General features: G+C 49.4%; 43 protein-coding genes, 2 tRNA genes and 1 other annotated feature. Of the genes, 37 read left to right on the top strand and 8 right to left on the bottom strand.

Annotated elements, in window-relative coordinates; translation table 11 throughout:
* The first annotated feature begins 9 nt into the window (after positions 1-9).
* Positions 10-83 (top strand) — tRNA-Met (locus tag LSE01S_RS07910).
* Positions 84-88: 5 nt separating this feature from the next.
* Positions 89-162 (top strand) — tRNA-Asp (locus LSE01S_RS07905).
* A gap of 85 nt (positions 163-247) precedes the next feature.
* Here the strand turns inward: LSE01S_RS07905 and LSE01S_RS07900 are convergent.
* Entirely contained in the window at positions 248-1,480 is a 1,233-nt protein-coding gene (locus tag LSE01S_RS07900; protein ID WP_061777097.1) for a DUF2075 domain-containing protein, read from the bottom strand.
* 66 nt (positions 1,481-1,546) lie between these two features.
* A complete protein-coding gene (locus tag LSE01S_RS07895; RefSeq protein WP_061777096.1) occupies positions 1,547-2,134 on the bottom strand; it encodes a hypothetical protein in 588 nt (195 codons plus the stop codon).
* A gap of 119 nt (positions 2,135-2,253) precedes the next feature.
* Between LSE01S_RS07895 and LSE01S_RS07890 the strand changes: the two genes are divergently transcribed.
* The 3 genes from LSE01S_RS07890 to LSE01S_RS07880 all read left to right on the top strand — a co-directional run bounded on the left by LSE01S_RS07890 (position 2,254) and on the right by LSE01S_RS07880 (position 4,474).
* On the top strand, positions 2,254-2,994 hold the full coding sequence (locus LSE01S_RS07890; protein ID WP_061777095.1) for an MBL fold metallo-hydrolase: 741 nt from the start codon (positions 2,254-2,256) through the stop codon (positions 2,992-2,994).
* A gap of 200 nt (positions 2,995-3,194) precedes the next feature.
* Positions 3,195-3,608: a transcriptional regulator SpxA gene (spxA, locus tag LSE01S_RS07885; RefSeq protein WP_061777094.1), complete on the top strand. Its 414-nt coding sequence runs from the start codon at positions 3,195-3,197 to the stop codon at positions 3,606-3,608.
* Positions 3,609-3,748: 140 nt separating this feature from the next.
* Entirely contained in the window at positions 3,749-4,474 is a 726-nt protein-coding gene (locus tag LSE01S_RS07880) for an adaptor protein MecA (protein ID WP_061777093.1), read from the top strand.
* Positions 4,475-4,559: 85 nt separating this feature from the next.
* On the opposite strand, the gene mnmM is transcribed toward LSE01S_RS07880, so the two are convergent.
* Both mnmM and LSE01S_RS07870 read right to left on the bottom strand, forming a co-directional pair.
* On the bottom strand, positions 4,560-5,126 hold the full coding sequence (mnmM, locus tag LSE01S_RS07875) for a tRNA 5-(aminomethyl)-2-thiouridylate-methyltransferase MnmM (protein ID WP_061777092.1): 567 nt from the start codon (positions 5,124-5,126) through the stop codon (positions 4,560-4,562).
* On the bottom strand, positions 5,127-5,765 hold the full coding sequence (locus LSE01S_RS07870) for a phosphatase PAP2 family protein (RefSeq protein ID WP_061777091.1): 639 nt from the start codon (positions 5,763-5,765) through the stop codon (positions 5,127-5,129). It abuts the gene before it with no gap.
* 127 nt (positions 5,766-5,892) lie between these two features.
* Positions 5,893-6,093 (top strand) — a binding site (T-box leader).
* Between the two features lie 70 nt (positions 6,094-6,163).
* Here LSE01S_RS07870 and leuS point away from each other — a divergent pair.
* Positions 6,164-8,593 carry a leucine--tRNA ligase gene (gene leuS / locus LSE01S_RS07865; protein ID WP_061777090.1) on the top strand — a complete coding sequence of 810 codons (2,430 nt, stop codon included), beginning with the start codon at positions 6,164-6,166 and terminating at the stop codon, positions 8,591-8,593.
* Between the two features lie 232 nt (positions 8,594-8,825).
* On the opposite strand, the gene LSE01S_RS07860 is transcribed toward leuS, so the two are convergent.
* Positions 8,826-9,590, bottom strand: coding sequence for a flavodoxin family protein (locus tag LSE01S_RS07860; RefSeq protein ID WP_061777089.1), 765 nt, complete (start codon positions 9,588-9,590; stop codon positions 8,826-8,828).
* 160 nt (positions 9,591-9,750) lie between these two features.
* Positions 9,751-10,071, bottom strand: a complete 321-nt coding sequence (locus tag LSE01S_RS07855) for a hypothetical protein (RefSeq protein WP_061777088.1) — start codon at positions 10,069-10,071, stop codon at positions 9,751-9,753.
* A 238-nt stretch (positions 10,072-10,309) separates the two neighbouring features.
* Here LSE01S_RS07855 and LSE01S_RS07850 point away from each other — a divergent pair, with 238 nt between their 5' ends.
* Both LSE01S_RS07850 and LSE01S_RS07845 read left to right on the top strand, forming a co-directional pair.
* On the top strand, positions 10,310-11,950 hold the full coding sequence (locus LSE01S_RS07850; protein ID WP_061777087.1) for a putative polysaccharide biosynthesis protein: 1,641 nt from the start codon (positions 10,310-10,312) through the stop codon (positions 11,948-11,950).
* A 9-nt stretch (positions 11,951-11,959) separates the two neighbouring features.
* Positions 11,960-12,631, top strand: coding sequence for a S4 domain-containing protein (locus LSE01S_RS07845; RefSeq protein WP_061777086.1), 672 nt, complete (start codon positions 11,960-11,962; stop codon positions 12,629-12,631).
* Positions 12,632-12,674: 43 nt separating this feature from the next.
* On the opposite strand, the gene LSE01S_RS07840 is transcribed toward LSE01S_RS07845, so the two are convergent.
* On the bottom strand, positions 12,675-13,502 hold the full coding sequence (locus tag LSE01S_RS07840; RefSeq protein ID WP_061777085.1) for an NAD(P)H-hydrate dehydratase: 828 nt from the start codon (positions 13,500-13,502) through the stop codon (positions 12,675-12,677).
* Between the two features lie 139 nt (positions 13,503-13,641).
* On the opposite strand from LSE01S_RS07840, the gene pepV reads away from it, so the two are divergent.
* Entirely contained in the window at positions 13,642-15,048 is a 1,407-nt protein-coding gene (pepV, locus tag LSE01S_RS07835; protein ID WP_061777084.1) for a dipeptidase PepV, read from the top strand.
* A gap of 32 nt (positions 15,049-15,080) precedes the next feature.
* Positions 15,081-15,584, top strand: coding sequence for a universal stress protein (locus tag LSE01S_RS07830; protein WP_061777083.1), 504 nt, complete (start codon positions 15,081-15,083; stop codon positions 15,582-15,584).
* 46 nt (positions 15,585-15,630) lie between these two features.
* Here the strand turns inward: LSE01S_RS07830 and LSE01S_RS07825 are convergent, their stop codons facing one another.
* Positions 15,631-15,957 (bottom strand): hypothetical protein, encoded by a 327-nt coding sequence (locus tag LSE01S_RS07825; RefSeq protein WP_061777082.1) that lies wholly within the window; start codon positions 15,955-15,957, stop codon positions 15,631-15,633.
* A 174-nt stretch (positions 15,958-16,131) separates the two neighbouring features.
* Between LSE01S_RS07825 and LSE01S_RS07820 the strand changes: the two genes are divergently transcribed.
* From LSE01S_RS07820 to LSE01S_RS07695, 27 genes are all read left to right on the top strand, one after another.
* Positions 16,132-16,464, top strand: coding sequence for a thioredoxin family protein (locus tag LSE01S_RS07820; RefSeq protein ID WP_061777081.1), 333 nt, complete (start codon positions 16,132-16,134; stop codon positions 16,462-16,464).
* Positions 16,465-16,487: 23 nt separating this feature from the next.
* Positions 16,488-17,123, top strand: a complete 636-nt coding sequence (gene ytpR / locus LSE01S_RS07815) for a YtpR family tRNA-binding protein (RefSeq protein ID WP_061777080.1) — start codon at positions 16,488-16,490, stop codon at positions 17,121-17,123.
* Between the two features lie 192 nt (positions 17,124-17,315).
* Positions 17,316-19,928, top strand: a complete 2,613-nt coding sequence (locus LSE01S_RS07810; RefSeq protein WP_061777079.1) for a DNA translocase FtsK — start codon at positions 17,316-17,318, stop codon at positions 19,926-19,928.
* A 141-nt stretch (positions 19,929-20,069) separates the two neighbouring features.
* Positions 20,070-21,401: a UDP-N-acetylmuramate--L-alanine ligase gene (gene murC, locus LSE01S_RS07805; protein ID WP_061777078.1), complete on the top strand. Its 1,332-nt coding sequence runs from the start codon at positions 20,070-20,072 to the stop codon at positions 21,399-21,401.
* Between the two features lie 189 nt (positions 21,402-21,590).
* Positions 21,591-22,313 carry a nicotinamide riboside transporter PnuC gene (gene pnuC, locus LSE01S_RS07800; protein WP_061777077.1) on the top strand — a complete coding sequence of 241 codons (723 nt, stop codon included), beginning with the start codon at positions 21,591-21,593 and terminating at the stop codon, positions 22,311-22,313.
* A 156-nt stretch (positions 22,314-22,469) separates the two neighbouring features.
* Positions 22,470-23,171, top strand: a complete 702-nt coding sequence (locus LSE01S_RS07795) for a Bax inhibitor-1/YccA family protein (RefSeq protein WP_061777076.1) — start codon at positions 22,470-22,472, stop codon at positions 23,169-23,171.
* Positions 23,172-23,312: 141 nt separating this feature from the next.
* On the top strand, positions 23,313-25,973 hold the full coding sequence (gene polA, locus LSE01S_RS07790) for a DNA polymerase I (RefSeq protein ID WP_061777075.1): 2,661 nt from the start codon (positions 23,313-23,315) through the stop codon (positions 25,971-25,973).
* Positions 25,974-25,994: 21 nt separating this feature from the next.
* Complete coding sequence (gene mutM / locus LSE01S_RS07785) at positions 25,995-26,855, top strand: bifunctional DNA-formamidopyrimidine glycosylase/DNA-(apurinic or apyrimidinic site) lyase (protein WP_061777074.1); 861 nt, start codon at positions 25,995-25,997, stop codon at positions 26,853-26,855.
* The gene (gene coaE, locus LSE01S_RS07780; RefSeq protein ID WP_061777073.1) at positions 26,848-27,465 is read left to right on the top strand and encodes a dephospho-CoA kinase; all 618 of its coding nucleotides are present in this window, start codon (positions 26,848-26,850) and stop codon (positions 27,463-27,465) included. The genes mutM and coaE overlap by 8 nt, the downstream gene beginning before the upstream one ends.
* Before the next feature lie 11 nt (positions 27,466-27,476).
* Positions 27,477-27,974 carry a transcriptional regulator NrdR gene (nrdR, locus tag LSE01S_RS07775; RefSeq protein WP_061777072.1) on the top strand — a complete coding sequence of 166 codons (498 nt, stop codon included), beginning with the start codon at positions 27,477-27,479 and terminating at the stop codon, positions 27,972-27,974.
* 3 nt (positions 27,975-27,977) lie between these two features.
* Complete coding sequence (locus LSE01S_RS07770) at positions 27,978-29,348, top strand: replication initiation and membrane attachment family protein (RefSeq protein WP_061777071.1); 1,371 nt, start codon at positions 27,978-27,980, stop codon at positions 29,346-29,348.
* A gap of 3 nt (positions 29,349-29,351) precedes the next feature.
* Complete coding sequence (gene dnaI / locus LSE01S_RS07765; protein ID WP_061777070.1) at positions 29,352-30,278, top strand: primosomal protein DnaI; 927 nt, start codon at positions 29,352-29,354, stop codon at positions 30,276-30,278.
* Between the two features lie 407 nt (positions 30,279-30,685).
* Positions 30,686-32,626 (top strand): threonine--tRNA ligase, encoded by a 1,941-nt coding sequence (thrS, locus tag LSE01S_RS07760; protein WP_061777069.1) that lies wholly within the window; start codon positions 30,686-30,688, stop codon positions 32,624-32,626.
* A gap of 382 nt (positions 32,627-33,008) precedes the next feature.
* The gene (gene infC / locus LSE01S_RS07755) at positions 33,009-33,572 is read left to right on the top strand and encodes a translation initiation factor IF-3 (RefSeq protein ID WP_082622373.1); all 564 of its coding nucleotides are present in this window, start codon (positions 33,009-33,011) and stop codon (positions 33,570-33,572) included.
* Positions 33,573-33,622: 50 nt separating this feature from the next.
* Positions 33,623-33,817, top strand: a complete 195-nt coding sequence (rpmI, locus tag LSE01S_RS07750; RefSeq protein ID WP_061777068.1) for a 50S ribosomal protein L35 — start codon at positions 33,623-33,625, stop codon at positions 33,815-33,817.
* Between the two features lie 70 nt (positions 33,818-33,887).
* Complete coding sequence (gene rplT, locus LSE01S_RS07745) at positions 33,888-34,247, top strand: 50S ribosomal protein L20 (protein ID WP_061777067.1); 360 nt, start codon at positions 33,888-33,890, stop codon at positions 34,245-34,247.
* 176 nt (positions 34,248-34,423) lie between these two features.
* Positions 34,424-34,966, top strand: coding sequence for a YqeG family HAD IIIA-type phosphatase (locus LSE01S_RS07740; RefSeq protein ID WP_061777066.1), 543 nt, complete (start codon positions 34,424-34,426; stop codon positions 34,964-34,966).
* Positions 34,947-36,089 (top strand): ribosome biogenesis GTPase YqeH, encoded by a 1,143-nt coding sequence (gene yqeH, locus LSE01S_RS07735; protein ID WP_061777065.1) that lies wholly within the window; start codon positions 34,947-34,949, stop codon positions 36,087-36,089. The genes LSE01S_RS07740 and yqeH overlap by 20 nt, the downstream gene beginning before the upstream one ends.
* A gap of 2 nt (positions 36,090-36,091) precedes the next feature.
* Positions 36,092-36,415 (top strand): ribosome assembly RNA-binding protein YhbY, encoded by a 324-nt coding sequence (yhbY, locus tag LSE01S_RS07730; protein ID WP_061777064.1) that lies wholly within the window; start codon positions 36,092-36,094, stop codon positions 36,413-36,415.
* Between the two features lie 14 nt (positions 36,416-36,429).
* On the top strand, positions 36,430-37,062 hold the full coding sequence (locus LSE01S_RS07725; protein ID WP_061777063.1) for a nicotinate-nucleotide adenylyltransferase: 633 nt from the start codon (positions 36,430-36,432) through the stop codon (positions 37,060-37,062).
* Positions 37,052-37,660, top strand: coding sequence for a bis(5'-nucleosyl)-tetraphosphatase (symmetrical) YqeK (yqeK, locus tag LSE01S_RS07720; protein WP_420843298.1), 609 nt, complete (start codon positions 37,052-37,054; stop codon positions 37,658-37,660). Before LSE01S_RS07725 ends, yqeK begins: the two co-directional genes overlap by 11 nt.
* Positions 37,661-37,673: 13 nt before the next feature.
* A complete protein-coding gene (gene rsfS, locus LSE01S_RS07715) occupies positions 37,674-38,030 on the top strand; it encodes a ribosome silencing factor (protein WP_061777061.1) in 357 nt (118 codons plus the stop codon).
* The gene (locus tag LSE01S_RS07710; RefSeq protein WP_061777060.1) at positions 38,027-38,770 is read left to right on the top strand and encodes a class I SAM-dependent DNA methyltransferase; all 744 of its coding nucleotides are present in this window, start codon (positions 38,027-38,029) and stop codon (positions 38,768-38,770) included. The genes rsfS and LSE01S_RS07710 overlap by 4 nt, the downstream gene beginning before the upstream one ends.
* Positions 38,771-38,775: 5 nt before the next feature.
* Entirely contained in the window at positions 38,776-39,918 is a 1,143-nt protein-coding gene (locus tag LSE01S_RS07705; protein WP_061777059.1) for a nucleotidyltransferase, read from the top strand.
* 73 nt (positions 39,919-39,991) lie between these two features.
* Complete coding sequence (locus LSE01S_RS07700) at positions 39,992-40,546, top strand: YceD family protein (RefSeq protein ID WP_061777058.1); 555 nt, start codon at positions 39,992-39,994, stop codon at positions 40,544-40,546.
* A 66-nt stretch (positions 40,547-40,612) separates the two neighbouring features.
* On the top strand, positions 40,613-40,807 hold the full coding sequence (gene rpmF / locus LSE01S_RS10815) for a 50S ribosomal protein L32 (protein ID WP_082622372.1): 195 nt from the start codon (positions 40,613-40,615) through the stop codon (positions 40,805-40,807).
* 115 nt (positions 40,808-40,922) lie between these two features.
* Complete coding sequence (locus tag LSE01S_RS07695) at positions 40,923-41,735, top strand: Cof-type HAD-IIB family hydrolase (RefSeq protein WP_061777057.1); 813 nt, start codon at positions 40,923-40,925, stop codon at positions 41,733-41,735.
* Positions 41,736-41,766: the final 31 nt, after the last annotated feature.

Here is a 41,766-nt window from a genome sequence, read left to right as displayed (position 1 = left end):
TTATATTATCGCGGGATGGAGCAGTCTGGTAGCTCGTCGGGCTCATAACCCGAAGGTCGCAGGTTCAAACCCTGCTCCCGCAATTTTTGGTCTGTTGGTCTAGTTGGTTAGGACGCCTCCCTGTCACGGAGGAGATCACGAGTTCGAGTCTCGTACAGACCGTCATTTGGAGCCATCCAGACTGGATGGCTCTTTTTTGTGCTTAAAGGCCCTCATCACAAAACTGTGATGGGGGCTTTGGCGATCCCTAAAGGTGACCAGTTTGCAGGTAGTGGCTTAGCTTGGCATCATGGGCAAAGAGATAGAGGCCTTTGACACCACGCTTCATTAAAACGTTAATGGAATTGAGAATAAGCTGTTGTTTGATCCGTTTAATTTCGGTGGGATCGGTTAGGTCTGGACGCTTCTTGAATGCTTCAATGTCCGTATACCGGTCCAGATGGATGGCTAGTTGTCCGGTATTTGACAGACTAATGGGTGGGCCTAAAATGACCCCCACGTAATTAAGGTCGAAGCCCTGGCAGGTGTAAATGGACCCGACTTCGTTGACCGTTTCGGGTAGTTCGGCCCACGGGGTGTGCGTAAAATTGTATTGGTCCCACGGAAGGTGGAAGTGACCTTCATTGATATAATGGCGACCACCGTCCAAGGTTGACGGATAACCAGAGGTTGCCACGACTCGCGATAGGCCGACGGAACGATTGCGATCAACCACTTGCTGACGCATCTGCTCGGCATCGGCAAAGACCCGTAAGTCGTAGTGGTTCCCGCCATCAGGCAGGGGGTGCACGTGTCCATGTGTAAAGTCGTTGATCCATTGGACCAAGTCATCGCTGGCGTGCATTCGAAATTGATGTGTCAGACGATAACTAACGTGAGGATAAGGGGCTAGGAGTCTTTCTAACCGACTCTCCGTCCAGAAACTCTTAAAACGCAGAACCTGTGTCTCGTCGAAGACTAGGATGATGACCTTGGCCTGGGATAGCAGGGACTGTAATTGATTTGTACCATAGAAATTATTATAGTGATCGGCCTGTGACAATAGTAGGTGTGCTTCATCAATCACCAAAATATCGGCATGAGTTTTCCCGTGTTCGAGTTGGTTAATTAGGCTGGTTGGCCGCTGAAAGTCCTTCTTCAATAAGTGGGGCTGGTTTCCTGCAATTTCCCGATAGACCTTCAAGATTTCTGGATGATTAACTAAGAAGTAATTCTGAGTGCCCTTCAATGGACTGGTAGGGTCAATTCGTGCGGCTTGTTGGATTCGTTTGAAGAGGTGAGTCAAGACGACACTCTTACCGGTACCCGCGTCTCCATAGACCGTAAAAATGGCGGGTTGTGACTCATTGATATGGGTCGTTACGAATTGTTCAATATTTTGGACCAGTCGAGCCTGTTCGTCTGTGAGTGGCAGATCGGGAGACACTTTGTGGATTGCTGCATTTGAAGCTCTTCTTGGCAAGTTACAGCCACCTTTCATTTAATGAATATTCTAATTGTAACTCAAAAGGTGTCAAATTAAAAAGTCTACCGTGAGTGGGTAGACTTAATCTGAATGGTGGGGATTAGAATGGTCGGACGACTCGTTGTCGGCCGCATTTTTTTGAGCATCTGAGTCTTCCTCCGCTGTATCCTCATCTTCATCTTCTTCGACGGGAACATGGTAGACAGCGAAATGAAATTGGTTGTTCGTCGTGGCGTACTCTCGCAAGAGGTCGAAGTCATTCGACTTGCGCCAACGTTCATAGTCGTCCTCAGCGACCCAGGTTGTCAGGACCACATAATCCGTAGCTGGTTTTTTCTTTTGCATGAGTAGCATGGCGGTCATACCAATCGGTAAGACTTTCTTGAGCCGCTGACCAAGTTTGGCCGTGAAGACTTTGGCCTGGTCGGCGTCTAGGGTGAAGAAACAGTACGCGAAGTAGTCCTGTTCGTCTAGCGTACCTTGCTGTGCCAGGACTCGGTAGGTAAAGGGACTCACGAAGACACTACGTCGGTCGGACAAGTCAACTAACTGTAGATCGTCTTCGCCCGGGCCACGGGTAAATAGAACCATGTGTCGTTTGCTATACACATCAATTAAGTGAGTTAATAACGACTCACTGCCGTAGGTTACAGAAAATTGGCGCCGCAAGTGGACCACTTCCTTTTGAATGTTTACATCTATTATACGAGATTAATGCGCAAACCCGAAACATTTACACGTGACGGGTCGGGCGCTACACTTAACCTATTGATAGAAAGGGTGATTGGATGGAATTGACTATTTTAGGCTGCTACGGTGGTTATCCGGCTAATGGTATTGGAACCAGTAGTTACTTACTAACCAGTGGGGATTATCATTTGTTGCTTGATTGTGGTAGTGGGGCTTTAATGGCGTTAGAGAAAGTCCTGGATCCACTGCAACTGGATGCGGTGTTACTCACACACTATCATCATGACCATACGGCGGACGTGGGTGTGCTGCAATATCTGTGGCAACTCAAATCAGGTGTTCGTCGTGAGCCCATGTTACCAATCTATGGTCACGCGGCCGATCCCCTAAATTTTGGCAGCTTAACCTGGCCAAATGCAACCACGGGGATCGCCTATGATCCGACAAAGCCACTGAATCTGGGCCCATTTCGCATCGAGTTTCTCATGACGGAACACCCAGTGCCAGCCTATGCACCGCGCATAACAGAGCGATCAACCGGCCATTCGTTAGCGTTTACAGCAGATACGCGTGATTTTGCCGGTCTGATTCCGTGGGCCCACGAGGCGGATTGTTTATTGGCTGATACGAACTTCTTTGCCGACCATGAGGGCCCGGCCTGGCATTTAACGTCGATTCAAGCAGGAAAGTTGGCCCGGAAGGCGCAGGTTAACCAATTATTGCTGACTCACTTACCGCAGACCGGGTACTTGGGTGAACTACGAGATGAGGCAGCGAGTGTCGCGGGTCATGACCTGCCAGTGGCAGTCGTTCGGCCTGGTAAAGTATATAAAATCTAATAGTTATAATTAGCAATTAATAAATGATGTGCAAAAGATTGATTGGCAAAACGATGTTCATATGACGCATATATGTCAACTGATAGTCATATTGGATGAAATTGTTTATCAAGTTTTTTGCTCATTTTGACTATCTTTTTTCTGATTTTCAGGTATAATGGGGTTATTAAATCATTTATACCACGAAGGGAAGGGAAAATATGACAGTCATGTTGTATACGTCACCTAGTTGTACCTCATGCCGCAAAGCGCGGCTCTGGTTTGAAGCGCATGGGATCGCTTATCATGAAAAGAATATCTTTACTGACCCTTTGACGGTCGATGAGATTAAGTCCATTCTCCGATTAACGGAAGATGGTACGGAAGAAATTGTTTCAACCCGTTCAAAGGTCTATCAAGGACTTACTCAGGACCTCAATGATATGCCATTGAAGGATCTGTATAAGCTGATTCAAGCACACCCAGGAATCTTGCGCCGACCGATTATGGTCGATGACAAGCGTCTGCAAGTAGGGTTCAATGAAGAAGAAATTCGTCGGTTCCTACCTAGAGACGTTCGGGCACTCGAATTGCAACGGGCCCAACGACTTGCGAATGGTGGAACTGCAGTCTAATTAGTTGCATCTGACTGGATTTGTGAGAGAATGTTACTTGCAGTCCAGTTTTTTGGTATGATTACTTTACAACTAGATAAAATCGACTAGAATAAATATCAAGGACGATACCCAAAACCCAAGAGAAAGGGGTGTTATTCATGGAAATGGAACGAATCAATGAGAATACGATTCGAGTGGTCATTGGTAATGATGACCTGAGTGAGCGGGGGATTACCGTTTTAGACTTGCTCGGGAATCATAAGCAGATTGAAGGCTTCTTCTATAGTATTCTGGAAGAGGTTGATGTTGACCATCAATTTCAAGACAACGATGCGGTAACTTTCCAAGTCTTACCTAATCGAAATGGTCTGGAATTGTTCATTAGTAAAAATGCGGACGACGATGCCGACGCAACTGATGACCAACAACCAGATGCCAGTGTCGATAGTGATCACCCCGATCAAGTTTCGGATCAGATTAAGGAGCACTTATTGGAAAAAGATGATCAAAAGGACTTCTTCACCGAAGTTAAATCAACAGCTGGTAACTCTAATGACATCGAAGACTATCTGAGTGATAGTGGTCAACCAACGGCGACGCGGGTAGCCCGCTTACACTCGTTTGAAGATATGATTAGTTTGGCGCGGGTTCTTCACGTTGAGAACGCCGCTTCCAATCTTTATCAATATAATGGTGATTACTACCTGGAGCTGGTCTTCTTTGTCAATGAGACCTCACCGGAATCAATCAAGGATGATATGGCCATTGTTTATGAATATGCCGATCGGACGAAGACCGCTGCGGCGGTGTTAGCTGAACACGGTAAATTATTGATGGACAACTCCGCGTTGGAATTGACGCGCTATCATTTCTTGAGTGACTAATTTAAGTTTGTCAGTTTTTGAGGCGTTCCCAAGTGGGGGACGCTTTTTTTGATCAAAAAAGCCATCCGCTAGGGGATGACTGGGCTTATCGGCGTTCAATTGCCAATAAGAACGGTGGTGTGTGAATCTGATTGATAAACCCGTACCGCAAAACTTGATAATCGTTTTGTGGCAATTGCTGGCAAAAGTCTAGGAGGGCCGAGCGTTCTAGCTTTCCACTCGGATGACCGGCATAGACAACTAGGATGATTCGGCCGCCGCGGGGGAGGTGGGGCAAGATTGCACGAACTGCCGTTAAGGTTGTCGCTGGTTTTGTCGTTAGATTTTTATCGCCACCAGGAAGATAGCCTAGATTGAAAATTGCCGCCGTGACTGAAGTTGTATCTGTAAGGAAATCCGCCACGTGTTCATGCCCAGTTTGATGCAGGGTTACCTGAGGGCCGAGGCCGGTGAGCAGCAATTGCTGTTGCGTGGCGGCGATGGCCGTTGCCTGTACATCAAAACCGATGACTCGGCCACTGGGCCCGACCAGATTGGCTAAGAAGATGGTGTCGTTACCATGACCAACGGTGGCGTCGACCACGGTGGCGCCTGGTCCCACGCATTCGGACAATAGATAATGGCTATAGGTTAAAGCATTGGGTAGATTCATTTATAGTTCATCTCCATAACGGGTAAGAAACCATTGGGTCACCGTCAATAGAACAAAACCCAGGGACCAACCAGCTAGGACATCGGATGGGTAATGGACCCCGACGTAGATGCGAGAGACTCCGATCAGAAAGATCCAGATACCCAGTAAAACCTGAACGACCACCAGGGCGCGAGGATGGCGAATGAGGATTTGGGGCAGGATCACCATTAGCGTTCCCCAAAGCAGCATTGCCGTGATGGAATGACCGCTAGGAAAACTAAACGAACTGGCGGCGACTAATCGTTCCACCGTGGGCCGTGGTCGTTGGACCAGGTGTTTTATGAAACTATTGCCGAGTCCCGCCCAAATTAAGACGTTGAAGGTGAGAAACAGGGCGCCGCGGTAGCGCTGAATGATGACTAAACCTGCGGCTAGGATGAGCGTGACCCAGGTAACGGGGTGTGGATTTCCCGATTTGGTCACGGTGATGATGAGCTGTTGAATCGCATGTGGTAAGGGCTGCCGGACCAGATGAATGATCGCCTGATCCAGTTTCCCCACCCAAGCCTGCTGACAGCTGACTCCTAGTAACAGCAGTATGAAAATGGCAGCCGCGAAAACGGTGAGCTGCCAGCGGCGTTTGGAAATAGTTGGCATAGTCTGCCCCCTTAAACAGTTAATGATAGAATTTAGTATAGCACAATGGTTGACTTCCGACCTTTTTTAGATACGGGCCCTTGCTTTTAATGGTGGGATTTGCTAAGATGAGAAACATCTAATTAAGTTTAAGGCGTTGATAAGAAGTAGTAGTGTGCGAAGGTATTCAGTAAGCGGATGGTTGCTGTGAATCCGTTATCCTAGCTCACGAACTTGTCTTGGAGCCTTTTCTGCCGCAAGGTGGGCGTTTGGCGACGTTATCAGCTGGAATGAGCCCTAGGATACGACTAGGGAAATGTAGGTGGTACCGCGTCACGACGCCCTGCAGAAGTCGAATTTTGGACTTCTGGGGGCTTTTTTTGTGGCTTGACTTGAAAAATATGAAGGAGCGATGACTTTTGGCCTATAATCACGACATAATTGAACGTAAATGGCAACATTTCTGGCGGGTAAATGAAACCTTCAAGACCAGCGATTCCCAGAGCAAACCTAAGTATTACGTCTTAGACATGTTCCCTTACCCATCTGGACAGGGGCTTCACGTGGGACACCCAGAAGGCTACACGGCAACCGATATCATGGCCCGTTTGAAGCGAATGCAAGGGTTCAACGTCTTACACCCAATGGGGTGGGATGCCTTCGGTTTACCAGCCGAACAGTACGCCTTGAAGACGGGACACAACCCTAAGGACTTTACCGCGCATAATATCAAGAACTTTAAGCGGCAAATTAAGTCACTGGGTTTTTCCTATGACTGGAGTCGTGAGGTTAACACGACTGATGAATCTTATTACAAATGGACGCAATGGATCTTCGAACAGCTTTACAAAAAGGGCTTGGCCTACGAAGACAAAATCATGGTTAACTGGGCCCCCGACTTCATGGGTGGGACCGTTGTGGCTAACGAAGAAGTTGTTGATGGTAAGACCGAACGTGGGGGTTACCCCGTATACCGTGTCCCAATGCGACAGTGGGTTCTACGGATCACGGCCTACGCCGACCGGTTGATTGATGACCTGGATGATCTGGACTGGCCCGAAAGTATCAAAGAAATGCAACGTAACTGGATCGGTCGTTCCGAAGGCGCTAGTGTCTTCTTCCCGGTCGCTGGGCAAGAGGATACCAAGATCGAGGTTTACACGACGCGTCCCGATACGTTATATGGGGCAACCTACATGGTTCTGGCACCCGAGCATGCGGCGGTTAAGACCATTACCACGCCAGAACAGGCCGATGCCGTCAAGGCTTACCAAGCAGCTATCGAGAGCAAGTCGGATCTGGAACGGACCGATTTGAACAAGGACAAGACTGGGGTCTTCACCGGGGCCTACGGGATTAACCCAATTAATGGGAAGAAATTACCGATTTGGATTGGTGATTACGTCTTGGCTTCGTACGGGACTGGTGCCATCATGGCGGTTCCAGGTCATGACGACCGTGACAACGAATTTGCGCAGAAGTTTCATTTACCAATCGTCCAAGTGATTGCCGGCGATGATGATACGGATGTTCAAACAGCTGCGTATACCGAAGACGGGGAACATATCAACTCTGACTTCCTTAACGGATTGAATAAGCAGGATGCCATCAAGAAGGCCATCGACTGGTTAGAAGAACACGATGCTGGCCACAAGCAAGTTAACTTCCGCTTGCGTGACTGGATCTTCTCTCGTCAACGTTACTGGGGTGAACCCATTCCCGTTATTCACTGGGAAGATGGTGAAACCACACTGGTTCCCGAAGACCAATTACCTTTGAAGCTACCAGCAGCTAAGCAATTGGAGCCCTCTGGTACCGGTGAGAGTCCATTAGCGAACCTGGATGACTGGGTCAACGTTGTCGATGAGAACGGGCGTAAAGGAAAGCGTGAAACGAACACCATGCCACAATGGGCCGGAAGTTCTTGGTACTTCTTGCGTTACATTGATCCCCACAATCCTGACGCCATTGCCGATGCCGACAAACTGAAGTACTGGATGCCAGTTGACCTATACATTGGTGGGGCGGAACATGCCGTTTTGCATCTGCTGTACGCGCGGTTCTGGCACAAGTTCCTCTACGATCTTGGCGTTGTTCCTACCAAGGAGCCTTTCCAGAAGTTGGTTAACCAAGGGATGATCTTGGGAACGAACCATGAAAAGATGTCCAAGTCTAAGGGGAATGTCATTAATCCCGATGAAATTGTTGAAAAGGATGGGGCCGACACGCTGCGTCTCTACGAAATGTTCATGGGGCCTTTGGAAGCTTCGAAACCCTGGAGTACCGAAGGAATCAATGGTTCTCGGCGTTGGTTAGACCGGGTATGGCGGCTCTTGATCGACGATAACAACCATTTACGTGATCGGGTGACAATGATTAACGATGGGTCACTGGATAAGATTTACAACCAGACCGTTAAGACCGTGAGCGAAGACCTGGAAGGCATGCGGTTTAACGTGGCCATTTCACAATTGATGGTCTTCGTGAACGAAGCATATAAGGCTGATAGTCTGCCGTTAATTTACATGGAAGGCTTCGTCAAGATGATCTCACCAATCGTGCCCCATATTGCCGAAGAACTCTGGTCATTAATGGGCCATGATGACAGTATCGCCTACGCTAAATGGCCAACTTACGACGAAAAGCAATTAGTCGAAGACGTGGTTGAGATGGTGGTTCAGGTTAACGGTAAGGTTCGAGCTCACCTGAAGGTTGCCAAGGATGCTGCCAAGGACGAAATCGAAGCGACCGCATTAGCTGACGAAACGGTTCAAACCCACACTGAGGGCAAGACCGTTCGTAAGGTGATTGTGGTGCCTGGTAAATTGGTTAACATTGTTGCTAACTAAAACAAATTAAACGAAAAGGTCGCCATCTCAACCAAGAGATGGCGACCTTTTTGAGTATACATGATCCGCTTTAAAGGGGCTGCTTCGTTTAATTGACGGTGCCGCCCAGTCGGAATGTGACTAGTGGTTATGCCACCGGCCACGGATGAAGCTGGCCGGGATAATGACACTAGTTGATGCCAGGCTGCTTACAATAGGGGGGTTACAGGCAGGTGTCCGTCTCTTCAGGGGACTAACGGCGACGATGTCGAACAAAGGTGAAGAAGTGGAGAATACTGGCTAGGAGGACATAGAAGATGACGACGAAGGTGGCGTAGGTTAACCAGAACTTACCTGCGGCGAAGACCCCAAACCACCAGGCTTGTAGCCCCATGGTGATGAGCGCCATCACGGCGATCATGGCGAATAATTCTATGTAGCGTTTCACGGTGTTATCATCCTTTCGTGGTCGATGAATAATTCTACGGCCCAGTCGTTGACATTCGGCCAGCTTATTTGGACGGGGCGCCTGCGTGCCCCAAGTGCCGGTCCCAACAAATTCCCCAACTTTGATGAGTCCGGCACCGGTCATGATGCGGTCAATTGTCACAAAGGTTTGATCAGTGATCCCCGTAAAGAAGTTGTCGAGACTACTGATGAAGCAAGTCGTCATACTGAGATAATGCTTATTTTGGTAGCGTCCCGGTAGGGTGTCGCCAATCGAATTCATTCGAACTAAACGAAAACGCATGCAGTCAAAGAATTGTTTCATCACACCGGCCATGCCGCCCCAATAGGTTGGGGCACAGATGATCCAAAGATCGGCGGCCGCCATTTTGGCTTCAATTTTGTCGAGGGCGGGACAGGACTGTTCCTTCGTATCCGGGTAGATATCGTAGTCTCGTAAAAAGACGGTTTCGACGGTGGCATCCGCGGGCAACTCGGCCAAAACAGCCGCTAAGTACTGAGCCGTAATGCCCGATTGTTCATGACTACCTAATAGTGCTAAGTATTGCAAATAAAACACCTCACAGTATCTATTGACACGGTGTTGAGCGAAGCAAATTACCGTCCAACACGTTCATCTATGAACTAGTTCTACAGGTTAAGTATAGCGCAGAAGCGTGATTAACCAAAAAATAAGCCCTCGCAGCCGGTGGGCTTCGAGGACTCGTTTGTTAAAGGATTTCGGTGAGAATTGCGAAGAATCGCTGTCGCATTTCATCTTCGTGACCGTTCTTAGATAGTTGATATTCCATGACATTCTTATCGAATTCTTGGAAGAAAACTTTTGCCATTGTGTGATAGTCGCTATCATTGGTTTGATCAATTCGCTTGAAACTACGCCAGGTCGCGTAAAGAACTTTAGCATCGGAGAGCGCCGCTAACTCTGGGAAGTGTTGTCGAATGGTCTTCGTCATCTTCACCACTTGTGTTGCCCGTTCCGGGGACATTTCCATCCGGGGTGCGGAAGTGGAACCAGCTGTTGCCTGCGTCATTTTGGCATTCCTCCTTGAATTAATAACTATACTTAACCTACTTCCAGCATACCACTGTTCCCGGGATCCGGTAAGAAAAGTGCGATAAAAGTCGACGCTTGAAAGGCTTTGTTACCAAAATCTTAACGGAATTCAAAATGTTCGGACAGAAAAGCTATGGTATAATGTTGGTTTGATTGGCCTGACAGCTGTCGGGCAACGGGATTTTGAAATTATTGAAGTGAAAGTAGGGTGTCAAATGGCGGCAAGGTCAGATCAGACTGGGAATCAAGTCAATGCGCAAGACCAAATGGTTGCTGGATCGGCGTGGATGACGGCGGGGAGTATCTTTTCCCGGATTCTCGGTGCAGTTTACATTATTCCTTGGAATATTTGGTTTGGAGCCTTTTATCTGCAAGGGAACGCTTTATACGGGAAGGGATACAACATCTACAGTTTCTTCCTGATTGCTGCGATTGCTGGGGTTCCTTCGGCAATTGCCAAGCAAGTGGCCCACTACAACGCTCTGAATGAATACGGGGTCAGTGTGCGACTCTATAAACGTGGCCTAGAAATTGCGGTGATCACCGGGATCTCCATTGCCCTGCTCATGTACTTTGGGGCACCACTCTTTACCGGTGGCGATGCGCACTTGATCCCAGTGCTTCATTCATTGGCTTGGGCCATCCTGATTATTCCCACGATGAGTCTGACGCGGGGGTATTTCCAAGGCTTCCAACAAATGGCTCCCTCCGCGCTTTCCCAATTTGCTGAGCAACTTATTCGCGTGGTCTACATGTTGGCGACGGCCTTTATCATCATGCGTGTCCTGCATGGTAACTGGGTGACAGCCGTTTCCCAATCGACCTTTGCTGCTGCAATCGGGGCAATGGGCGGGCTGTTAGTCCTGGGTGTTTATTACTGGCGTCGACGGCATCATTTCCGGGCATTGGTTGCTAACAGTAACAATGATCTCATCGTACCAGCTAACCAATTATATCGGGAAATTATTGCCCAAGCGGTACCGTTCATTGTCTTGGGTGCGGGGATTACCATTTTCCAATTGATTGACCAATACACTTTTGCACCGATCATGCACATGGCAGGGACCTATACGGATGCTCATCTGAACGACTTGTTCGCGCTGTTCGGCGTTAATGCCAATAAGCTCATCATGATCACCATTTCATTGGCCTCGGCTTTGGCCGTAACAGTGGTGCCACTTCTTTCGGAATCATACACGCGTGGGAATAAACAGGAAATTTCCACACAACTGTCTAATGCATTTTTGATGTTTGAATTTGTGATGATCCCCAGTGCTCTGGGGATGGCAGCTATCGCTCGACCATTAAACCTAGTCTTCTATGGTCGCTCCCATGAGGCCTTAGCGGCATCACTGCTGGCATTTTCATCGTATCTCTCGATTCTTTTGGGATTGTACACGGTGGTTGCGGCCTTGATGCAAGGAATTTCTCAGAACAAACGGGCCGTCCGGTACTTTGTGGTCGGAACGATTGTCAAATTTATTTTGCAATGGCCCTTGGTCTACTTCTTGGGGGCCTTTGGTCCGCTGATCGCCACGGCATTCGGGTTCACGGTCACGTGCTATTTGATTATTCATTCGCTTGATCAACAATTTAGTATCAATTTTGCCCATATTGCCAAGAAGACCAATGGGATCTTACTCACGTCTCTGGGAACCTTCGCCTTAGCCAAGCTAATTGCCTGGTTAGGGACTTTCCTAGGCAGCGAAGGCCGGGTCACAAACTTCCTCATTGTCATGGTGGCAGTGGTGATCGCGGGTTACTTCTACGTCTATACGGTCTTGAAAACCCGGTTAGCAGACACGATTCTGGGGCCCCGCATTGCTGGATTACGGCGGCGCCTGCACATTCATTAGGAGGCTGTTATGACGATCGAACGGTATTTGACGGAGCATCAGCAAGGGACACCACGGCAAATCTTTCGCTTGCTGCGACAGGGGCGTGTGACCGTTAACCAGCAAGTGGTGGACTCCCCGTTATTGAAGTTAACGGATGCCGATCAGGTTGCTATCGATGGCCTTGCTGTGACCGGCCGCAACCCGCAGTACCTTTTATTCAATAAGCCGGCTGGTATGCTAACGAGCTTTGCGCCCGATGCGCAACCGGGACTTGGCAGTCTGCTGAACACATTGGATCGGTCGCGGCCATTAGAGGCATTTGATGATTTACTACGTGAGCAGTCAGGACTAGTCTTAGCGAGTGACGATCAGCCGTTTGTCGCCGATATTGCCAGTCAAGATTGGTTAAGCCACCTCCAGGTTCAGGTTAAGGGTGAGGCGATATCTGCTAGCTTGCCGAATTGGCAACGCGTTGACCGGACGTACGACCGCCTCCGTGATGTGACGACTATCACGGGGTGGACGACGGTCGAGAATCCGTTAAGCACCGTCCCTAATCAGGTGGGTGCTGTGGCTCGTATTGGTTTAGGTCCCATTGGTTTGCCAATTGACTTAGCCATTGGCACCTATCGAGGGTTATTTGCATCTGAGATTGAAGAACTCGAAAAACAACTCGATCTCGCCGACGAAGGTGAATAAATGTAAAGTAAAAGGCCAAGATTTTTCTTGGCCTTTTTTGTCGTTATTTTTCGGAGTGCGTTTTCATAAATCGTGGAATTTCGGTGATGATTTGGTGGGGTAAGACGACGTATTGCGTGGTAGCCAGTTCTTCGGCGATGGCACTATGGGTGTAGACGGCGGCTAAAACAGCCTGGGACTCATCCGCAAATTGCGCAACGAAACCGCCGACCATGCCGGCCAGGGTGTCACCCATGCCACCCGTCGCTTGTGCTGGGGTACCTAGTGGATTGCGATAGGACCCGGTGGCCGTGTAGATTTCGGTATGGTGCGACTTTAGCACGACAATTCCAGGGAGGCGATCGACGATCTGACGGTTTCGGTCGGGCGTTTGGTCGGCGATGGCAATGCCGCTGAGCCGTTGCCACTCCATCTGATGCGGGGTAAAAATCAGATGGGCCTTGGGTAAGGTTACCTGATCTGTGGCGATCAAAGTGATCGCGGACCCATCGATGACCACGCGCTGGTCTGGGCAGATGTTTTTGAAAGCCGTGATTAGGACGGTTCGTGAGTGATCAGTCGTCCCGAGACCGGGACCAATGACAACGGTGTCAGCTGCGGTAATCAAGCTCGCCATCAGATTAGTGTCCGTGATATCCGCAAACATCGCTTCGGGCACGCGATCATGTAGGCTAGTTTGATTGCTTTGGGCCGTGACAGTCGTTACCAGTCCGGCACCAGAGTAAATTGCAGCAGCACTGGCCATGATGATGGCGCCGCCAAAGTTGTCGTTGCCACCAATCAAAACAACTCGGCCGTAAGTGCCCTTATGACTATTGGCCGGACGTTTTCGAATTGTTTGTGGCAGGATAGCAGCTGTTAATGTTTCCATAATGCAAAACCTCCTTGCGATCAATTTCAGTATAGCATGTTCACAAGGGAAAATCGGCTTACAATTAGCGAGGGATATGCTAAAATTGACCTTAGTAATTCCGGACGACCGGTCCGAATAAGTTGAAGGAGGTCCAATCATGGCAATTGATTGGCAAAAGCTTGCTCAAGAGTATCGTAAAGATTATTTGGCAGATTTAACAACGTTGGTGGGAATTGACAGCTCACGGGATGATAGTTTGGCAACGGACGATTTTCCCTTAGGACCTGGCCCAGCCAAAGCGCTCAACGCTTTCTTAGGATTGGCGGAACGCGATGGCTTCAAGACCAAGAATCTTGATAACCTCGTTGGTTACGTGGAATATGGTGAAGGCGACGAGACATTGGCCATTCTAGGCCACGCCGATGTGATGCCTGCCGGTAAGGGTTGGCATACCGATCCCTTCACGTTGACCGCTAAGGACGGTAAATTATTCGGTCGGGGAACTTCTGACGACAAGGGGCCCTCATTAGCGGCCTATTACGGCTTAAAGATGATGAAGGACCAAGGGATCCAGCCCAAGATCAAGATTCGTTTCATCATTGGAACCGATGAAGAAAGCAATTGGACGGGAATGAATCATTACATGGACGTCGAACCAGCCCCAACCTTTGGCTTTTCACCCGACGCTGAGTTCCCTTTGATTAACGGTGAAAAGGGGAATGTGACGTTCTTAAGCCATTTTGGTGGAACGAATGGCGGCGACTTAACGTTGCATGAATTTGATGCCGGCTTGCGAGAAAACATGGTGCCACGGGATGCAGAAGCCGTGGTTGAAGCAGGTGACAACGAACAACTGGCTAGTGATTTCACTGCCTTCTTGGATGAAGCACCCGTTACCGGGGATGTCGACGTGACGGATAGCGGTTTGCGGTTCCACGTGATTGGCAAGGCCGCCCATGGGATGGAGCCTAAGAATGGGATTAACGCCGGGACTTACTTGGCCACCTTCCTGACGGGCTACGCCTTTGGTGGGGATGCCGCTAATTTCCTGAGCTTCTTAGCCAAGGATCTCCACGATGACTCCCGTGCCAACAAATTGGGCATTGCGCACACCGATCCTGTCATGGGTGATTTGACCATGAACGTTGGGGTAATGACCTTTAACGCCGGGGACAAAGGCTTGGTTAACACGAACTTCCGTTACCCAACGGGAACTGGCGCCGACCAAATCAAGGCCGGACTGGCCAAGGCCACGGCCACGGCCGACATGAAGGTCACCTTGGAGCAAGGTCGAGAAATGGTGCCACACTACGTGGACCCAGATGATCCAATTGTGGCAACATTAATGAATGTTTACCGTGAACAAACCGGGGATACCACTGCGGAACCAGAAGTTGTCGGTGGTGGCACCTATGGTCGGTTGATGAAGCGTGGTGTAGCCTTTGGGGCCTTATTCCCAGGTACTGAAGACACCATGCACCAAGCCGATGAATTCCAGCCAGAAGCAGACTTACTGAAGGCCATGGCCATTTATGGCCAGGCTACCTATGATCTGACGAAATAGTCCGGGACACCTCGGACGAGAGGGTGGTCGAGATGATTCAAGAATATAAAAAAATTCTCGTGGGAGTTGATGGGTCACGGCAAGCCAAGCGCGCCTTGGATAAGGCGATCGCGGTAGCCGTACGCAACGAGGCTCAATTAATCATTGTGACGGTCATGAGCGGTGGCGACTATGTTGGCGTCGGAAGCAATACCCGGGTGGGCTTTGGTTATGTCGATCAGTCAGTGATGGATGATGTTCGCCAAGAGCTGACGGACGCCGTCGATGGTTATCGGAAACGGGCTGAAGATGCAGGCGTCAAAGAAGTTGTCACGTCGGTTTTCTACGGCCACGCCAAGGTGGACCTTGCCCGAACGCTACCCAAAGAGTTTTCCGCGGACCTGATCATGTTGGGATCGACTGGGGTTAACGTGGTTGAACGAATGCTGATGGGGTCGACTGCCAGCTTTGTGGTAGCCAATGCCGTCTGCGACGTTCTCATCGTTCGGACTGACGTTCATAACCAAGCGATCAGTTTAAAACATTTACCATCATAAAAAAACGGCTGGGACTTTGTCCCGGCCGTTTCGCATTTATATTGAATTAAAGACGATGAATATCGAGGACACTACCCGTATTAGCATCGGCGATGAATTGGTATTGGACCAATTGTTCATCTTCATAGCGGGTGATTCCACCGTAGTAAACTTGCGTTTTGACCGCAAACTTTTGAAAAGGCACGGCGTGTTTTTCAATCCAGGCGCCCTCAATCGGGGATTCTTGGCGGAACTGATGCTTAACCTGATTCAAAATCGTATCCGGGTCTAACCGTGAGAAACCACCAAGGAGCCGAGTGATGAAAATGCCCATGATCCCCCCGAGAACACCGGTGAGACTCAGTTGATACAATTGTCCGTTTTTAGCAGTCATGCTACCGCCTCCTTAAACAGTCTAGCTGGGCAATATCCCCATCACATCTATGGCTCTAGTATAGCAATGTTTGTCTGGAAGTTCCCGTAAAATGCCAAATTTGATGAAAATTCGTTAGACTCTGTTATAATGGTTCTTGTGTTCATTCAGACTTAGATAAAGGAGTGTATTCCCATGGAACAGTTACCTAAGATGTCAGCAACTGAGTTAAAAGATCAGGTCAAGGACGGTAAAACGATGCTATTCTTCACCGCAGATTGGTGCCCTGATTGCCGTTTCATCAAACCAGCTATGCCCGCCATTGAAGCGGAATATCCTGATTTTAAGTTCATGACGGTCGATCGTGATGAAAACATTGACCTAGCAGCCGAATTGAATGTCTTTGGCATTCCTAGTTTCATCGCCTATTCAGATGGTGAAGAAATTGGTCGGTTAGTAAACAAAGACCGGAAAACTAAGGCTGAAGTGGAAGAATTCATCAATTCTTTGACGACGAATGCCGACTAAAAATTGTTGAAGAGGGTTCAGACATGTTAATTGCTAGCTACAATCCCCAAGAACTGGGGGATGCACTAATTGTTATTTTGGCACAAGATACAGAGAAACAAGCGCATACTGTTCGGGATGGGATTGCCCGGATCTATGATCCAGCGACGGAAAAGACTTTGGGATATAATTTTCTTAAGGCTTCCGATATCCTACCAAACGTTGCGGGCCAGGGCCAGGTAACATTGTCGGCAGACGATGTGGCGGCCCTGAACCAAGCCTTAGAGGCCGCAGGTTTTGCCAGCGAACTTGAGGTGCCGAGCTCACCATTTGTCGTGGGTTATGTGAAGAGTGCCGAACCGCATCCAGATTCTGACCACATGTTTATTACCCAAACGGTCGTTGACGATGACCAAACGTTGCAAATTGTTTGTGGTTCGCCTAACATGCGGGAAGGTATTCGGGTCGTGGTTGCTAAACCAGGTGCCATGATGGCCGATGGTAAGATTATTTGGCCAGGTGTTCTACGTGGAGTTCCCAGTGCTGGCATGATCTGTACCGGTCGCGAGCTTGGTTTGGACAACGCGCCAACCAAGCCCGGCTGCTTGATTCTAGGCGATGACTTTGAAGTTGGGTCCGCCTTCGATTTTGACCGTGGCAATCAGCTTTTTAAAGCTTAAGAAATCATGTGAAAGTAGGTCAGCCCTTGTCGGCAGCCTACTTTTTTGTGTACAATAACCATGATGCCCATTTTGGGTAATAATTGACTTGTTAATAAAAAAGCTAACACGGGAATGAGCAAGTGGCCGCTAACACGGCGTCTCCTCCCAAGTAATGATACGGTGCTTAAGGACCGTCAAGGAGGAAGAATCATGGAACATTATGATGGGCCCGCCTTTTTCCGGAAATTTCCGGTGAAACCGAAGCCAGGGGAATTAGATGATTCGGCTGCAGACCGGGCAGAACGTCAGGTTCGACATCGGCAGCGTCGGCTTCGTCCTGAACATCCCGAAAAAAATGAACATAAACCGACGCCGGTGGCGCCATCGACGATCGATCAATCAACGACTAAAAAGCAGCCACAACCAACCGATATTGAACAGCCAACTGTGAGCCAGAGCTATCGGCCTTTTCAGGTCACCCAAGTGCCTAAGCAACTGCACTGGTCTCGACGTCATGCGGCGGCTCGGCAGCGCTATCAACGATTGATTAATGAATTGAAAAAGCCTGATGATAGCTTCTTTTTGTATGGGACAAATGAGGCAGATGAAACGGACGCCAATCGGGAGTCGACCAGTGTTGATGCTGATTTGACCTCAGTGGCACCTGTCGTTGAACCGCCGGTGATCGCCGGTGAGCCAAACGTTCAGGAACCTGATGAGAGACCAGCTGCTAAAGCGATCGCCTCGGCTACCGTTGAACCAAATGAGACCTCGGCCGTCGAGAATGCTGAGAAGCCTAGCCAGTCCGTTCAGGGGGCGGCCGACGCTAGTGAAGGAGCCAGTGACCAGTCTACTGGCAATCAAGCAGAAGATAAATATTTACCGGTTGGGACACCCACGAAACGAGCCGACCAGGATACCGAGTCGACCAGCTCGGATGCGGTTACGGTAAACGATTCAGGAGCCGATCTCGATGAGCCGGATGAAACGATTGCGGGCAGTCGTCCAAGTGAAGTGGCAGCGCTTCTGGAGCGTGTGAACGAAGCCGATGAGGATTTTGCCAGTTCACTCGCTAAGAAAGACGACTTAAATGCTGAGGATGTCACGGAGCCGATCATGCCGTCTAGTGCCGATGCTGCTGAACCCACGGCGGCAGAACCGGTTGAATCAGAGGCAGCGGATGCCGCGGAAACGGATGAGCCTGAGACTCAGGTTACGCCAACACCAGTGACTCGCAAGGCCAAGCCTAAACCGGCCAAGAGCCTCGGTCATTCATTGGGCGAGATCATGCAAGAAGAAGGCAACGATCAGCGCGATCTGGCCTTATTTGATCGGCCCACGCCGGCGGCTCCTGCCACTAATGAGGCAGCTGAACGGGGGTATCACTTCCCGGACGTGAATCTTTTACCCGATCCGGTGGTACCAGATGAAGCGGAACTTGACGAATGGATTGAGCATCAGGCAGAGGTCCTTGACGAAACGTTAGGGGCGTTTCATGTTGATGCCCATGTGACCGACTGGACGGTCGGGCCAACGGTGACTCAGTTTCAGATTAGTCTGGCTTTGGGTGTTAAAGTTAATAAGATCACCAACCTTACCGATGACCTAAAACTCGCGTTAGCGGCTAAGGATATTAGAATTGAAGCACCGATCCCCGGAAAATCCACCGTTGGGATTGAGATTCCCAACCGGAAGTCACGACCAGTCATGTTGGCAGAGATTTTGAATTCACCCGCCTTTCAAAAGAGTGAATCGCCATTGACCGTTGCCCTAGGGGTTGACTTGTTTGGCCAGCCACAGGTCACGGATTTACGGAAGATGCCGCATGGCTTAATTGCCGGAGCAACCGGTTCCGGGAAGAGTGTTTTCATCAACTCGTTGTTATTGTCCTTACTCTACAAGGCCACACCACAGCAAGTTAAGTTACTCTTAATTGACCCGAAGGCCGTTGAAATGGCGCCATATGATGGGTTACCTCATTTGCTTGCACCCGTGATCTCTGATCCTAAGGCTGCGGCTGCGGCACTGAAGTGGGTTGTGACTGAAATGGATCAACGCTATGAAAAGCTGGCGGCTGCCGGTGTGCGTAATGTTGAGCAATTTAATGACCGAGCGGATGCCAACGATGAACCAGGCTTGAAGATGCCGTACATCGTGATTATCATTGATGAACTCGCGGATTTGATGATGATGGCAGCTAGTGAAGTTCAAGATTATATTGTCCGGATTACTCAGAAGGCCCGAGCGGCCGGAATTCATTTGCTTGTGGCAACTCAACGGCCTAGTGTAGATATCGTGACCGGGACCATCAAGAATAATATTCCAACGCGGATTGCCTTCATGGTCTCTAGTCAGATTGATTCGCGAACAATTTTGGATACGGCGGGGGCCGAAAACCTGTTAGGGAAGGGTGATATGCTCTACCTAGGAAATGGGGCCAGTCAGCCATTACGGCTGCAAGGGGCCTTTGTCGAAAACGAAGTGGATGCCGTGACGGACTTTGTCCGGACTCAGGGAGAACCACAGTATGCTTTTGAGCCTCAAGGTCTCCTGCGTCGCGAGACGGCCGAGGAGAACCAAGATGAATTAATGCCCCGTGTATTAGCCTATGTCGCTCAGGAGGACACGGTTTCAACCTCTAAGTTACAACGAGTCTTTTCGATTGGCTATAATCGTGCGGCTAACCTGATTGATGATCTTGAACAACATCGTTATGTTTCGCCACAACGGGGGTCTAAGCCCCGGGAGGTTTATCTGAAACCAGAAGACCTCGATAAACAGTTACCAGAAGCACACGATCAAGGTGCGCCCTTCTCATCCTAGCTTGAATAGTCGTCATCCTCCATTATTCCGCCAGTGCTTTTATGGGCCTGGGGGTTATGCTAAAATGAGAGAGAACAGAGTCGCTCGCACGGTTGGGGGAGTGGGTTCCTCACCGAACAGAGTAGAAAAGAGGAACATTTGATGGATAACGCTACGGTGTATTATTTTGTCGGCATTAAAGGATCAGGGATGAGTGCCCTTGCCCTGATTTTACATGATAAAGGGTTTAAGGTTCAGGGGTCAGATATCAAACAATACACGTTCACCCAACGTGGGTTGGAACAGGCAGGCATCAAGGTGTTAGACTTTGATGAAGCTAATATTCATGAGGGGTTGACGGTGATTGCCGGCAACTCCTTCACGGATGACCATCCTGAAATTAAAAAGGCTCGGGCCATGGGCTTGCCCGTCTACCGATACCATGAATTCCTGGGCCACTTAATTGAGGGTTACACGAGTATTGGGGTTGCTGGTGCGCATGGGAAGACCAGTACGACTGGCCTGTTATCTCACGTCTTGAGTGGGGTTGCCCCAACGTCTTACCTGATTGGTGACGGTACTGGTAAGGGGACGCCTAATGCACGGTTCTTTGTCTACGAAGCTGACGAATACCGTCGTCACTTCTTGGCAACGAAGCCCGACTATGCCATCATGACCAACATTGACTTCGACCATCCGGATTACTATACCGGAATCGATGATGTTTACGATGCCTTCGAGACTTGGTCTAACCAGGTTAAGAAGGGGATCTTTGCCTGGGGTGACGATCCAGAGTTGCGGAAACTAAAGACCGACGTCCCCGTTTATTATTATGGGACTAACGATACGGATGATTTCCAAGCTAAGAACATCAAGCGTTCAACAACTGGGTCAACCTTTGATGTTTATCATGACGGTGAAGATCTCGGAAACTTTGAAATTCACTTGTACGGTGAACACAACGTGCTTAACAGCTTGGCCGTCATCGCTGTGGCCTACTTTGAAAAGGTTGACATGGATGAAATCAAACATGAATTGGCCGACTTCAAAGGGGTTAAGCGACGGTTTACGGAACGTAAGCTAGCCGACATGACCATCATTGATGACTACGCGCACCATCCATCCGAAATCAAAGCAACGTTGGATGCTGCGCGGCAAAAGTATCCGGACAAAGAAATTATTGCGGTATTCCAACCACATACTTTCAGCCGGACGATTGCTCTGATGGACGACTTTGCTAAGAGTCTGAACATGGCAGATAAGGTCTTCTTGACCGACATCTTCAGTTCAGCTCGTGAGACGCAAGGAAAGGTTTCCAGCAAGGATTTAGCTGCCAAGATTGCTAAGGGTGGCGAAATTCTGACGGTGGACAACATGTCGCCGTTATTGGACTTCCATGACGCTGTCGTGGTTTTCATGGGTGCTGGAGATGTTCAAAAGTACGAACGGGCTTACGAAGAACTCTTGAGTCATTTATCCTTGAAGGACAACTAAATTAAAGCTTAAATCGCCGGTTGCTCAGCAGAGTAGCCGGTTTTTTTGTCTAGACCACGAACATTCCTCGGATAGAGTAGTGAATCGACTTAGTTGCTTAGTTAGATATGAGTTGCACTCTCCCAGATAATCGGTAAGCTTGATAATCAAGGGATTTTAATCCCATTTACTTTAGGGGAGTGTTTGTAAGTGAATTCAGTAGAACAACATAATTGGTGGTATCGGCAATTATTTACAAATTGGAAACGGTTTGAGGTCATCTATGTGGCCATCCTAATTGCCTTGCAGGTTGGGGTCTATGCCATTGCACCAGACAGTCTTGTGGGGATGGTGTCTGGGGTTGCGGGGGTTATTTGTTTGATATACGGCATGAAGGGACGCAAGATTTCCTTCATTTTTGGATTTGTCCAATGTGTGGCAATGACCTATGTGGCTTGGATTAGTCACGCCTATGGGGCGTTTGCCATGGGGATTATCTATGTCATTTCACAACCCATTGGTTGGGTCATGTGGGGCCAAGATGAGGCCATCCATTCGCTCAAGAAGTCAACGCGTAACTTGGTCTTTCTGGGTTCCCTCATTGCTTGGGCCATTGGGTCGCTGATCCTGAGTCGCTTTCACAGTCAGCTGCCTTACTTCGATTCGATTAATCTCGTCATTAGTCTGATCGCTCAAGTGCTATATATCACGAAGTACAAGGAAAATTGGTCACTCTGGATTTTTGTCAATGCCGTCAACCTCGTCTACTGGGGAACGCTCAGTGTGCAATTTCTGAGTGGGGCCACGAACGTGGGGACCTTGGGAGCAAACTTGTCGCAAGTGGCGTTGCAAGCTGCCTTGCTCTTTAATGCGGCCTACGCCAACAAAGTTTGGGCCAGTGGTGAGGCCGATCATGAGGGTGGTGCCGAATAGCCGAGTGAGTTATTGACCGGGCTCCATCTGAAAATCAACACAGGTTACTTGTGTTTAGGCGCCATTTTGGTAGAATGGTTTCTAATAACCCCGATGGCCAGCTGGTGATTAAAACCACTGAGTCGGGAATTGATTTGACAAAGAAGGAGCGTTTCAATGAACAACTATGATCAGCAACCCCGGACAACCATCAACGCCGAGGTCGGGCTTAATGCCTTTCTAACCAGAATGTTTGGTTGGATGGCCGCGGCAGTCTTGATTTCCGCAGTGACATCATTTCTTATGATGAGTCAATTGAAAGTTGTTGCGCATTTAAGTGGCGGTAGTCTCTGGATTCCCTTGATTATCTGGGGCATTTTTCCCTTTATCATCAGCGGTCAATCCATGAAACGGCCCACCGCTGCTCTAATCGGACTCTTTGTGTATGCGGCAATTACCGGTGCGGTCATGTCGACCTACTCGCTGGTTTATTCACAACAGACCATGTTCGGGGCCTTTGTTGCGAGTGCCGCCGTCTTCGTTTCGATGGCTGCGTTCGGCTTGTTCACGAAGCGTGACTTGACTCGAGCGGGGACACAGGCAACTGCAGCCTTGATTGGGTTACTAGTGGCCCTGGTGATTAACCTCTTTCTGAGAAGCAACATGGTTATGATTGTCTTTTCCTTTATCGCCGTGATTATTTTCTCAGTGTTAACCGCCTGGGACACCCAGCGGATGCAGAACATGTATTTAAAGTATGGCGATCAGGTTTCTACAACCGGACTAGCTGTAAACGGGGCCTTACAATTGTACTTGGACTTCGTTAACCTATTCCTATACATGTTGCGGATCTTTGGCCTGTTTAGTGACAACGATTAATCTAGCCGTTAACAACAATAAAAGAAGGACTCGCCAAACGGTGGGTCCTTCTTTTATTGTTTCGGGTTTGCGGACTTTTTTGGTAGAATGGAACCAGAAATACTCGAGCCCAGTACAACTGTGACTCGAAAGGAGCGGAACATGGCGGAGAAACGATTATTATTAATTGACGGGAATAGTGTCACCTTTAAGGCCTTTTTCGCACTTTACACCGCCTTAGGTAAATTCACCAACAGTGATGGATTGCATACCAACGCGGTTTATGGTTTCAACACGATGTTGGAAACGATGTTAAACACGGTTAAACCAACCCATGCACTGGTTGCTTTTGATGCCGGGAAGACCACCTTTCGGACGAAAATGTATGATGACTATAAGGGGGGCCGGGCGAAGACGGCTCCGGAACTCGCCGAACAATTTCCTTATGTAAAAAAATTACTGGCGGCACGCGGCATTCAGACCTACGAACTGCCTAACTACGAAGCGGACGACATCATTGGCACGTTAGCCAAGCAGGCAGAGGAAGCCGGTTTTACCACCACGATTGTGACCGGTGACCGGGACCTGACTCAGCTGGCGGACGACCATACGACGGTCTCCATCTCGAAAAAAGGGGTTAGCGACATCGAGCACTATACCCCGGCTTACGTGGAGGAGAAGATGGGTGTGACTCCGCGGCAGATTATTGATATTAAAGGGCTGCAAGGCGATAATTCCGACAACTATCCGGGGGTTACCGGCGTTGGGCCCAAACGCGCCGTTGATCTGGTGGGCAAGTATGGCAGTATCGAGGGCATTTATGACCATATCGATGACATCACGGCCAAGAAGCTTAAGGAACACTTGGTGGCAGATCACGATCAGGCACTGTTAGCCAAGCAATTGGCGACAATCAAGCGGGATGCACCGGTAGAGAAGACACTCGACGAGTTAACCTACGCGGGTGATCAGACCGATGATCTGGTGGCTTTCTACCAACAAATGAATTTCCGGACGTTTCTCAGCAAGATGAGCGTTGATGGTGAGACACCAACCGCCACACCAGGCCTGAAGGCTATTAGTTACCACGAACTGACGACGGCTAGTTTAAGTCAGCTGCCGACCTTTGCAAATGGCTGTGAGTTCCATCTTGAGATGTTAGGTGACAATTATCACCTGGCTGACATGGCGGGATTCGTGATTGGCCATGCCGACCAGTGGTGGGTCAGTCGAGACGTGACGCTATTGACTCAGGCACCACTTAAAGGGCTTCTGGAGTCGCCTACAGTCGCCAAACAGGTCTTTGACGCCAAGCGGACGTATGTGGCCTTACATCGCTTAGGCATTACTTTAGCGGGGGTAGATTGCGACCTATTGCTGGGATCTTATTTATTAAATACTTATGATAACAGCAACGACTTGGGTCGAGTGGCCATGGAACATGGTTATGACCAGGTGGCTACCGATGAAGATGTTTATGGAAAGGGTGCGAAAGAAGCCATCCCGGACGATGATGGGGTCTTTTTCAAGCATCTGGCGCGTAAGGCGCGGGCCCTGGAAAGTCTGCGAACAACGATTTTCGACGGTCTCAAAGAACACGAGCAAACCCAGCTTTATCATGAGATTGAACTACCAATGGCTTTCGTTTTGGCTCGCATGGAAATCGCTGGGATTACGGTCCAGGCGAGTGAGTTAGAGGCCATGGGCAGTAAGTTTACCGAACAATTGGCTGAGATTGAGCAGACCATTTATCAAGAGGCGGGGGAAGAATTTAACATCGGATCGCCGAAGCAATTAGGGCATATTTTATTTGAGAAGATGGGTTTGCCGGTGATTAAGAAGACTAAGACGGGATACTCCACAGCGGTTGGCGTGTTGGAGAAGCTCGCGGCAGATGCGCCCATTGCCAAGAATATTCTGACCTACCGTAAGATTGCCAAGATTCAATCAACGTATGTTGAGGGCTTGCTGAAGGTGATTCATCCCGATGACCATAAGGTTCACACGCGTTACCTGCAAACGTTAACGCAGACGGGACGATTATCCTCGGTTGATCCTAACCTGCAAAACATCCCTGTCCGGACGGAAGAGGGGCGGGCGATTCGTAAGGCCTTCGTGCCACGACACCCGGGTTGGCAAATCTTCTCCTCTGACTATTCACAAATTGAACTGCGGGTGCTGGCCCATATGAGTCATGACGCCAATATGCAGGAGGCGTTCCGTGAGGGTGAAGACATTCACGCGGCGACCGCCCGGCGAATCTTCAAGATGGGACCGGATGAAGAGGTTACGCCCAACATTCGGCGTCAGGCGAAGGCTGTTAACTTCGGAATTGTTTATGGAATCAGTGACTTTGGCCTCTCACAAAATATCGGTATTTCTCGTAAGCAGGCCAAGAACTTTATCGACACCTACTTTGAAGAATATCCAGGGGTTAAGGCCTATACGGATCGCATGGTGCAACAAGCCCATGAGTTGGGGTATGTCGAGACCATTGCTCACCGACGGCGGTATTTACCGGACATTAACTCCCGGAACTTTAATCAACGGTCATTTGCCGAACGGACGGCGATGAATACGCCGATCCAGGGTAGCGCGGCGGATATTATCAAGATTGCCATGATTCACATGGAGGATGCTTTGAAGGATTTGCAAGCCACCATGCTCTTGCAGGTGCATGATGAGTTGATCTTCGAAGCGCCGGCAGAGGAGATCGAAACGTTGGCCAAATTGGTGCCAAGCGTGATGGATTCCGCTATCGATTTGGAGATCCCGCTTAAGGTTGAAAGTCACTATGGGCCGACCTGGTATGAGGCCAAGTAGAAGCAAAAGGAGTCGGTGAATATGCCAGAATTACCCGAAGTTGAAACGGTCCGGCGGGGCCTAACCCGCCTGGTTAAGGACGCTACGATTGATCATGTGGAGGTTCGTTACCCCAAGATGGTCACTCCTGATAGCGATGAGTTTACGGCGGAGTTGATTGGCCGTCACATTGATGCGATTGATCGGCGGGGGAAGTATTTACTATTCCGGTTCAGCGGTGGCGTTACGATGGTTTCGCACTTACGGATGGAAGGCAAATACGACGTGCAACCGGAAGGCAGCCCGGTCACGAAACATACTCACGTGATTTTTCATCTGACCGATGATCGTGAGTTACGGTACACCGATACCCGTAAGTTTGGGCGAATGCAGTTGGTGCCAACTGGTGAGGAGGATCGGTTGATGCCGTCGTTGGGAAAACTAGGACCAGAACCAACCGAGGACACCTTAACCCTGGATTACATGGTCACGATTTTTGGTAAATCGCATAAAGTGGTCAAGCCTTTTCTGTTGGATCAAACTAAGATAGCGGGTCTGGGCAATATTTATGTTGATGAGGTCCTATGGTTGTCGAAGATTAATCCCTTAACGCCGGCCGACGATCTGAGCCGTGAGCAGTTGATAACATTACGGAAAAATATCATCGAAGAGATTAAAATGGCTATTCATGGCCATGGCACCACGGTGCATTCGTTCTCGACGGCGTTTGGAGAGGCTGGTCAATTCCAGAATCACCTGCACGTTTACGGTCGCGAGGGGGAACCCTGCGAGCGTTGTGGAACGATCATCGAGAAAATCAAGGTGGCGCAACGGGGGACTCACTTCTGTCCCAAGTGTCAGCCGTTACCGGCAGCGGCCATCGAGGCACTTGGCAATGACTGAAGTTTGGGGATTAACCGGCGGCATTGCCACCGGTAAGTCGACCGTTAGCGGTTGGCTAAAGGAAGCGTGGATCCCCGTCATTGATGCGGATGCCATTGCTCACGAGATTTTGGCGCCAGGGACTCCCGGTCTGAAATCAGTGATCACAACTTTTGGCACCAAATACCTGCAAGGAACCGCACTCAACCGGCGCCTGCTTGGGCAGTCCGTCTTCAAAGACCCCACGGCGCTGAAACAGTTGGAGGCCATTACTACGCCATTAATCAAGGCGGAAATTATTCGCCAGTTGGCACAATATCGGCAGGACCGGCAACCATTGGTCGTGATTGATGCCCCGACTCTTTATGAGGTGGGGTATCTAGTCACGCTGGTCGATCACGTGGCGGTGGTGGCAACAACGGCCGCTGAGCAGTTGCACCGGTTGCGACGGCGTGATCAATTGTCTGCGGGAGATGCACAGCGGCGAATTAACAGTCAGTGGCCGATTGAGCGTAAGACCGCTCTGGCCACGCTGGTCATTGACAATGGGGGGACAATTGCCGAAACCCGGGCACAAGTGGTAAAATGGCTTGACATGACTAATTTGGGGCAACGGAACCCATTAAAATGAGGTGACCAAAAATGCAGTGTCCGCACTGTCATCATAACGGCTCACGGGTCGTCGATAGTCGACCGACCGACGATGGCCGAGTTATTCGGCGGCGGCGGGAGTGCGAAAGCTGCGGCTTTCGGTTTACGACGTTTGAGCGAGTCGAAGTAACACCGTTACTAGTAATTAAGAAAAACGGGACGCGAGAAGAGTTCAATCGTGAAAAAATTTTGCGGGGAATTATTCGTTCCGCAGAGAAGCGACCGGTGGGTATGGATGAAATGACCAACCTGGTCGATGAAGTTGAAAATAAAATTCGGGCATTAGGGGTCAACGAAATCTCGAGTCAATTGATTGGGGAATATGTGATGACCCGGCTGGCCGATGTGGACGAGATCGCCTACATTCGGTTTGCCAGTGTCTACAAGCAATTCAAGGATACCGGCGTTTTCTTTAATGAGTTAAAGGATATGCTAGATAAAGATAAGACTAAGGCACAGCAGGCCAAGCACCAGAGCGAGGGGAAATAGGTCATGGAGGATTCCTGGCACCAATTACAACCGAAGACGGGTTTTGTTGTGCGGTTGACGGACCGGTTAACTGACGAGAGTTGGCAAACGCTGACACAGCTCTATCAGCCCGTCATTGGACCGAGTGCCGCAGGGCTATTCTCGGCCCTTTTTTGGCTACCTAAACGGTCAACTTACAAACGCCACGCTACTTTATTGGCCCTATTGGGGATGGACCTGGCACACTTGTATGCTGCAAGAACTCGGCTGGAAGCGGCCGGACTCCTGACGACGATGGTTAAGACTACCGATGGCTTGACGAGCTTTGTCTATGAACTCCATGCGCCGCTATTACCCGTCGAATTCTTCAAGGATGATCTACTGAGTGTTCAACTACTTGGGGCCGTTGGCGAGACCTTCTATCAGATGTTAGTGGCAACTTGCACCCCGCAACCCGTGATTGCTCAGGATGAACAGGACATCACTAAGAATTTTCTCGAGGTCTTTCACGTCGATGGTCAGGAGTTAAGCGATTTGCCAGCGGCGATTACCACTGGTCGTGAGCAGTTGCCAGCCGCCAAGGCGGCGCCGGAAGTGACGGCGACCGATGACTTTGACTTCAAACTGTTGGGCGACATCTTGACCCACTCGTTCGTGGATACTCAGGCCTTAAGAGGCCAACGGCAACTGATTATGACCGAACACACCACCTATGGCATTGACGAGGTCACCATGGCCCGTTACATCGGGGAGGCCGTTGACTTAGCGACCAACCAGTTCGATGCCGAACAGTTTAAACGGGTGATTGCTAAAAGCTTTGGCCGACCAACCCCCGTGTCAGCCGAGCCGGCACCGGTGGCTAGCGCCACCAATGCAACCATTAAGGGCAATAGCGCAGAACAGGCCTTGGTAAAGGTTGCCAGTACCACGGCTCCGGCCGTCTTTCTGCAAGCGATTAAGCAAAAGAATGGCGGGTTTGTGACCGATGGTGAGCAACGTATTATCCGTGATCTGGTTAGTCGGCAGCTGTTTCCTTCGGTGGTCCTGAATCTCATGATTTATCATGTGTTGGTGGATGAAGATCGACCGACCCTGAACAAAAACCTGCTGGACACGATCGCGAATGATTGGTCCAAGGCTAACGTGAACTCGGCGGCGGCGGCCATCGATAAGATTCGTGAACGGCAGCGAACCGCTCGGCAACCCCGCCGGTCTTCCAAGCGCGGGGTAACGGTGAAGGAAACCTTGCCCGAATGGGCCAAGAAACCTAGCACACCGGCTAAGGGAACGAAGCCGGTTGAGCAGGCACCGAAGTTAAGTGCCGAGCAGCAGGCCAAATTGGCCGAACGAATTGCTAAATTAAAAGCGCGATCAAACACCGGAAAGGAGGACTAACTCATGGAAGACTTAAGTAAAACCATGCGGGACCTGATGAATCAACGACACTTGAATGATAACTATCGGCAACTGATGGCTAAGGTCTATGCGGACCCTAAAGTGACGGCCTTTTATCATGACCATCAGGCGGAGTTGGCAGAAGACGTGCTGACCCGTTCGGCAGCCAAGCTGTACGAATATGTCACCGAACGAGAGAAGGCGGCTAAGGGGAACGCCACCTTTGCGACCGGTTATGAACCGCAACTGATTGTGGCCAATCATCTGATCGATGTGGCCTACGTACCAACCGCGGCGACCCAAGAGAAGCAGGCGCAACAGCAACTGCGACAACGGGTCAAGTCGATCGCAATGCCTAAGAGTATTCGCGAGGCACAGCTGGACAATTTCGATCGCGATGCCGATCGGGCAGAAGCTTTGATGGCGGCTTTGGACTTTATCGACGCTTACGAAGCCAGTCCCCAACGCCGACATCAGGCGCTGTACTTGGCGGGGAGCTTTGGCGTCGGCAAGACCTATCTGTTGGCGGCCGTGGCCAACCAACTGGCGACCGATGGCTTCTCCACGACGTTGGTTCACTTCCCAAGCTTTGCGGTGGAAATGAAGAATGCCATTGCTCAAAATGGGGTGGCAGAGAAGCTCGATGCCTTGAAACGCGCACCAGTCCTGATGATCGACGATATTGGTGCGGATGCCATGTCCGCATGGGTTCGCGACGACGTATTGGGGGTTATCCTGGAGTATCGGATGCAGGAAGAGTTACCAACTTTCTTCAGTTCAAATTTCTCGATGGAACAGTTAGAGACGGAGCATCTACGGATCTCAACGCGTGGAGACGATGAACCCTTGAAGGCCCAACGGTTAATGCAACGGATTCGCTTCCTGGCCCGAGAGATTACGATGGTTGGCGCCAATCGGCGGCCACAATAAAGCATTGAATTTTTTTGGATGAGTGACGACTTGATTTCTGGCCGAATTCTCATCTTTTTTTAATCTTTTGGTGGCCTGACCCTTGACATCCGTTTACGGCAAGTGTTTAATAGTCTGTAGAAACTTAGTAAGAGCTTAGACGAAAGACACAATGTTAGTGAGTCTGTTTACAGGAAGAGTTGGCCTAGCTTGGAAGCCGACTTAGCAGCCACCGACATTACCACTTTCTTAGCTGTCGAGAGGAAATTCTTGGCCGGTTCGTTCCGTTATCAACGAGTTGAGTTCACGGGCATAGTCTCGTGATAAATATCGGGTGGAACCACGTTATTGACGTCCCCAGTGTCTAGATGACACTGGGGACTTTTTTCGTTGGTAGCCCAGAAATTCAGTGAGGGAGATCTTGTATTATGGCAGATATTTCAATTAAGTTCCCTGATGGCAAAGTTAAGGCTTTTCCAGCAGACACGACGGCAGAAGATGTCGCTAAATCTATTTCAATTAGCTTGGCTAAAAAGGCCGTTGCAGCTAAGTTAGACGGCAAATTAGTCGACTACCTGGCACCACTGGCTGGCGATGGTAGTATCGAAATCGTCACTAAGGACAGTGATGATGGCTTGGCGGTTCTGCGGAACACGGTGGCCGCATTGTTACGGATTGCTCTGAAGAAGGAATTCCCAGCTATTCGCTTAGGGGAAGTTAGTGCCGACGCCGACGGTTTCTTCGTTGACACCGACAAGGACGACCAACAAGTTAGTGTCGACGAACTCGATGCCTTGGCCGTTGTGGTTGAAAAGTTGGTTAGCGACAAGTTAGCCATTGACCGGATCTCATTGAGCAAGGCTGACGCCTTAGCGGCTGTTAAGGGTGACCCATTCAGCACTGAATTAGTTAATGCCATCGATGGTGATGCCGTTCCATTCCTGAAGATTGGTGACTACCAAGTCTTGAGCGATGGTGCCCAATTAGTTAACACCGGTGATGTTAAGAAGTTCAAGTTGCTCTCCGTTGCTGGTGCTTACTGGCAAGGGAAGTCCTCTAACCCAATGCTACAACGGATTTATGGGACGGCCTTCTACAAGCAAGCCGACTTGGATGCCGATTTGGCTAAGCGTCAAGAAGCTCGTGAACGTGATCACCGGGTTATCGGGAACCAATTGGATCTGTTCTTCGTCGACCCTAAGGTCGGTGCCGGCTTACCTTACTGGATGCCAAATGGGGCAACCATTCGTCGTACGATTGAACGTTACATTATCGACAAGGAAGTTAATAACGGTTACCAACACGTTTACACCCCAGTCTTAGCTAACCTGGATCTGTACAAACAATCGGGTCACTGGGCCCACTATCGTGATGACATGTTCCCACCAATGGACATGGGTGATGGCGAACAACTTGAATTACGCCCAATGAACTGCCCAAGTCACATTCAAATTTACAACCACCACATCCGGTCTTACCGTGAATTACCATTGCGGATCGCTGAATTAGGGATGATGCACCGTTACGAAAAGTCTGGTGCCTTAAGTGGTTTGCAACGTGTTCGTGAAATGACCTTGAATGATGGTCACACGTTCGTTGCCCCAGAACAAATCCAAGACGAATTCAAGAGTATTTTGGACCTGATGGTTAAGGTTTACAATGACTTCGACATCAAGGATTACACGTTCCGCTTGAGTTACCGGGATCCTAAGAATACCGAAAAGTATTTCGATGACGATGAAATGTGGAACAACGCGCAAAGGATGTTAAAGGGTGCCATGGATGACCTTGGCTTACCATACGTTGAAGCCGAAGGGGAAGCTGCCTTCTACGGTCCTAAGTTGGACGTCCAAACCAAGACGGCCCTTGGGAATGAAGAAACGTTGTCAACTATCCAATTGGACTTCATGTTGCCAGAACGGTTTGACCTGCACTACGTGGGCGCCGATGGTGAAGAACATCGTCCAGTTATGATTCACCGTGGTTTGGTTTCAACGATGGAACGGTTCACCGCTTACCTGACCGAAATTTACAAGGGTGCCTTCCCAACTTGGTTAGCCCCTAAGCAAGTCACGATCATTCCTGTTTCTGAAGAGAAGCATGGGGCTTACGCCGACAAGTTAGCTGCCGAATTAAAGGCCGCCGATGTACGGGTTGATGTGGACAAACGTGGTGAAAAGATGGGTTACCTGATTCGAGATGCCCAAACTCACAAGATTCCATACACCTTGGTTGTTGGTGAGGATGAAATGAAGAATGGATCCGTCTCCGTTCGTAAGTATGGTGAAGAAGACAGCGAATCAATGAGCAGCGATGCCTTCGTTAAGGAAATTCTGAGTGATATTGCCTCTTACAGTCGCGAAAACTAATCTTGTTCGCTAATTGGTAAAAGCGTGACGGTTTGAACTAAATGTCCGGGGAGTGAGACGGCTTGGTCTTTCTTCCTATAAGAGTAGCCCAACCATTTTGAGTAGAAATGGTTGGGCTACTTGTGTTCATAAGCCAAAGATGGTTTAATTAATGATGGAACGCCATGATAGTCGTTGGCCCCGGAAACTTTTCAGAATCCGGCGTTGACATGGCCTTTCGAGGCTGGTATGATGGTTAAGTTGAGAAATTAAGCAGAGGCTTCCGCTTCTCGCCCTGTGGCTAACGCTGCTGGGCTGGATATGCACGTTAGTTCAATCTTTCGATTGGATTTCATGCGGGAGCCGTTTGATTATTGATCAAAGGTTCCCGCATTTTTTATGAATGAGATTTCTGCAGTTCTCGAGATTTTTTTGGAGGTGGATTACCATAGCAAACGACACGATTGTCAACGAGGGGATTCGCGCACGTGAGGTTCGGTTGATTGCCGGCGACGGTGAGCAACTTGGCATTAAGTCTAAGAGTGAAGCTTTACAGATTGCTGAAGACGCCAGCCTCGATTTAGTTTTGGTTGCACCGAAAGCAAAACCTCCAGTAGCCCGCATCATGGACTACGGGAAGTATCGCTTCGAGTTGCAGAAAAAGCAACGTGAAGCTCGTAAGAAGCAAAAAGTGATCAGTGTTAAGGAAGTTCGTCTTAGCCCAACCATTGATACTAATGACTTTAACACCAAGCTTAAGAACGCTAAGAAGTTCTTAGCCAAAGGTGAAAAAGTTCGAGTATCAATTCGTTTTAAGGGCCGGGCAATCACCCATAAAGACATTGGTCGTGAAGTGCTTAACCGCATGGCTCAGGAAACGTCTGATGTCGCTACGGTTGAACAACGGCCTAAGATGGATGGACGGAGCATGTTCCTCATGCTTTCACCCATTACTGAGAATAAGTAAGAATTGATTGTGGTAGCTGAGCTACCGATTTAAGGAGGATATTTCGTATTATGCCAAAGATGAAGACCAATCGCGCCGCAGCTAAGCGTTTTAAAGTAACTGCTAAGGGCGGTATCAAGAGTGCCAACGCTTACACGTCTCACCGTTTCCACGGTAAGACCAAGAAGCAACGCCGGAACCTTCGTGGTACCCGGATGATGAACGATACGACCTTGAAGACTTACCGTTCTCTGTTACAAAAGTAAGCCGGTCACTAATTTTTCGGGTCGACGAAATGTCGACATAATGTTTGAATTGATTTAGGAGGAAAAGATTATGCCACGAGTTAAAGGCGGTACTGTTACACGCGCACGTCGTAAAAAGGTTTTAAAGTTAGCTAAGGGTTACCGTGGTTCAAAGCACCGTTTGTTTAAGGTTGCTAAGGACCAAGTCATGAAGGGTCGTCAATACGCCTTCCGTGACCGTAAAGCCACTAAGCGTAACTTCCGGAAACTTTGGATTGCCCGGATCAACGCCGCAGCCCGGATGAATGGTCTGAGCTACAGCAAGTTGATGCACGGTTTGAAGTTAGCCAACATCGATGTTAACCGGAAGATGTTAGCAGACTTAGCAGTTAGTGATGCTGCTGCATTCACTGCCTTAGCTGACCAGGCTAAGGAAGCATTGGCTGCTTAATTCAGTTAATGAGGGGACTTCGCTTAGGCGGAGTCTTTTTTATTAGTACCAACCGTACTGGCGGATAAAAACAGGGAATCCCAACCGTCCAGAGTGGTAAATTACACTGAGATTGCGTATAATTAAAAGCTAGAAATGTCGGTAACGGCAAAAGAACGAAGGGGGGAGTCACCCATATGGTTTCTGGATTCAAACCAACCTGGATGGTGACCAATATCTATGATTTGACACCCGCGCAACTAAAGGCAAATGGTATCAAGGCGGTGTTGACCGATTTGGATAACACCTTGATTGCCTGGAATAATCCGGATGGGACTCCCGAGTTACGACACTGGCTGACCTTGCTAGAATTAGCAGGTATTCAGGTCATTGTGGTATCAAATAATAGTCGCAAACGTGTTGATCGCGCCGTCGCGCCATTTGATTTGCCTTATATTCATCGGGCTTTAAAGCCACTGACTTGGGGACTGAAACGGGCGTTACGGCGGTGGCATCTTCAAAAATCAGAGGTCGTCATGGTCGGCGACCAATTGTTAACGGATATTTGGGCGGCTAACCATAGTCGTATCCGTAGCGTTCTAGTACGACCAATTTTAAAGTCAGACGCCTGGATTACCAAGGGTAACCGCTTGTTAGAAAAAGGGGTTATGTGGGAATTACGACGTCGTTATCCAGAACTAACTTGGCAGGAGGATCTTAATGAACGAACAACACACTGAACCCATTTTAATTGATGGTGAACCGCTACACTGCATTGGCTGTGGGGCGGAGATTCAGACAACGGACAAGACGGCGCCAGGCTACACGCCGCAATCGGCGTTGGACAAGGGCCTCGAGAACCAAGAGGTCTACTGTCAACGTTGCTTCCGTTTACGGCATTACAACGAAATCGTTCCCGTGGGCTTAACCGACGATGATTTCTTACGGCTGTTAACACAGATTCGTGACGCTAACGCGTTGATTGTTTACGTTGTCGATATTTTTGATTTTAATGGGAGTGTGATTCCTGGTCTCCACCGGTTCGTTGGGGATAACCCCATCCTGTTGGTTGGGAACAAGGAAGACATTTTGCCACGTTCATTGAAGCGTAGTAAACTCAAGGATTGGTTGCGGCAGCGGGCTAATGAAGCTGGTTTGCGGCCGATCGACGTGGCATTGTTAAGTGCAAAAACGAACCAATCGGTTGATGATTTGTTGAAATTAATCGATAAGCACCGGGGCAACCGGGATGTGTATGTTGTTGGGGTCACCAACGTGGGTAAATCGACATTAATTAACCAGATCGTTCGTCAAAATACGGGTGTGAAGGACTTGATCACGACGTCCCGGTTCCCGGGGACCACGTTGGATAAGATTGAATTGCCTCTGGATGATGACCATGTACTGGTTGATACGCCCGGGATTATTCAGAATGCCCAAATGGCACACTATCTGACGGGGAAGGACCTCAAGCTGGTGACGCCGCAAAAACCAATCAAGCCCAAGGTTTACCAACTTCAAGACAATCAAACGTTGTTCCTGGGTGGGATTGCCCGGTTTGACTACACCAAGGGGCCTAAGAGTGGGTTCACGGCGTACTTTGAAAATAATTTGTACATCCATCGGACGAAGCTTGAAAATGCTGATGACTTCTATGCTCGGCAACTAGGGGAACTGTTAACCCCACCACATGCGGCCGACAAGGATGATTTTCCAGCCTTGGTTAGCCATGAGTTCAAGGTCACTGAGAAAAGTGATTTGGTCTTTGAAGGCTTGGGCTGGATTACCGTTCCGGCTGGAACACACGTGACAGGCTGGGCACCCGCAGGTGTGGGTGTCTTGGTACGACGGGCAATGATCTAGACATGGAGGACGATAATTTGTTACGAGGGAAACAGAAACGTTATTTACGCGCACACGCTCATTCAATGCGGCCATTATTTTCCGTAGGGAAAAATGGGCTAACCGAGGCTTGGTTGACTCAGTTGACGGGTGCCTTAGAAAACCGTGAATTAATCAAAATTAATTTACAACAGAGTGCCGATGTCGATGTGATGGATACCAAGGCCTACATCGAGGACAATACGGACATTCAAGTTGTCCAAACCATTGGCCGGGTATTGGTCTTGTATCGACCAGCTACTAACGAAGAGAATCAAAAGATTTCAGTGATTGTTGAGAACATCTAGGAGGTCGGTTAGTCGTGGTTAAGATTTTAGAACGGACCAGCCCATTGGTAGCCACCGAAATGGCGGCTACCGCTAAGAAACGTCGAGTTGGGATCTTGGGTGGCACTTTTAACCCGCCGCATCTAGGACACCTGGTCATTGCAGACCAGGTCGCGACACAGTTAGGTTTGGATGAAGTTCGCTTCATGCCAGACGCCGAGCCACCGCACGTGGACCGCAAGCTAGCCATTCCGGCTGAACAGCGAGTGGCGATGGTCAAGGCGGCCATTGCCGATAATCCGCTGTTTAAGCTGGAACTGGCTGAGGTTGAACGGGGTGGGCGGAGTTATACGTATGACACGATGGTGCAGTTGACCCGGGCTCATCCCGAGAATCAGTACTACTTCATCATCGGTGGTGATATGGTGGCTTACCTGCCAAAGTGGTACCGTATTGAAGAACTTGAAAAACTCGTTCAGTTTGTTGGTGTATGTCGTGCGGGGTATGCTCGTGAGACGCCGTATCCGGTTCTCTGGGTCGATATGCCACAAATTGGGATCAGTTCTACCATGGTTAGAGAACAGGTCCGTAGAGGACAATCTATCCGTTATCTAGTTCCAACGCTAGTGGATCTTTATATAAAGGAGCATCTGTTATATCGTGACTGAGCTCGAATACAAAGAAAATATTTTTGCGGGAACGCGCCAAGATTTGTTGGACCGTATCGCAGAACAACTTAAGCCCAAGCGTTTTAAACACGTTCAACGTGTGGAAGCAACTGCGATTGAGTTGGCGCGTGAAAACCAAGTCGATGTTGAAAAGGCCAGTATCGCTGGCTTGACTCATGACTATGCCAAGCAACGACCGGATGAAGATTTTATCCAAGCGATTCACTATTATTGCTTGAATCCGGTCTTGCTGAAGTATGGTAATGCGATTTGGCATGGCGTCGTTGGGGCAGAATTAGTTAAGCGCGAACTGGGCATCACGGACGAGGATGTTTTAAATGCCATTCGTCATCACACGACGGGGGCCGTCTACATGACGCCGTTGGAGCAGATTGTCTATATGGCCGACTATATTGAACCGGCCCGGGACTTTCCGGGCGTTGAAGAGGCTCGACGTATCACGCATCATGACTTAGCGGCTGGGGTGGCCTTTCAGGCAAAACATACACTGGCTTATTTAGTCGATAAGAACAAACCAGTTTATCCGAAATCAATTGAGACGTACAACGCTTGGGTGCCACAGCACCCTGGCATTTGAGAGGAGAACATGCATGGACAGCAAAGCAATTCTAGAAATCGCGGTTAAGGCTGCGGATAGTAAGCGGGCGGAAGATCTAATCGCTTTAGATATGACCAAGGTTAGCCTGATGGCGGATTATTTCCTCATCATGGAGGCTGGCTCGAATCGGCAAGTTCAAGCGATTGCCGATGAAATTACGGATCAAATGGCCGTTAACGGTGTTGATATCAAGGATGTTGAAGGTAAGGATGGCGCAACCTGGATCTTAATCGACCTGGGGGATGTCATTGTGCACGTTTTCCAAAAGGAACAACGCGCACACTACAACTTGGAAAAGCTGTGGTCCTCAGCTCCTGAAGTTGATTTACACCAATGGGTAGAAGCATGATTTATCAATCATTTGCTGAGCTTTACGACGAGTTGTTCGATCCAGCCATGTATGACCAATGGCTGGATTTTGTCGCCCAAAGGGTGGCCCCAACCAGCGGGCCCTTACTGGATTTGGCCTGTGGGAGTGGTCGCTTAGGCGTTCAGTTAGCTAAAAGAGGTTACGACGTCAGTGGGTTGGATCTTTCCGAGGAGATGCTGGCGTTGGCCGCACAACACGCAACAGATGCCGATGTCACGATGCCATTGATGGCGGGGGACATGCTGGATCTGACGGTGTTGGGGTCATATCAGACGGTGACCTGTTTTGCCGACTCGTTCTGTTACTTACCGGATCTAGACGCAGTGACCCAGGCCTTTCGTGAGGTTCACGATCACCTGGCGATTGGCGGTAAGTTTCTATTCGACGTCATCACGCCCTATCAAACGGATGAGGTTTACCCCGGGTATATGTATAATTACGTGGATGACACACGGGCCTTTGTCTGGACCAGCTACGGGACGGAGGATGATGATCATGCTGCCGAGCATGACTTGGCCTTCTTTACCTTGGATGAACAGACCGGCCAATACCGTAAGGTGACCGAACTGCATCATGAACGGACCTATGTTTTAGCCGATTACCAACGGGCGTTACAAGCTGCTGGTTTGACGCTTGAACGGGTCAGCGCAGACTTTGGTAACGAAGAGATTAGCGATAAGACGACACGGTGGTTCTTCGAAGTTAAACGGGAGGCGTAAGGCGGTTGCAGGCAGTCGGAATTATTGCGGAGTATAATCCGTTTCATAATGGGCATGCCTATCAAATCCGGCAGGCCAAACAACAGACTGGGGCCGATATCGTGGTGGTCGCCATGAGTGGCAACTGGGTACAACGCGGTGAACCGGCGCTGCTGGATAAGTGGCAACGGGCCCAGACGGCGATCGCCGGTGGGGCCGACCTGGTGGTTGAACTGCCGATGGCTAGTGCGATGCAGCCGGCTCATCTGTTTGCTCAGGGGGGTGTGGCCATCTTGACGGCGCTACGGTGCCAGTGGCTGGCATTCGGAACCGAACATCCGGGGATGGACTATCAGCGCCTGATGGCCCATTTACCGACTGATCCGACCACCTTCAAGCGCTTCGACCAAACCTATGCGTCGCTTTTTCAGGGCTATCTTCGAGAACAAACTGGGATTACATTGAATACCGGAAATGATATCTTGGGATTCTTCTATGCTTTGGCGAACCGGCTCATGGGTCGTTCATTGCAATTAGTTCCCTTGGCCCGAAAAGGCAGCAACCATAACGACTCGACGATCGTGGCTGGGGAAAGATTCGCCAGTGCGACGGCGATTCGTCAGGCAATTTTGGCCGGGGACTGGGCTCAAGTGGTGCCAGTCGTCCCATCAACGACGCTGGCTACTCTGAGACAAGGTCCGCTACTGGATTGGGAACAATTGTGGCCCCAATTACGTTATTTGTTGATGACGTCAGCGCCCACCGATTTGGCAAAAATGTATCAAATTACGGAGGGAATCGAGTATCGGCTGAAACGATCCGCGGTGGCCAGTGCCACCTTTGCCACCTTTATGCGAACCGTTAAGACCAAGCGGTACACCTATACGCGGTTACAACGTCAGGCCGGTTATCTCTATAATCAGGTTCATCCGGCCGAGATGTTACAGCGCCCGCAGTATTTGCGGGTTCTAGGTTACTCCACTGGTGGCCAGCGTTATTTACACACGATAAAAAAGCAGGTCAGTTTGCCGTTGGTCAGCCGGGCTAACCGGGATTGGCAAACGGGCGTTGGCGCTTTAGACACACGAGCTGGGCAGTTGCGAACGCTACTGACGGGAATTCCCCAGGATGATGGCCGGATTCCCGTAAAACCCAGTGATTCTGAGTGACTATCAAGGAATTTACCTTGACATCATAATTTTAGACAGGTATAATTTATCTCGTTGCATTGGAGGGATTGCGATGAAATGGTCGATGACCGAGCTCCGCAAGAATTACCGAAGCGAACCCATGATGTTCGATGAAACGCTGGACTTGAAGGCGGATCTGATGGAACGTTATGGTAATGAAGTGTTAGATTTAAGTCCCGTCCACGCAAAAGGCATGGTTTCCATTGTGTCTGGCGGCGACGTGGTCGTTGATGCAACGGTGACGGCGGACCTAACCGTTCCGTCTAGTCGTTCCTTAACACCGGTTCACTTACCCGTAGATTTCACAATGACGGAATTCTATGTTTCAGATCCAACGGCAACGCAACGGTTTGAGAAGACTGACGTTGTCATGGTTATCACCGATGACGTAATCGATTTTGATAAGTCGGTTGGGGATAACATTCTGTTACAGATTCCGATGCACATTCTTTCTGAAGACGAACGGAAGGGCGCTGCTATGCCAACTGGCCAAGACTGGCAAGTTGTTGCGGAAGCCGACCTAGCCGCTGTCGAGAAGGAAAATAAACCAGTTGATCCACGTCTTGCAAAGTTAAAGGATTTCTTCCCTGATCAGGATGATCAATAATCCCTTTGTAAGCCTTAAAAATTTTTTCACTAGTGGATATAATTTTATTTAAAGGAGGTGTTTTCTTTGGCTGTACCAGCACGGAAAACGTCTAAGACGAAAAAAGCTATGCGCCGTGGTCACATCAAGTTAACCACGCCTAATTTAACTGCTTGCCCTAACTGTGGTGAATTACGTAAGTCACACATGGTTTGCCCAAGTTGCGGTTTCTACGATGGCCGTCAGGTCGTTACGGTTAACAACGCAAGCAACAACAACTAATTTGTAATTAGTCGAAAAACTCTCACGAAGTCCGCGGCTTCTGGGAGTTTTTTTGTGTGTCATCGCCATTTCTCACGTATAATGAAGGCCACACAGAGAATTGAGGAGTGAAATTTTGGCAATTAAATTAATCGCCGTTGATCTGAACGGCACCTTATTACACAATGATCAGAGTTTCAATCGGTCATTGTTTCAAACCACGCTAGCGGCACTCGATCAGGATGGTGTCCGGGTAGTGCTATCCTCCGGCAATCAGTACGACCATCTACGGTCGCTGTTTAAGGATGTGATGGCGGACAACCTGGCTGTGATCGCTGAGAATGGCGCCTCAATTTATTGGCGTGACCGGTTGTTGTTTGATGGTAGTCTGTCCGCGGAAGCGTTAAACCATTTTCTGACGGTTGATCGCCAGGCCGATTGTTTGCAGGAAGCCTATATCATTTTGACCGGAGCACATGGGTCTTACACCGAGAAGGGGGCCCCGCAACCCCTCATTGAGGCCGCTGAAAAGTTCTATGATCATTTGCAGTTGGTTGATGACTTAACCACGGTGACCGACCAAATTAAGAAGATTAGTGTGTCCGTTCTGCCGGGTGCGACCGGTCAAACAGTTGAGGCGCTCAATGAGTTGCTGGCTGGTCGAATGCGCGCTCACGACAGTGGTTATGGGGTGGTTGACGTAGTCGCAGCCAATGTTGGAAAGCTCCCAGCTGTCCAGTGGCTTGCTAAAGAGTGGCAACTTGAGGCCGCTGAAATTATGGCCTTTGGTGATGGTGCCAATGATGGGCCGCTGTTGGCCTACGCGGGAACCGGGATTGCCATGCAAAATGCTCCAGCCAAGATTCAGGCCTTGGCCGATCAGGTAACGGCCTGGGATAATGAACAGGATGGCGTTCTAAAAACCATTCAATCGCAACTTTTAGCTTAACCGATAAGATTGGCGGTGACCGTGGTCACCG

Source organism: Levilactobacillus senmaizukei DSM 21775 = NBRC 103853, from assembly GCF_001592085.1.
GTDB lineage: Bacteria > Bacillota > Bacilli > Lactobacillales > Lactobacillaceae > Levilactobacillus > Levilactobacillus senmaizukei.
The sequence above is the reverse complement of the archived record's forward strand: the minus strand, read 5'-3'. Positions and strand labels throughout refer to the sequence as shown.

Coding starts and splice junctions, on each gene's coding strand:
- LSE01S_RS07900 (WP_061777097.1), bottom strand. CDS start 1,480: ATGAAAGGTGGCTGTAACTTGCCAAGAAGAGCTTCAAATGCAGCAATC.
- LSE01S_RS07890 (WP_061777095.1), top strand. CDS start 2,254: ATGGAATTGACTATTTTAGGCTGCTACGGTGGTTATCCGGCTAATGGT.
- spxA (WP_061777094.1), top strand. CDS start 3,195: ATGACAGTCATGTTGTATACGTCACCTAGTTGTACCTCATGCCGCAAA.
- LSE01S_RS07880 (WP_061777093.1), top strand. CDS start 3,749: ATGGAAATGGAACGAATCAATGAGAATACGATTCGAGTGGTCATTGGT.
- mnmM (WP_061777092.1), bottom strand. CDS start 5,126: ATGAATCTACCCAATGCTTTAACCTATAGCCATTATCTATTGTCCGAA.
- LSE01S_RS07870 (WP_061777091.1), bottom strand. CDS start 5,765: ATGCCAACTATTTCCAAACGCCGCTGGCAGCTCACCGTTTTCGCGGCT.
- LSE01S_RS07855 (WP_061777088.1), bottom strand. CDS start 10,071: ATGACGCAGGCAACAGCTGGTTCCACTTCCGCACCCCGGATGGAAATG.
- LSE01S_RS07850 (WP_061777087.1), top strand. CDS start 10,310: ATGGCGGCAAGGTCAGATCAGACTGGGAATCAAGTCAATGCGCAAGAC.
- LSE01S_RS07845 (WP_061777086.1), top strand. CDS start 11,960: ATGACGATCGAACGGTATTTGACGGAGCATCAGCAAGGGACACCACGG.
- LSE01S_RS07840 (WP_061777085.1), bottom strand. CDS start 13,502: ATGGAAACATTAACAGCTGCTATCCTGCCACAAACAATTCGAAAACGT.
- pepV (WP_061777084.1), top strand. CDS start 13,642: ATGGCAATTGATTGGCAAAAGCTTGCTCAAGAGTATCGTAAAGATTAT.
- LSE01S_RS07830 (WP_061777083.1), top strand. CDS start 15,081: ATGATTCAAGAATATAAAAAAATTCTCGTGGGAGTTGATGGGTCACGG.
- LSE01S_RS07825 (WP_061777082.1), bottom strand. CDS start 15,957: ATGACTGCTAAAAACGGACAATTGTATCAACTGAGTCTCACCGGTGTT.
- LSE01S_RS07820 (WP_061777081.1), top strand. CDS start 16,132: ATGGAACAGTTACCTAAGATGTCAGCAACTGAGTTAAAAGATCAGGTC.
- ytpR (WP_061777080.1), top strand. CDS start 16,488: ATGTTAATTGCTAGCTACAATCCCCAAGAACTGGGGGATGCACTAATT.
- LSE01S_RS07810 (WP_061777079.1), top strand. CDS start 17,316: ATGGAACATTATGATGGGCCCGCCTTTTTCCGGAAATTTCCGGTGAAA.
- murC (WP_061777078.1), top strand. CDS start 20,070: ATGGATAACGCTACGGTGTATTATTTTGTCGGCATTAAAGGATCAGGG.
- LSE01S_RS07795 (WP_061777076.1), top strand. CDS start 22,470: ATGAACAACTATGATCAGCAACCCCGGACAACCATCAACGCCGAGGTC.
- polA (WP_061777075.1), top strand. CDS start 23,313: ATGGCGGAGAAACGATTATTATTAATTGACGGGAATAGTGTCACCTTT.
- mutM (WP_061777074.1), top strand. CDS start 25,995: ATGCCAGAATTACCCGAAGTTGAAACGGTCCGGCGGGGCCTAACCCGC.
- coaE (WP_061777073.1), top strand. CDS start 26,848: ATGACTGAAGTTTGGGGATTAACCGGCGGCATTGCCACCGGTAAGTCG.
- nrdR (WP_061777072.1), top strand. CDS start 27,477: ATGCAGTGTCCGCACTGTCATCATAACGGCTCACGGGTCGTCGATAGT.
- LSE01S_RS07770 (WP_061777071.1), top strand. CDS start 27,978: ATGGAGGATTCCTGGCACCAATTACAACCGAAGACGGGTTTTGTTGTG.
- dnaI (WP_061777070.1), top strand. CDS start 29,352: ATGGAAGACTTAAGTAAAACCATGCGGGACCTGATGAATCAACGACAC.
- thrS (WP_061777069.1), top strand. CDS start 30,686: ATGGCAGATATTTCAATTAAGTTCCCTGATGGCAAAGTTAAGGCTTTT.
- infC (WP_082622373.1), top strand. CDS start 33,009: ATGAGATTTCTGCAGTTCTCGAGATTTTTTTGGAGGTGGATTACCATA.
- rpmI (WP_061777068.1), top strand. CDS start 33,623: ATGCCAAAGATGAAGACCAATCGCGCCGCAGCTAAGCGTTTTAAAGTA.
- rplT (WP_061777067.1), top strand. CDS start 33,888: ATGCCACGAGTTAAAGGCGGTACTGTTACACGCGCACGTCGTAAAAAG.
- LSE01S_RS07740 (WP_061777066.1), top strand. CDS start 34,424: ATGGTTTCTGGATTCAAACCAACCTGGATGGTGACCAATATCTATGAT.
- yqeH (WP_061777065.1), top strand. CDS start 34,947: ATGAACGAACAACACACTGAACCCATTTTAATTGATGGTGAACCGCTA.
- yhbY (WP_061777064.1), top strand. CDS start 36,092: ATGGAGGACGATAATTTGTTACGAGGGAAACAGAAACGTTATTTACGC.
- rsfS (WP_061777061.1), top strand. CDS start 37,674: ATGGACAGCAAAGCAATTCTAGAAATCGCGGTTAAGGCTGCGGATAGT.
- LSE01S_RS07710 (WP_061777060.1), top strand. CDS start 38,027: ATGATTTATCAATCATTTGCTGAGCTTTACGACGAGTTGTTCGATCCA.
- LSE01S_RS07700 (WP_061777058.1), top strand. CDS start 39,992: ATGAAATGGTCGATGACCGAGCTCCGCAAGAATTACCGAAGCGAACCC.